46 protein-coding genes, 1 other RNA gene and 1 pseudogene (1 of these 48 running past the window's edge) are annotated in these 57145 nt (G+C 60.1%); 21 read left to right on the top strand and 27 right to left on the bottom strand.

The genetic code is table 11. The features are described 5' to 3' along the window. A protein-coding gene (rmf, locus tag ACZRKZ_RS22555; RefSeq protein WP_002553055.1) for a ribosome modulation factor crosses the window boundary here: on the bottom strand, nucleotides 1-174 show its 5' portion. The gene continues 42 nt to the left of window position 1, outside the view; the window shows 174 of its 216 coding nt (coding positions 1-174); the start codon lies at nucleotides 172-174; its stop codon lies off the left edge, out of view. 530 nt (nucleotides 175-704) lie between these two features. Here rmf and rlmKL point away from each other — a divergent pair. Together rlmKL and ACZRKZ_RS22545 are read left to right on the top strand one after the other, a co-directional pair. Beyond that, a complete protein-coding gene (gene rlmKL / locus ACZRKZ_RS22550) occupies nucleotides 705-2975 on the top strand; it encodes a bifunctional 23S rRNA (guanine(2069)-N(7))-methyltransferase RlmK/23S rRNA (guanine(2445)-N(2))-methyltransferase RlmL (RefSeq protein ID WP_463982783.1) in 2271 nt (756 codons plus the stop codon). 136 nt (nucleotides 2976-3111) lie between these two features. Then, nucleotides 3112-5511 (top strand): sensor domain-containing diguanylate cyclase, encoded by a 2400-nt coding sequence (locus ACZRKZ_RS22545; protein ID WP_463982782.1) that lies wholly within the window; start codon nucleotides 3112-3114, stop codon nucleotides 5509-5511. A 100-nt stretch (nucleotides 5512-5611) separates the two neighbouring features. Here ACZRKZ_RS22545 and dacB read toward each other — a convergent pair whose 3' ends face one another. Beyond that, nucleotides 5612-7072 (bottom strand): D-alanyl-D-alanine carboxypeptidase/D-alanyl-D-alanine endopeptidase, encoded by a 1461-nt coding sequence (gene dacB, locus ACZRKZ_RS22540; RefSeq protein WP_463969918.1) that lies wholly within the window; start codon nucleotides 7070-7072, stop codon nucleotides 5612-5614. A 235-nt stretch (nucleotides 7073-7307) separates the two neighbouring features. Between dacB and ACZRKZ_RS22535 the strand changes: the two genes are divergently transcribed. Continuing rightward, nucleotides 7308-7652, top strand: coding sequence for a YggL family protein (locus ACZRKZ_RS22535; protein WP_133101662.1), 345 nt, complete (start codon nucleotides 7308-7310; stop codon nucleotides 7650-7652). A 54-nt stretch (nucleotides 7653-7706) separates the two neighbouring features. Here the strand turns inward: ACZRKZ_RS22535 and ACZRKZ_RS22530 are convergent, their stop codons facing one another. Then, nucleotides 7707-8897: a benzoate/H(+) symporter BenE family transporter gene (locus ACZRKZ_RS22530; protein ID WP_463969919.1), complete on the bottom strand. Its 1191-nt coding sequence runs from the start codon at nucleotides 8895-8897 to the stop codon at nucleotides 7707-7709. A 328-nt stretch (nucleotides 8898-9225) separates the two neighbouring features. On the opposite strand from ACZRKZ_RS22530, the gene ACZRKZ_RS22525 reads away from it, so the two are divergent. Beyond that, the gene (locus tag ACZRKZ_RS22525; protein ID WP_149412844.1) at nucleotides 9226-9990 is read left to right on the top strand and encodes a GntR family transcriptional regulator; all 765 of its coding nucleotides are present in this window, start codon (nucleotides 9226-9228) and stop codon (nucleotides 9988-9990) included. A gap of 60 nt (nucleotides 9991-10050) precedes the next feature. Here the strand turns inward: ACZRKZ_RS22525 and guaD are convergent, their stop codons facing one another. The 4 genes from guaD to xdhA are packed head-to-tail and all read right to left on the bottom strand — an operon-like array spanning nucleotide 10051 to nucleotide 16079. Beyond that, a complete protein-coding gene (gene guaD, locus ACZRKZ_RS22520; RefSeq protein ID WP_133101659.1) occupies nucleotides 10051-11355 on the bottom strand; it encodes a guanine deaminase in 1305 nt (434 codons plus the stop codon). Nucleotides 11356-11377: 22 nt separating this feature from the next. Beyond that, nucleotides 11378-12220, bottom strand: a complete 843-nt coding sequence (xdhC, locus tag ACZRKZ_RS22515; protein WP_463969920.1) for a xanthine dehydrogenase accessory protein XdhC — start codon at nucleotides 12218-12220, stop codon at nucleotides 11378-11380. A 12-nt stretch (nucleotides 12221-12232) separates the two neighbouring features. Continuing rightward, nucleotides 12233-14632 carry a xanthine dehydrogenase molybdopterin binding subunit gene (gene xdhB, locus ACZRKZ_RS22510; protein ID WP_463982781.1) on the bottom strand — a complete coding sequence of 800 codons (2400 nt, stop codon included), beginning with the start codon at nucleotides 14630-14632 and terminating at the stop codon, nucleotides 12233-12235. After that, nucleotides 14625-16079 (bottom strand): xanthine dehydrogenase small subunit, encoded by a 1455-nt coding sequence (xdhA, locus tag ACZRKZ_RS22505; protein ID WP_463982780.1) that lies wholly within the window; start codon nucleotides 16077-16079, stop codon nucleotides 14625-14627. The genes xdhB and xdhA overlap by 8 nt, the downstream gene beginning before the upstream one ends. Nucleotides 16080-16359: 280 nt before the next feature. Here xdhA and ACZRKZ_RS22500 point away from each other — a divergent pair, with 280 nt between their 5' ends. From ACZRKZ_RS22500 to ffs, 6 genes are all read left to right on the top strand, one after another. Next, the gene (locus ACZRKZ_RS22500; protein WP_463982779.1) at nucleotides 16360-17019 is read left to right on the top strand and encodes a GntR family transcriptional regulator; all 660 of its coding nucleotides are present in this window, start codon (nucleotides 16360-16362) and stop codon (nucleotides 17017-17019) included. A gap of 2 nt (nucleotides 17020-17021) precedes the next feature. Beyond that, nucleotides 17022-20510, top strand: a complete 3489-nt coding sequence (gene smc, locus ACZRKZ_RS22495; protein ID WP_463982778.1) for a chromosome segregation protein SMC — start codon at nucleotides 17022-17024, stop codon at nucleotides 20508-20510. Nucleotides 20511-20815: 305 nt separating this feature from the next. Next, on the top strand, nucleotides 20816-21664 hold the full coding sequence (gene zipA / locus ACZRKZ_RS22490) for a cell division protein ZipA (protein ID WP_463969925.1): 849 nt from the start codon (nucleotides 20816-20818) through the stop codon (nucleotides 21662-21664). An 87-nt stretch (nucleotides 21665-21751) separates the two neighbouring features. After that, entirely contained in the window at nucleotides 21752-24118 is a 2367-nt protein-coding gene (gene ligA / locus ACZRKZ_RS22485) for an NAD-dependent DNA ligase LigA (protein ID WP_463982777.1), read from the top strand. Between the two features lie 136 nt (nucleotides 24119-24254). Then, on the top strand, nucleotides 24255-25421 hold the full coding sequence (locus ACZRKZ_RS22480; RefSeq protein WP_463982828.1) for a zinc-binding metallopeptidase family protein: 1167 nt from the start codon (nucleotides 24255-24257) through the stop codon (nucleotides 25419-25421). A 121-nt stretch (nucleotides 25422-25542) separates the two neighbouring features. Next, nucleotides 25543-25639: signal recognition particle sRNA small type (ffs, locus tag ACZRKZ_RS22475), an RNA gene on the top strand. Nucleotides 25640-25814: 175 nt separating this feature from the next. Here the strand turns inward: ffs and ACZRKZ_RS22470 are convergent. Then, nucleotides 25815-26678: a LysR substrate-binding domain-containing protein gene (locus ACZRKZ_RS22470; protein WP_133101650.1), complete on the bottom strand. Its 864-nt coding sequence runs from the start codon at nucleotides 26676-26678 to the stop codon at nucleotides 25815-25817. Between the two features lie 102 nt (nucleotides 26679-26780). Here ACZRKZ_RS22470 and ACZRKZ_RS22465 point away from each other — a divergent pair, with 102 nt between their 5' ends. Next, nucleotides 26781-27695 (top strand): DMT family transporter, encoded by a 915-nt coding sequence (locus ACZRKZ_RS22465; RefSeq protein WP_463969929.1) that lies wholly within the window; start codon nucleotides 26781-26783, stop codon nucleotides 27693-27695. A 95-nt stretch (nucleotides 27696-27790) separates the two neighbouring features. Here ACZRKZ_RS22465 and ACZRKZ_RS22460 read toward each other — a convergent pair whose 3' ends face one another. Beyond that, on the bottom strand, nucleotides 27791-28105 hold the full coding sequence (locus ACZRKZ_RS22460) for a helix-turn-helix domain-containing protein (RefSeq protein ID WP_133101648.1): 315 nt from the start codon (nucleotides 28103-28105) through the stop codon (nucleotides 27791-27793). A gap of 301 nt (nucleotides 28106-28406) precedes the next feature. On the opposite strand from ACZRKZ_RS22460, the pseudogene ACZRKZ_RS22455 reads away from it, so the two are divergent. From ACZRKZ_RS22455 to ACZRKZ_RS22445, 3 genes and pseudogenes are all read left to right on the top strand, one after another. Continuing rightward, nucleotides 28407-28835 (top strand): annotated as a pseudogene (locus ACZRKZ_RS22455) (PAS domain-containing protein); the annotation flags it as partial. Between the two features lie 144 nt (nucleotides 28836-28979). Then, nucleotides 28980-30119 carry a methyl-accepting chemotaxis protein gene (locus tag ACZRKZ_RS22450; protein ID WP_463982827.1) on the top strand — a complete coding sequence of 380 codons (1140 nt, stop codon included), beginning with the start codon at nucleotides 28980-28982 and terminating at the stop codon, nucleotides 30117-30119. A gap of 18 nt (nucleotides 30120-30137) precedes the next feature. Then, complete coding sequence (locus tag ACZRKZ_RS22445) at nucleotides 30138-31829, top strand: putative bifunctional diguanylate cyclase/phosphodiesterase (protein WP_463982776.1); 1692 nt, start codon at nucleotides 30138-30140, stop codon at nucleotides 31827-31829. Here ACZRKZ_RS22445 and ACZRKZ_RS22440 read toward each other — a convergent pair. After that, nucleotides 31810-32568 (bottom strand): substrate-binding periplasmic protein, encoded by a 759-nt coding sequence (locus ACZRKZ_RS22440; RefSeq protein ID WP_463982775.1) that lies wholly within the window; start codon nucleotides 32566-32568, stop codon nucleotides 31810-31812. The genes ACZRKZ_RS22445 and ACZRKZ_RS22440 overlap by 20 nt on opposite strands. 134 nt (nucleotides 32569-32702) lie before the next feature. Between ACZRKZ_RS22440 and dnaX the strand changes: the two genes are divergently transcribed. The 5 genes from dnaX (at nucleotide 32703) to ACZRKZ_RS22415 (ending at nucleotide 38382) form a co-directional block, all read left to right on the top strand. Beyond that, nucleotides 32703-34778 carry a DNA polymerase III subunit gamma/tau gene (gene dnaX, locus ACZRKZ_RS22435; RefSeq protein ID WP_463982774.1) on the top strand — a complete coding sequence of 692 codons (2076 nt, stop codon included), beginning with the start codon at nucleotides 32703-32705 and terminating at the stop codon, nucleotides 34776-34778. Between the two features lie 43 nt (nucleotides 34779-34821). After that, the gene (locus tag ACZRKZ_RS22430) at nucleotides 34822-35160 is read left to right on the top strand and encodes a YbaB/EbfC family nucleoid-associated protein (protein WP_133101643.1); all 339 of its coding nucleotides are present in this window, start codon (nucleotides 34822-34824) and stop codon (nucleotides 35158-35160) included. Nucleotides 35161-35432: 272 nt separating this feature from the next. After that, nucleotides 35433-36467, top strand: coding sequence for an NADP-dependent oxidoreductase (locus ACZRKZ_RS22425; RefSeq protein ID WP_463982773.1), 1035 nt, complete (start codon nucleotides 35433-35435; stop codon nucleotides 36465-36467). A gap of 66 nt (nucleotides 36468-36533) precedes the next feature. After that, nucleotides 36534-37136: a recombination mediator RecR gene (gene recR / locus ACZRKZ_RS22420; RefSeq protein WP_133101641.1), complete on the top strand. Its 603-nt coding sequence runs from the start codon at nucleotides 36534-36536 to the stop codon at nucleotides 37134-37136. 97 nt (nucleotides 37137-37233) lie between these two features. Further along, a complete protein-coding gene (locus ACZRKZ_RS22415) occupies nucleotides 37234-38382 on the top strand; it encodes an acyl-CoA dehydrogenase family protein (protein WP_463982772.1) in 1149 nt (382 codons plus the stop codon). 6 nt (nucleotides 38383-38388) lie between these two features. Here ACZRKZ_RS22415 and ACZRKZ_RS22410 read toward each other — a convergent pair whose 3' ends face one another. After that, the gene (locus tag ACZRKZ_RS22410) at nucleotides 38389-38937 is read right to left on the bottom strand and encodes an adenine phosphoribosyltransferase (RefSeq protein ID WP_463982771.1); all 549 of its coding nucleotides are present in this window, start codon (nucleotides 38935-38937) and stop codon (nucleotides 38389-38391) included. 79 nt (nucleotides 38938-39016) lie between these two features. After that, nucleotides 39017-39751, bottom strand: coding sequence for a fumarate/nitrate reduction transcriptional regulator Fnr (fnr, locus tag ACZRKZ_RS22405; protein WP_463969937.1), 735 nt, complete (start codon nucleotides 39749-39751; stop codon nucleotides 39017-39019). Between the two features lie 156 nt (nucleotides 39752-39907). Here fnr and ACZRKZ_RS22400 point away from each other — a divergent pair, with 156 nt between their 5' ends. Beyond that, on the top strand, nucleotides 39908-40378 hold the full coding sequence (locus ACZRKZ_RS22400; protein ID WP_463982770.1) for a hypothetical protein: 471 nt from the start codon (nucleotides 39908-39910) through the stop codon (nucleotides 40376-40378). Nucleotides 40379-40384: 6 nt separating this feature from the next. Here ACZRKZ_RS22400 and hemN read toward each other — a convergent pair whose 3' ends face one another. The 14 genes from hemN to ccoN (ACZRKZ_RS22330) form a co-directional block, all read right to left on the bottom strand. Continuing rightward, complete coding sequence (gene hemN / locus ACZRKZ_RS22395; protein WP_463982769.1) at nucleotides 40385-41767, bottom strand: oxygen-independent coproporphyrinogen III oxidase; 1383 nt, start codon at nucleotides 41765-41767, stop codon at nucleotides 40385-40387. A gap of 102 nt (nucleotides 41768-41869) precedes the next feature. Beyond that, nucleotides 41870-42553, bottom strand: a complete 684-nt coding sequence (locus ACZRKZ_RS22390) for a sulfite exporter TauE/SafE family protein (RefSeq protein WP_463982768.1) — start codon at nucleotides 42551-42553, stop codon at nucleotides 41870-41872. Then, entirely contained in the window at nucleotides 42546-42773 is a 228-nt protein-coding gene (ccoS, locus tag ACZRKZ_RS22385) for a cbb3-type cytochrome oxidase assembly protein CcoS (protein ID WP_463969941.1), read from the bottom strand. The genes ACZRKZ_RS22390 and ccoS overlap by 8 nt, the downstream gene beginning before the upstream one ends. 22 nt (nucleotides 42774-42795) lie before the next feature. Continuing rightward, nucleotides 42796-45240: a heavy metal translocating P-type ATPase gene (locus ACZRKZ_RS22380; RefSeq protein ID WP_463982767.1), complete on the bottom strand. Its 2445-nt coding sequence runs from the start codon at nucleotides 45238-45240 to the stop codon at nucleotides 42796-42798. Between the two features lie 67 nt (nucleotides 45241-45307). Next, the gene (locus tag ACZRKZ_RS22375) at nucleotides 45308-45847 is read right to left on the bottom strand and encodes a FixH family protein (protein ID WP_463982766.1); all 540 of its coding nucleotides are present in this window, start codon (nucleotides 45845-45847) and stop codon (nucleotides 45308-45310) included. Between the two features lie 14 nt (nucleotides 45848-45861). After that, nucleotides 45862-47277 carry a cytochrome c oxidase accessory protein CcoG gene (gene ccoG / locus ACZRKZ_RS22370; RefSeq protein WP_463969943.1) on the bottom strand — a complete coding sequence of 472 codons (1416 nt, stop codon included), beginning with the start codon at nucleotides 47275-47277 and terminating at the stop codon, nucleotides 45862-45864. A gap of 364 nt (nucleotides 47278-47641) precedes the next feature. Next, complete coding sequence (gene ccoP / locus ACZRKZ_RS22365) at nucleotides 47642-48619, bottom strand: cytochrome-c oxidase, cbb3-type subunit III (RefSeq protein ID WP_463969944.1); 978 nt, start codon at nucleotides 48617-48619, stop codon at nucleotides 47642-47644. After that, nucleotides 48616-48801 (bottom strand): CcoQ/FixQ family Cbb3-type cytochrome c oxidase assembly chaperone, encoded by a 186-nt coding sequence (locus ACZRKZ_RS22360; RefSeq protein WP_003175465.1) that lies wholly within the window; start codon nucleotides 48799-48801, stop codon nucleotides 48616-48618. Before ACZRKZ_RS22360 ends, ccoP (ACZRKZ_RS22365) begins: the two co-directional genes overlap by 4 nt. A gap of 5 nt (nucleotides 48802-48806) precedes the next feature. Further along, on the bottom strand, nucleotides 48807-49415 hold the full coding sequence (gene ccoO / locus ACZRKZ_RS22355; protein WP_022643327.1) for a cytochrome-c oxidase, cbb3-type subunit II: 609 nt from the start codon (nucleotides 49413-49415) through the stop codon (nucleotides 48807-48809). Then, the gene (gene ccoN, locus ACZRKZ_RS22350) at nucleotides 49415-50857 is read right to left on the bottom strand and encodes a cytochrome-c oxidase, cbb3-type subunit I (RefSeq protein WP_463969945.1); all 1443 of its coding nucleotides are present in this window, start codon (nucleotides 50855-50857) and stop codon (nucleotides 49415-49417) included. The genes ccoO (ACZRKZ_RS22355) and ccoN (ACZRKZ_RS22350) overlap by 1 nt, the downstream gene beginning before the upstream one ends. 541 nt (nucleotides 50858-51398) lie before the next feature. Continuing rightward, nucleotides 51399-52319 carry a cytochrome-c oxidase, cbb3-type subunit III gene (gene ccoP, locus ACZRKZ_RS22345; RefSeq protein WP_463982765.1) on the bottom strand — a complete coding sequence of 307 codons (921 nt, stop codon included), beginning with the start codon at nucleotides 52317-52319 and terminating at the stop codon, nucleotides 51399-51401. Beyond that, entirely contained in the window at nucleotides 52316-52534 is a 219-nt protein-coding gene (locus ACZRKZ_RS22340; RefSeq protein ID WP_133101628.1) for a cbb3-type cytochrome oxidase subunit 3, read from the bottom strand. Before ACZRKZ_RS22340 ends, ccoP (ACZRKZ_RS22345) begins: the two co-directional genes overlap by 4 nt. A gap of 3 nt (nucleotides 52535-52537) precedes the next feature. Continuing rightward, nucleotides 52538-53146, bottom strand: a complete 609-nt coding sequence (gene ccoO / locus ACZRKZ_RS22335; protein WP_133101627.1) for a cytochrome-c oxidase, cbb3-type subunit II — start codon at nucleotides 53144-53146, stop codon at nucleotides 52538-52540. 10 nt (nucleotides 53147-53156) lie between these two features. Beyond that, on the bottom strand, nucleotides 53157-54581 hold the full coding sequence (ccoN, locus tag ACZRKZ_RS22330; RefSeq protein ID WP_463982764.1) for a cytochrome-c oxidase, cbb3-type subunit I: 1425 nt from the start codon (nucleotides 54579-54581) through the stop codon (nucleotides 53157-53159). A 79-nt stretch (nucleotides 54582-54660) separates the two neighbouring features. Between ccoN (ACZRKZ_RS22330) and ACZRKZ_RS22325 the strand changes: the two genes are divergently transcribed. Further along, a complete protein-coding gene (locus ACZRKZ_RS22325; protein WP_463982763.1) occupies nucleotides 54661-55353 on the top strand; it encodes an alpha/beta family hydrolase in 693 nt (230 codons plus the stop codon). A gap of 85 nt (nucleotides 55354-55438) precedes the next feature. Here ACZRKZ_RS22325 and ACZRKZ_RS22320 read toward each other — a convergent pair whose 3' ends face one another. After that, on the bottom strand, nucleotides 55439-57004 hold the full coding sequence (locus tag ACZRKZ_RS22320; RefSeq protein ID WP_463969949.1) for a methyl-accepting chemotaxis protein: 1566 nt from the start codon (nucleotides 57002-57004) through the stop codon (nucleotides 55439-55441). Nucleotides 57005-57145 lie beyond the last annotated feature (141 nt).

Here is a 57145-nt window from a genome sequence, read left to right as displayed (position 1 = left end):
AGTGCCGGTCATACCGTCCCAGTTGTCGCCACGTCCTTCTCGCCAGCCGTTAATCCAGGCTTGGCGTACCGACGGTAGAGTAAATGGGCAAAGCTCACGGGATTTGCCATGAACGCCATACTGATATCCGCGTAAAAATGCTCTTTCCAACGGATCACGCTTAAGTCTTCTCATAGGGTGTTTCCCTCACTTGTTGACTGTCTTGATATCCTTCAGCCTCGTCCGAGGCCGGGCAGAGTTTTTCTGCCGTTGGTGCGCTCGCTGCCGGCGTGGCGAGCTAAGTGTTGGCACCGTGGCGGCGCCAACCTGTATTGAGTTCTAACCAATAGGTCACATGGATTCAATGATCGTTTTGTCATAAGGACGTAACGATAATGATGCTATGGCCATAAGCTGGGATGGCTTTTCGCCCCTTTTCCAGGCCAAAGCCAGCTATGATGTGCCCTGCAAAGAGGATAGGTTTAATCCTTTAGTGAGAATGTCCTCCTGTTGCAGTCGGTTGTTATTCGACGAAGGGTCAGAATATTTCTCTTTGTTGCATCAAATACATGATCTGCCCCGTCAATATAGGCTCAAAGGGCCTGCAGCCGGGGTGGGACGGCACATTCGTGCCACACGAGCGCTCTTCAAGAAAAGCGCTTGATTGAAAACCGAACTGGCGATGCGTCGCCCGTTTACTTATTGCTGAAAAGCCTGGAATCCCCATGTCGGATCGTTACGAAATCTTCCTCACTTGCCCCAAGGGCCTTGAAGGCCTGCTGATCGAGGAAGCCGTCGGGCTTGGCCTTGAGGACGCTCGCGAGCACACCTCAGCCGTGCGCGGCATGGCCGACATGGAGACCGCCTATCGCCTGTGCCTCTGGTCCCGTCTGGCCAACCGCGTGTTGCTGGTGCTCAAGCGCTTCCCGATGAAAGACGCCGAAGACCTTTACTACGGCGTACTGGATATCGAGTGGGGAGACCACATGCTTGCTGATGGCACCCTGGCGGTGGAGTTCAGCGGCCATGGCTCGGGCATCGACAACACCCACTTTGGCGCGCTGAAGGTCAAGGATGCGATTGTCGACAAGCTGCGCACCCCGACCGGCGAACGTCCGTCCATCGACAAGATCAACCCGGACCTGCGTATTCACCTGCGCCTGGACCGTGGCGAAGCGATTCTCTCTCTTGACCTGTCCGGCCACAGCCTGCACCAGCGCGGTTACCGCCTGCAGCAGGGCGCCGCGCCGCTGAAAGAAAACCTGGCGGCAGCGATCCTGATCCGTTCCGGCTGGCCGCGCATTGCCGCCGAAGGCGGTGCGCTGACTGACCCGATGTGCGGCGTCGGTACCTTCCTGGTGGAAGGCGCGATGATCGCTGCCGACATGGCCCCCAACCTCAACCGTGAGTTGTGGGGCTTCACCGCCTGGCTCGGCCACGTCCCAGCCCTGTGGAAGAAACTTCATTCAGAGGCCAGCGAGCGTGCTGCCATCGGCATGGCCAAGCCACCGCTGTGGATTCGCGGTTACGAGGCTGACCCACGCTTGATGCAGCCGGCTCGTAACAATATCGAACGTGCTGGCCTGAGCCACTGGATCAAGGTTTATCAGGGTGAAGTCGCTACCTTCGAGCCGCGCCCGGACCAGAACCAGAAAGGTTTGGTGATCTGTAACCCGCCCTACGGCGAGCGTCTGGGTGATGAAGCTAGCCTGTTGTACCTTTATCAGAACCTCGGCGAACGCCTGCGTCAGGCCTGTTTGGGTTGGGAAGCGGCGGTGTTCACCGGCGCGCCGGACCTGGGCAAACGCATGGGTATTCGCAGCCACAAACAGTATTCATTCTGGAACGGCGCCTTGCCGTGCAAGTTGCTGCTGATCAAGGTCACCCCGGACCAGTTCGTCACCGGCGAGCGCCGTACCCCGGAACAACGCCAGGCCGAACGCGAGCAGGCCGCCTACGATCAGGCGCCGACCGAGCCGCAAGAGCGCCAGTACAACAAGAACGGCAATCCGATCAAGCCAGTGCCAGCACCGGCTCCGGTTGTTGAGCAGGCGCGCTTGAGCGAAGGCGGGCAGATGTTCGCCAACCGTTTGCAGAAGAACCTGAAGTTGCTCGGCAAATGGGCCAAGCGCGAAGGCGTCGATTGCTACCGTGTATACGATGCCGATATGCCGGAATACTCCATGGCCATCGACCTGTACCACGATTGGGTCCACGTCCAGGAATACGTCGCACCCAAGTCCATCGATCCGGAAAAAGCCTCGGCGCGGATGTTCGATGCATTGGCGGCCATTCCCCAGGCGCTGGGCATCGACAAGAATCGCGTGGTGGTCAAGCGTCGCGAACGTCAAAGTGGCACTAAGCAGTACGAGCGCCAGAGTGCCCAGGGCAAGTTCACCGAAGTCAGCGAAGGCGGGGTGAAGCTGCTGGTCAACCTGACCGATTACCTGGACACCGGCCTGTTCCTCGACCACCGCCCTATGCGCATGCGCATCCAGAAAGAGGCCGCAGGCAAACGCTTCCTCAACCTGTATTGCTACACCGCCACTGCCAGTGTGCACGCGGCCAAGGGCGGTGCGCGCACCACCACCAGCGTCGACTTGTCGAAAACCTACCTGGACTGGGCGCGTCGCAACCTCTCGCTCAATGGTTTCTCCGACAAGAACCGCCTGGAGCAGGGTGACGTGATGGCCTGGCTGGAAGCCAGTCGCGATGAGTTCGACATGATCTTCATCGACCCGCCGACCTTCTCCAACTCCAAGCGCATGGAAGGTATCTTCGACGTACAACGCGACCACGTGCAGTTGCTCGACCTGGCCATGGCTCGCCTGGCGCCCGGCGGCGTGCTGTATTTCTCCAACAACTTCCGCAAGTTCCAGTTGGAGGAGAACCTCATCGAGCGTTATGCCGTCGAGGAAATCAGCGATAAAACCATCGATCCGGATTTTGCGCGCAATGCCAAGATCCACCGTGCCTGGAAAATCACCGCACGTTGATCGACCCTGAAGCCGCGAGCCTGGATTATTCCGGGCTCGCGGTTTTTTTTGCGCTGGTCAAAACAGGACCCGGTGGTTATAACTTAACTCCTAGCCAACATGACGCCCTTGCACGCTGGCGTTCTGAGTTTTGCTTATGCTGCTGCATGCCGTCCGCCCGAAAATTCTTGGCTTTATCAGCGAGCAGGCGTCGGCGTGGCTGGTGGCATTGGTTGTGCTGCTGGTGGGACTGGCGCTCACGGCGGTGATGGCGTGGGCTGCATCCGATCTCTATCAGCAACAGGCTCGTCAGCGATTTCAGTTGCTGGTCAACGAGCGCTACAGCCATCTGGAAGAGCGCTTCGAAGACCAGGAGCAACGCCTCGACAGCCTGCGCCGCTTTTTCGTCAACTCTCATAATGTCTCCCGCGAAGAGTTCGATGGTTTCGCCCAGCCGTTGCTGCTGCGTGCGCGTGCCTATTCCTGGGCGCCGCGGATTTTTCGCGATCAGCGCTCCGGGTTTGAGCAAAAGGTTACCCGGCAGCGGGGTGCGGGTTTCGCCATTCGTGAGTTGAGCGAGGCCGGCACTCTGGTCCCGGCGACCGAACGGGACGAATATGTGCCGGTGTTGTACAGCCAGACCCAGAGTCTCCTTGGCTCGCCCCTGGGGTTTGATCTGCTGGCCCAGCCTTTGCGGCGTTCGGTGGTCGAGCGTGCGCAACGTTCCGGCACCATCGCCGTGTCGCAACCCATGCAGTTGGTGGGCGTGGAGCCAGCCTACGCGATGGGTGTGTTGCTGGTGGCGCCGGTGAGTGCGCCGGTCACCGCCCAAATGCCCCCCGGTGAACCGTATGGCTACGTGATGGCGGTGATCAGCATGCGCCAACTGGTAGCCGACGGATTGCCCAAGGCGGATCGAGACAACCTGGTGATGCGGATTGTCGACACCTCTGACACGCAACAGCGGGTGTTGTATGAATCGAACAATGCCACGGGGGGTGGCAAGCTGGAGGCGATCCGCCGTCTGACCCTGGGCGACCATGTCTACGCCTTGAGCATGCGCCCCAGCCAGGTATTCGAGCGGGCCACCCATTCCTCGGCAATCAGCATCTTGACAATGGGCGGTCTGCTCAGCCTGCAGCTCAGCGCCTTGCTCTACGTGCTGGTCAGCCAGCGTCAGCGGGCGTTGAAACTGGTACAGCAACGTACCGGCGAGTTGCGCCAGCGTGAGCACGAGCTGCGCGATGCCCACGGCCAATTGCGCAGCGTGCTCAATGCAGCAACTCAGGTGGCGATCATCGCCACTGACCTGCGCGGCGTCATCATCACCTTCAACGCCGGGGCCGAACAAATGTTGGGGTATGAGGCCGCGCAGGTGCTCAATCATCTGACCCTTGAGAGCCTGCACCTGGCGCCCGAGTTGGAAGTCCGCGCCACCCAGTTGAGCCAGGCGCTCGGAAAGCGGATCGTGCCGAGTCAGGCGATGCTGGTGGAAGGCGCTGACAGCCTGCACGAAGCTCGTGAGTGGACCCTGGTGCGCAAGGATGGCAGCCAACTGACGGTGAATATGCTGGCGACTGCATTGCTTGATGACCATGGGTTGTGGATCGGCCACCTGGCGATTTGCCTGGATGTGACTGAGCAAAAACGCGTCTATGAGGCGCTGGCGGCACGCGATCGCTTGCTGAAGAAGCTCAGCGCCCATGTGCCCGGCGGGATTTTCCAGTTCGCCCTGGAGCCCAACGACAACTGGCGATTTATCTACGTCAGTGATGGTATTCGCGACATCTATGAAATTGATCCGGGGTTATTGCAGCAAGATGCAAAGCTAGTCTTCGAACGCCTTCATCCCCAGGATGCCGAACGGGTTCGTGCCTCCATCCGGTTGTCAGCGCTGCAAATGAGCCATTGGCGTGAAGAGTATCGGGTGCAGTTGCCGCGCCGGGGCCTGCGCTGGATTCGTGGCGAGGCCACCCCGGAAGAGTTGCCGGGCGGTGGCACGCTGTGGCATGGCTATGTGTCGGATATTTCCGACCTCAAACGCGTGGAGGAAGAGTTGCGGGCGCTGTCCATCACCGACTCTCTTACGGGTATCCATAACCGCCGTTACTTCCAGGACCGCCTGAAGGCCGAGATGGTCAGGGTCGAGCGCACTGCGGGAAGGTTGGCGGTGATCATGCTGGATATCGATCACTTCAAGCGCATCAATGACCAGTATGGTCATGCGGTAGGCGATGAGGTGCTGCAGGAGTTATGTCGGCGCATCAGTCTGCGCCTGCGTCGCAGTGATGTATTTTGTCGCCTGGGAGGCGAGGAGTTCATGGTGCTGTGCCCCGGCACTGATGGCGCCCAGGCCTACAGCCTGGCCCTTGAGTTGTGGCAAGCGCTGCGCCGTGTGCCCATGAACCGCGTCGGCACGGTGACGGCGAGCTTTGGGGTTGCCAGCTGGCGGGTCGATGAAGGGATCGATGGCTTGCTGTTGCGCGCGGATTCGGGTGTGTATGCGGCCAAGCAGGCGGGCAGGGATCGTGTGGAGGCAGAGCGGTTGCCGGCTTGAAGTCAAGGATCGCCCTGTGGCGAGCGGGCTTGTTGTGGCAGTTGGCTTAATTGTGGCGAGCGGGCAAGCCCGCTCGCCACAACAAGCGAGCTTGTCACAATTACAGTATCGGTGCGATGGTCGCCAACTTAGGTTGGCGATACAGGTCCAGTAACACCTGATCCAGCACCGACGAAGCGCCCCACGGCCTAGGATCGTTGAGGATTGCCACCACTGCCCAGGTATTGCCATTGTTATCGCGGCTGAAGCCGGCAATCGCTCGGACGGTGTTCAGGGTCCCGGTCTTGACGTGGGCTTCACCGCGCAGGGCGGTGGTCTTCAGGCGTTTGCGCATGGTGCCGTCGGTGCCGGCAATCGGCATCGAGCTGATGAACTCCGCCGAATACGGGCTTCTCCAGGCCGCCTGCAACAAGGTCGCCATCTCACGGGCGCTGACCCGTTCGGCGCGGGACAGGCCAGAACCGTTTTCCATCACCAGGTGCGGCGCGGTGATGCCTTTCTTCGCCAGCCACTGGCGCACCACGCGTTGGGCGGCCTTGGCATCGTCGCCATCGGCATCGTTGCGGTATTGCGCGCCGAGGCTGAGGAACAATTGTTGGGCCATGGTGTTGTTACTGTATTTGTTGATGTCGCGGATAATCTCCGCCAGGTCCGGGGAGAACGCGCGGGCCAGGACCTTGGCGTCTTTCGGTACCGGGGCGAGTACGTCGCGGCCCTGGATACTGCCGCCCAGCTCCTTCCAGATCGCCCGCACGGCGCCGGCGGTGTAGGTAGCGTGATCCAGTAATGAGAGATAAGTCTGCGAACTGCAGCCATCGCCCAACTGGCCGCTGACTGTCACGGTGACGCTGCCGTCGGTGGCAGTCACCGGGTTGTAGCGCACGTCACCAGTGCACTGCTTGGTGTTGGCCACTTTCACCTGGTTATCGATGCGAATGCTGGCAATCGGCGGTTCCACCGAGATCAGCACCTTGCCCGAATCGTTGCGGGCGACAAAGCGCAGGGCCTTGAGGTTGACCAGCAGGGCATCGGGCTTGACCAGGAAAGGCTTGTTGGCGTCATTGCCGTCGTCATTGAATTCCGGCAATTGCGGCTGGACGAAAAAGTTGCGGTCCAGCACCAGGTCGCCAGTGACTTGCTGCACGCCATTGGCCCGCAGGTCGCGCATCAGAAGCCAGAGTTTTTCCATGTTCAGCTTGGGATCGCCACCGCCCTTGAGGTACAGGTTGCCGCGCAATATGCCGCCACTGAGGGTGCCGTCGGTGTAGAACTCGGTTTTCCACTGGTGGTTGGGGCCGAGCATTTCGAGGGCGGCGTAGGTGGTGACCAACTTCATGGTCGAGGCCGGGTTGACTGATACGTCGGCGTTGAACACCGTCGCGGTGCCAGGGCCGTTGAGGGGGATCATCACCAGGGACAGCGCGTTGTTTTGCAGCTTGGCCTTCTGGAGGGCTTCCTGGACCTTGGGGGGCAGGGTGGTGTTGATCGGTGCGGCGCAAACGGAAAAGGCCAAAGGAAGCAGAAAGCCAGCCAGTAACAAGGGACGTAAAGATTTGATCATAAGAAATAAACCCTACTGCGAGGAGGGTGAAAAAAACGAGGGCATGTGAACGAAAATCCCTCAGTGGTCATGAAAGTGTCGGCATTATGCCCCAAGGTGGAGCCACTTGTGCCTGAACGATAGCTGCTAATCACTGATTTTTTTACCAGTGGTACGCCACCCGTCCCAGAGAGACGGGCAAACCCCTGCTTAAACTGCTAAAGTGCCGCCCGTTATTACTTATGAGGATTGTTCCATGGCGACTAACCGTTCCCAGCGTCTGCGCAAAAAACTGTGCGTTGATGAATATCAAGAGCTGGGTTTCGAGCTGAACCTGGACTTCAAAGAAGGTTTGGACGACAAGGCTATCGACGCTTTCCTCGACGCATTCCTGAAAGAAGCGATGGAGGCCAACGGCCTCGGCTATGTTGGCGGCGATGACTACGGTCTGGTTTGCCTGCAGAAGCGCGGTTCGGTCAGCGAAGAGCAGCGTGTTGCTGTTGAAGCCTGGCTCAAGGGCCGTAGCGAGCTGACCAGCGTTGAAGCTAGCCCGTTGCTGGACGTCTGGTACCCGGAAAAGCCGATCAATCCGGTAGCCTGATGTCATGAGACAGCGACCCGCCCGGGTCGCTGTTTCGTTTCAGGGTAGAAAGAGTCAGGCCTTGCGCCAGTTCAGAATCACCAGCGTCAATACTCCCGCAACAATCCCCCAAAACGCCGAGCCGATGGAAAACAACGTCAACCCCGACGCTGTGACCATAAAGGTGATCAGCGCTGCTTCCCGCTCCTTCGGCTCATTCATGGCAATGCTCAGGCCATTGATGATCGAGCCAAACAACGCCAATGCCGCAATCGACAGCACCAGTTCCTTGGGCAGCGCTGCGAATAATGCCGCCAGCGTTGCGCCAAACACCCCGGCAATCCCGTAGAAAATTCCGCACCAGACCGCTGCGGTGTAACGCTTGTTGCGATCTTCGTGGGCATGGGGCCCGGTGCAGATGGCTGCGCTGATGGCTGCCAGGTTGATGCCGTGGGAGCCGAACGGTGCCAGCACCAGCGAGGCGAGCCCGGTGGTGGTGATCAGCGGTGAGGCCGGAACGTTATAGCCATCGGCCCGCAGTACGGCGACGCCAGGCATGTTTTGCGAGGTCATCGCCACCACGAACAGCGGAATGCCGATACTGATGGTCGCGGCCAGGGAAAAGTGTGGAGTGGTCCACACCGGCGTGGCCACTTCCAGGCTGAAACCGCTGAAATCCAGCAGGCCCATCAGGCCAGACAATGCCGTGCCGATCAGCAACGCCGACAGCACCGCATAACGCGGCGACAGGCGCTTGATGATCAGGTAAGTGAAAAACATCCCCAGCACCAGGGCGGTACGGTGTTGCGCGGCGACGAAAATCTCGCTGCCGATCTTGAACAAAATCCCCGCCAGCAAGGCCGCCGCCAGGGACGCCGGAATGCGTTTGACCAGCTTTTCAAAGCTGCCGGTGAGCCCGCAGATCGTCACCAACACTGCGCAGGTGATGTAGGCACCAATGGCTTCGCCGTACGTCACGCCGCCAAGGCTGGTGATCAGCAGCGCCGCGCCGGGCGTCGACCAGGCGATGGTGATTGGCGTGCGGTAGCGCAGGGACAGACCGATACTGCACACCGCCATGCCGATGGAAATCGCCCAGATCCACGACGAAATCTGCGCCGTGGTCAGGCCGGCGGCCTGGCCTGCCTGGAACATCAGCACCAGAGAGCTGGTGTAGCCGGTCATCATGGCAATGAAGCCGGCGACAATGGCCGAAGGCGAGGTATCGGCCAGTGGGCGTAATCGCGCTTGGGGGACGTCGGACATGGGGCGGTGTTCCTTGATGCCAGGGAAGCGGTTTGTAGGAGCAAGCTTGCTCGCGATGGTCGTCAACGATGACGCGGGTTGTCTGACACCCAACGGTGCACCGACGTTCTTCGCGAGCAAGATCTCTCCGACAAGGAGAAATTGCGGATTCAAGCCTAAACTCAAACGTAACGACCCATTGCAATACAGACGGCCGCGTAAACAGCCGTACAGTGTGTTGGCGCATTGGGTTGTGTACAATGTGCGCTGTTTTTAGGTGATACTTGCCAGCGAACCTTTGTGGTCGTATTACCGTTAATTCGCCGCCGTTCTCCCTACCCGAGTGCCCATGAACGAACAGTTGCAGCCCCTCAAGAAACAACCGCGAGCTGGCAAGGCCGGTCGCAGTGGAACCCAGGATGATATCGTCTACGCGCACATTTTCGAGGCCATCCTCGAACAACGCCTGGCGCCCGGTACCAAATTGAGTGAAGAGGCACTGGGCGAAATCTTTGGCGTCAGCCGCACCATCATTCGCCGTGCGCTGTCGCGTCTGGCCCATGAAGGCGTGGTGCTGCTGCGGCCCAATCGCGGTGCGGTGGTCGCAAGTCCAAGTGTTGATGAGGCGCGACAGGTATTCCTGGCCCGGCGTCTGGTAGAAAAGGCGATCACTGAACTGGCGGTGCAGCACGCCACGGCCGAGGAGTTGGCCCAGTTGCGGCAGATGGTCAACGACGAGCGCGACAGCTTTTCCCGCGGTGATCGTGGTGCCGGTATCCGTCTTTCAGGCGAGTTCCACTTGAAACTGGCCGAGGCGGCGAAGAATGCACCGTTGATTAGCTTCCAGCGCAGCCTGGTGTCCCAGACGTCGCTGATCATCGCCCAGTATGAAAGCGGCAACCGTTCGCACTGTTCCTACGATGAACACACCCAACTGATCGATGCCATCCAAGCGCGGGATGCGATATTGGCCGTGAACCTGATGATGCATCACATGGATCACATCGACAGCAAACTCAACCTCGACGAGGAAAGCGCATCGGATGACCTGCATGCGGTGTTCTCGCATTTGTTGCAGACCAAGAAGCCAGGGCGCTCGTCCGTAAAATTGTAAACCCGATCAAAAATGTGGGAGCAAGCCCGCTCCCACATTTGGTTTGTGGTGTCTGCTAAATCAGCGCTGATGCACCAGTTGTCCCGCCGCATAGGTCTGCAACACCGCCCGATCATCCCCCAGCGTCATCAATACAAACAACGTCTCGGCAATGGTATTGGCCTGCTTCAGGCGATAGCTGAGCAGCGGCGTGGCGTTGTAGTCCAGCACCAAAAAGTCTGCATCGGTGCCTGGTTGCAAGGTGCCGATCTTGTCTTCCAGCCGCAGTGCCCGCGCACCGCCCAAGGTCGCCAGGTACAACGACTTGAACGGACTCAACCGCGCCCCTTGCAATTGCATGACCTTGTACGCCTCGTTCAGCGTCTGCAGCAGCGAGAAACTGGTGCCGCCGCCCACATCGGTACCCAGGCCGACATTCAGCTTGTGCTTCTCGGCCATCGGCAGATTGAACAAGCCGCTACCGAGGAAGAGGTTCGAGGTCGGGCAGAACGCTACCGCTGAACCCGCCTGCGCCAGCCGCGCACATTCGTCGTCGCACAAGTGCACACCGTGGGCGAACACCGAGCGCTCCCCCAGCAGTTTGTAATGGTCATACACATCCAGATAACCGCTGCGCTCCGGGAATAGCTCCTTGACCCATTCGACCTCTTGCAGGTTTTCACTGATGTGAGTCTGCATGTACAAATCCGGATATTCCCCCAGCAACTGGCCGGCCAGGGTCAGTTGCTCAGGCGTACTGGTCGGTGCGAAACGTGGCGTCACCGCGTAGTGCAAACGGCCTTTGCCATGCCAGCGCTCGATCAGCGCCTTGCTTTCCTGGTAGCCGGATTCAGCCGTGTCGGTCAGATAGTCCGGCGCATTGCGGTCCATCATGACCTTGCCGGCGATCATTCGCAGGTCGAGTTTCTCGGCAGCTTCAAAAAACGAGTTCACTGATTGCGGGTGCACGCTGCCGAATACCAGGGCGGTGGTGGTGCCGTTGCGCAGCAGTTCCTTGATGAAAATATCCGCGACTTCTTCGGCATGGGCCTTGTCGGCGAATTGGCTTTCGCAAGGGAAAGTGTAGGTATTGAGCCAATCCAGCAACTGCTCGCCATAGGCGCCGACCATGCCGGTTTGTGGCAGGTGGATATGGGTGTCGATCAGGCCGGGGGTGATCAGCGCGTCCTGATAATGGGTGACTTCGATATCGGCGGGCAGGCTGGCGAGCAATTCGCTGGCATGGCCCAGGGCGCTGATCTGGCCGTTGTCGATGACCAGCAGGCCGTCTTCGAAATACTCATAGGAGGCGTCGATGCCCACTTCAGCGGGATCGGCGATGCTGTGCAGAATGGCGGCACGGTAGGCTTTGCGAGTCAAAGGCATAGTCGTCTCAATTTGTGGCTTTTTAATTAGCAGCATGGCTGCGGCGCGAGGCCGGCAGCAGTTTTGCAATGGGTTCGGCACTGGCAGTGTGCTGGCCGAAATTGGCGTTATAGGTGGCGATGATTTCGCCGGCGATGGAGATGGCGATTTCCACAGGCAATTTGCCTTTGACCTCGCCCAGCCCCATCGGGCAGCGCATGCGTTGTAGTTGCGCGGTGTCAAAGCCGCGATCGCGCAGGCGATGTTCAAATTTGACCCGTTTGGTCTTCGAGCCGATCAGGCCGAAGTAGGCAAAGTCATTGCGCTTGAGCAGGGCAGCGGTCAGCTCCAGGTCGAGTTGGTGATTGTGGGTCATGACGATGCAGTAACTGCCCACAGGCAGGTTGTCGATTTCATCCACAGGTTCTTCGGCGACGATTTTACGCACGCCCTGGGGGATGTGCTCCGGGAATTCCTGTTCCCGTGAATCAATCCAGCGCACCCGGCACGGCAGGCTGGCCAGCAGCGGCACCAGGGCGCGGCCGACATGCCCGGCGCCGAATACGGCGATTTGCGCCTGCACCTGGCCCATGGGTTCAAACAGCAGCACGGTCACGCCGCCGCAGCATTGGCCCAGGCTGGCGCCGAGGCTGAAGCGCTCCAGATGGGTGTTCTGCTGGCCACGGGTGAGCATGTCCCGGCCGATCTGCATTGCCTTGTATTCCAGGTGGCCGCCGCCGATGGTGTCAAAGGTCTGGGCTGCACTGATGACCATCTTCGAGCCGGCATTGCGCGGCGTCGAGCCGAGCTCTTCGATGATGGTCACCAGTACGCAGGGCTCACCCTGGTGTTGCAGGTCGGCGAGGGCGCTGATCCAGTTGTTCATGGTCACCTCCGTTCAGAGCGAAGCCAATTCGGTTTCAGTTTCCATAGCCTTCGCGGCCTTCAACTGGCGCATCTGCTCACACCCCCACAACACCCGCTCCGGCGTTGCCGGTGCATCAATCTTCGGCTGGTGGCGGTAGTCACCGAGGCTCGCCACGGCATCCTTTATCGCACACCAGGACGCAATGCCGAGCATGAACGGCGGCTCCCCCACGGCCTTGGAATGAAACACCGTGTCTTCCGGGTTCTTGCGGTTTTCCACCAGTTTTACTCGCAGGTCCAGCGGCATGTCCGCCACCGCCGGAATCTTGTAGCTGGCCGGGCCGTTGGTCATCAGCTTGCCTTTGTTATTCCAGACAAGCTCTTCCATCGTCAGCCAGCCCATGCCCTGGATAAAGCCGCCTTCCACCTGGCCGATGTCGATGGCCGGGTTCAGCGAAGCGCCGACATCATGGAGGATGTCGGTGCGCAGCATTTTGTATTCACCGGTCAAGGTATCGACGATCACCTCGCAACAGGCCGCGCCGAACGCGTAGTAATAGAATGGCCGGCCCCGCGCCTGGCTGCGGTCGTAGAAGATTTTTGGGGTCTTGTAGAATCCGGTGCTGGACAGCGACACCTGGCCGAAATACGCCTGCTGGATCAGCGTTTCGAAGGTGAGGATATGCTCGCGCACCCGGACATGACCGTTGTGGAATTCGACGTCCGCTTCGCTGACTTCATACTTGCGCGCGGCAAATTCCACCAGCCGTTGTTTGATGATTTCGGCGGCGTTCTGTGCGGCCTTGCCATTCAGGTCGGTACCGCTGGAGGCAGCGGTAGGCGAGGTGTTCGGCACCTTGTCGGTATTGGTGGCGGTGATCTGTACCCGGTCAATGTCGACCTGGAATACCTCGGCCACCACTTGCGCGACCTTGGTGTTCAAACCCTGGCCCATCTCGGTGCCGCCGTGGTTCAGGTGGATGCTGCCGTCGGTGTAGATGTGGATCAAGGCGCCTGCCTGATTGAGGAAGCTGGCGGTGAACGAAATGCCGAACTTCACTGGCGTGAGTGCGAGGCCTTTTTTCAGGATCGGGCTGCCTGCGTTGTAGCGGCGGATCGCTTCGCGACGCTCAACGTATTGGCTGCTGGCCTCCAGTTCCGCAGTCATCTCTTCGAGCATGTTGTGCTCGACAGTCTGGTAGTAGTGGGTGACGTTGCGCTCGGTCTTGCCGTAGTAGTTGACCTTGCGCACCGCCAGCGGGTCGAGGGCCAGATGGCGAGCGATGGCGTCCATTACTTCTTCAATGGCGACCATGCCCTGCGGACCACCGAACCCACGATAAGCCGTATTGGAGGCGGTGTTGGTTTTGCAGCGATGGCCGTTGATGGTGGCGTCGCCCAGGTAATACGAGTTGTCGGCATGGAACATGGCGCGGTCGACAATCGACGCCGACAGGTCCGGCGAGCAACCGCAGTTGCCGGCCAGTTCCAGCTGGATGCCGTGCAGGCGGCCGCTGTCGTCGAAACCCACGTCGTATTCGATATAGAAGGGGTGGCGCTTACCGGTCATCAGCATGTCTTCGACCCGGGGCAGGCGCATCTTGGTCGGCTGGCCGGTGAGGTGCGCGACCACTGCGCACAGGCACGCCGGGCTGGCGGCCTGGGTTTCCTTGCCGCCGAAACCGCCACCCATGCGGCGCATGTCGACCACGATCTTGTTCATCGACACGTCCAGCACTTCGGCCACCAGCTTCTGCACTTCGGTGGGGTTTTGCGTGGAGCAGTAGACGATCATGCCGCCGTCTTCGGTGGGCATCACCGAGGAAATCTGGGTTTCCAGGTAGAAGTGTTCCTGGCCGCCGATGTGCAGCGAGCCTTGAATGCGGTGTTCGGCAGTGGCCAAGGCGCCGGCTGAATCGCCGCGCTGGTGAGTGTGGCTGTCCAGTACAAAATGGCGTTTGCGCAGGGCTTCTACTACGTCCAGCACCGGTTCCAGGTCTTCGTATTCGATGATCGCGGCCATGGCCGCCTTGCGCGCAGTTTCCAGGTCGCGAGCGGCGACAGCCAGCACCGGTTGCCCAACGAATTGCACGTCATCAATCGCCAGCAGCGGGTCGCCGGGCAGTAGCGGGCCGATGTCTTTCAGGCCCGGTACATCTTTGTGGGTGATGACGATGCGCACGCCTTCGAAGGCGTAGCAGGGCGTGGTGTCGATGCTGATGATTTTCGCGTGGGCGCGGTCGGACAGACGTGCATACAGGTGCAACTGATTGGGGAATTCCAGGCGGTCATCAATGTACTGCGCCTCGCCCGAGACGTGCTTGGCGGCGCTGTCGTGCTTGACGCTGCGGCCGACCCCGGTGGTCAGGTCCTTGGCAAACAGTTCGGCCAGTTCGCACTGGGATTTTTCCACGGTGTGATGGTTAGACATAAGCGGTCACCCGAGTCTCGATGTGCGGCGTTTGCAGTTCGATGAAGTATTTGCGCAGCAGGTTTTGCGCGCTGAGCAGGCGGTATTCCTTGCTGGCGCGAAAGTCCGACAGCGGGGTGAAATCCTCGGCCAGGGCCGAGCAGGCTTTTTCCACCGTCGCTGAATTCCACACGGAGCCGATCAACACCGTCTCACAGCTTTTCGCCCGTTTTGGGGTGGCTGCCATGCCGCCAAAGGCGACCCGGGCATCGGCGATCACGCCGTTATCAATGCGCAGGTTAAAGGCGGCGCACACGGCGGAAATATCATCGTCCAGGCGTTTGGAGACCTTGTAGGCGCGAAACAGCTGCTCGGTGCTGGCGCGAGGCACGATGATCTTCTCGATGAACTCGCTGTCCTGGCGCGCGGTGACCCGGTAGTCGATGAAGTAGTCTTCCAGGGCCAGGGTACGGCGGGTTTCGCCCTTGCACAGTACGATCTGCGCACCGAGGGCGATCAGCAGCGGCGGCGAGTCACCGATGGGCGAGGCGTTGCCGATGTTGCCGCCCAGAGTGCCTTGGTTGCGGATTTGCAGGGAGGCGAAGCGGTGCAACAGTTCGCCGAAGTCGGGGTATTCATTATTCAGTGCGCTATAGCAGTCGGACAGCGACGTTGCCGCGCCGATTTCCAGGCGGTTGTCGAAGGTCTCGATGCGTTTCATTTCTTCTATATTGCCGACGTAGATCATCACCGGCAGCACACGGTGGAACTGGGTGACTTCCAGCGCCAGGTCGGTACCGCCAGCCAGCAGGCGGGCTTGCGGGTAGGCGTCGTAGAGGTCGGCCAGATCGGCGACGGTCAGCGGCACCAGGCAGCGTTTGTCGCCGCTGTTCAATTCACCAGTCTGGGTCGGAGCAATGCTCTTGAGGCGGGCGATGGTCTCGGCTTGGCGGCTGTCGAACTGGTCCTGGGGCTTGTTGCAGCAGGCCTGTTTGGCGGCGGCGAGAATGGGGCGATAGCCGGTGCAACGGCACAGGTTGCCAGCGAGAGCTTCGTTAGCTTTCTGGCTGTCGGGGGCGTCGCTGTTTTTTTGCAGCGCGAACAGTGACATCACAAAGCCGGGGGTGCAGAAGCCGCATTGCGAGCCGTGGCATTCGACCATGGCTTTTTGCACGCTGTGCAACTGGCCCTGGTGCTTGAGGTCTTCGACGCTGATCAGTTGTTTGCCATGCAGGGACGAGACAAAGGTCAGGCATGAGTTGAGACTGCGATAGCGAATCTGCTCGATGCCCCGGTCATCGGTGTGCAACTCGCCGACTACCACGGTGCAGGCGCCACAGTCGCCGCTTGCGCAGCCTTCCTTGGTACCGGATTTGCCCAGGTGCTCACGCAGGTAGTTGAGCACGGTCAGGTTCGGGTCCAGGGCATGCTCGCTACGGAGCTCCTGGTTTAGTAAAAACTGGATCACGGAAGGCCTCGCAGACTCATTATTGTTGTTAACCGCTTTGCGCCGAATCTAGTCATGTCTGACTTTTCGGTCAACTATTTTCTGACCAGAAGGTCAAGAAATTGCGATTTCAACCTGTTTAATTATGGTCCATATCTCTGGAGCCGCCGTTTTTTGGGACTTCTGGGCTTTAACGGCTGCTTATTTCATGCCAAATTCGGATCGGTGGGCCCTGCGCCATTAGCAGGCATTTGCGCTACACTGCCGCGCTTGTATTGATAGAAGATTTTGAAGGGAAAACATGACGTTCAAGGCGCCGGATAGTCTTGCCGAGCAAATCGCTCACCACCTCGCCGAACGTATCATTCGCGGCGACCTCAAGCCTGGGGAGCGGATCCAGGAGCAGAAGGTCACACTGGCGCTCAATGTCAGCCGTGGTTCCGTGCGCGAAGCGTTGCTGATCCTGGAGCGACGGCACTTGATCGCCATCCTGCCGCGCCGTGGCGCCCACGTCACTGAACTCACCGCCCACAAGGTGCAGAGCCTGTGTACGTTGATGAGCGAGCTGTACATCCTGCTGGGTAACGCAGTAGCCGAAGGCTGGCAGACCCAGGCCGACATGGCGCCGTTCGTGCAGATCCAGCAACGCTTGGTGAGCAACTTCGAACACCAGGACATCCGGGCCTTCGTTGAAGAAAGCTTCAACGTGATGCGCGCCGCCTATCCCTTCGCCAACAACCCGTATTTGCAGGAAACCGTCGAGAACCTGCAGCCGGCGATGAACCGCGCCTATTACCTGGCCCTGGATCAGCGCAAGGCAGAAATGAGCGAGTATCTGGAGCTGTTCGAGCAGTTGCTCGCCGCCGTATTGGCTCGTGACCTGCCGCAGATTCGCCTGGTGCTCTCCGCTTATGGCCAGCGCAGTTGCTCGCTGGTCATTACTGCCCTGGCGGATGCCTAAGCGTGCGGCTCAAGTGCATCAAACTGGCGGGGTTCAAATCCTTCGTCGACCCAACCACGGTGAACTTCCCCAGTAACATGGCGGCAGTGGTGGGGCCCAATGGCTGCGGCAAGTCGAATATCATCGACGCCGTACGCTGGGTGATGGGCGAGAGCTCTGCGAAAAACCTGCGTGGCGAGTCGATGACTGACGTCATCTTCAATGGCTCCACCAGTCGTAAACCGGTGAGCCAGGCCAGTATCGAACTGGTGTTCGACAACTCCGACGGCACGCTGGTCGGTGAGTACGCCGCCTACGCGGAAATCTCCATTCGCCGCAAAGTGACCCGCGACAGCCAGAACAGTTACTTCCTCAATGGCACCAAGTGCCGGCGCCGGGACATTACCGACATCTTCCTTGGCACCGGCCTGGGCCCGCGCAGCTACTCGATCATCGAGCAGGGGATGATTTCCAAGCTGATCGAAGCCAAGCCTGAAGACCTGCGTAACTTTATCGAGGAAGCGGCCGGCATCTCCAAGTACAAGGAGCGCCGCCGCGAGACTGAAAACCGCATTCGCCGTACCCACGAAAACCTCGCCCGCCTGAGCGACTTGCGCGAAGAGCTTGAGCGTCAGCTTGAGCGTCTGCACCGCCAGGCCCAGGCCGCCGAGAAGTATCAGGAATACAAGGGCGAAGAACGCCAGCTCAAGGCCCAGTTGTCGGCGCTGCGCTGGCAGGCTTTGAACGAGCAGGTCGGCCAGCGCGAAGCGACCATCGGCACCCAGGAAATCAGCTTCGAGGCCCTGGTGGCCGAGCAACGCAACGCCGACGCCAGTATTGAGCGTCTGCGAGACGGTCACCATGACCTGTCCGAGCGCTTCAATCTGGTGCAGGGGCGCTTCTATTCGGTGGGCGGTGACATCGCCAGGGTCGAACAGAGCATCCAGCACGGCCAGCAACGTTTGCGTCAGTTGCAGGAAGACTTGAAAGAGTCCGAGCGCGCCCGGCTGGAAACTGAATCCCACTTGGGCCACGACCGCACCTTGCTGCTGACCCTCGGCGAAGAGCTGGGCATGCTCACCCCGGAGCAGGAAGTCACCAGCGCCGCCGCCGAAGAAGCCGCCGCGACCCTGGAAGAATCAGAGACCACCATGCACGGTTGGCAAGAACAGTGGGACGCCTTCAACCTGCGTTCCGCCGAACCGCGCCGACAGGCCGAGGTGCAGCAGTCGCGCATCCAGCAGTTGGAAACCAGCATGGAGCGCCTGGGCGAGCGCCAGCGTCGCCTGGGGGAAGAGCGCGTATTACTCGCGGCCGACCCGGAAGACGCGGCGATCCTGGAGCTGAGTGAGCAATTGGCCGCCAGTGAAATGACCCTTGAAGAGCTGGAAGCCAGCGAAGAACAGCAGGTGGAACGCCTGGAGCAACTGCGTCAGCAGCTGCAACAGGCGACCCAAGCGCAGCAGCAGGCTCAAGGCGACTTGCAGCGGCTTAACGGTCGATTGGCATCTCTTGAGGCATTGCAGCAAGCGGCACTGGACCCGGGCACCGGCACCGCCGAATGGCTGCGCGATCAGCATCTGGCCGAGCATGCGCGTTTGGCCGAAGGCTTGAAGGTTGAAGCCGGTTGGGAGCTGGCGGTGGAAACCGTGCTCGGCGCCGATCTGCAAGCGGTGTTGGTGGATGATTTTGGCGGTTTCGACCTGGCAGGTTTTGCCCAGGGTGATTTGCGCTTGCTCAGCCCCGCGGCGGACGGTACGCGTGTGCCCGGCAGCCTGCTGGACAAGGTCGAGGCGGCAATTGACCTGTCGCCCTGGCTCGGTCAGGTCAAACCGGTGGAAACCCTTGAGCAAGCCTTGGCCTTGCGCGGCCAGTTGGCCAACGGCGAAAGCCTGATCAGCCGTGACGGCTACTGGATTGGTCGGCACTTCTTGCGGGTGCGTCGTGCCAGCGAAGCGGAAAGCGGCGTGCTGGCCCGAGGTCAGGAAATCGTCAATCTGATCGGCGAACGCGAAGAGCGCGAAGTCACTCTCGAAACTTTGGAAAGCCAACTGCAAACCCTGCGCGCCACCCAGCGCCAGCAAGAGACCGGCCGCGAACACTTGCGTCGGCTATTGCAGGACGAAGCGCGCCAGCAAGGCGAATTGAAAGCCCAGCTGTCGGCGAGCAAGGCCAAGGTCGAGCAACTGACTTTGCGCCGCATCCGTCTTGATGAAGAAGTGGCCGAGATGGGCGAGCAGCGCGCTCTGGAACACGAACAGGTCGGTGAAGCACGCCTGCAATTGCAGGAAGCCCTCGACAGCATGGCACTGGACACCGAGCAGCGCGAGTTGCTGCTGGCCCAGCGCGACAACCTGCGCGAGCGCCTGGATCGGGTGCGTCAGGAGGCTCGCCAGCACAAGGATCACGCACATCAATTGGCGGTGCGGCTGGGCTCCTTGCGGGCACAACACGATTCCACGCGCCAGGCCCTTGAACGCCTGGAGATGCAGTCCGAGCGCCTGACCGAAAAGCGCGAGCAACTGAGCCTCAATCTGGAGGAGGGCGAAGCCCCGCTGGAAGAGCTGCGGCTCAAGCTTGAAGAGTTGCTCGACAAGCGCATGACCGTCGACGAAGAACTCAAGACCGCACAAATCGCCCTGGAAGACGCCGACCGCGAACTGCGGGACGCTGAAAAACGCCGGACCCAGGCTGAGCAACAATCACAACTGATCCGTGGCCAACTCGAACAGCAGCGAATGGAATGGCAGGCGCTGACGGTGCGGCGCAAAACCCTGCAAGACCAGTTGCTGGAAGACGGTTACGACCTGCACGGCGTCCTCGCCACCTTGACGGCCCAGGCCAACGAGAAAGAAGCCGAAGAAGAACTTGAACGCATTGCTGCACGCATTCAAAGACTGGGTGCGATCAACCTCGCGGCCATCGATGAGTATCAGCAGCAGTCCGAGCGCAAACGTTATCTGGACGCCCAGGACGCCGATCTGGTGGAAGCCCTCGATACCCTGGAAAACGTGATTCGCAAGATCGACAAGGAAACCCGTAACCGCTTCAAAGATACCTTTGATCAGATTAATAGCGGTTTACAGGCCTTATTCCCAAAAGTTTTCGGTGGCGGCAACGCTTACTTGGAACTGACGGGCGAAGATCTACTCGATACAGGGGTGACGATCATGGCGCGGCCTCCGGGCAAGAAGAACAGCACCATCCACTTGTTGTCCGGCGGCGAGAAGGCCCTGACCGCATTGGCGCTGGTATTTGCTATCTTCAAGTTGAACCCGGCGCCGTTTTGCATGCTCGACGAAGTTGACGCCCCGCTGGATGACGCTAACGTTGGACGGTACGCCCGACTGGTTAAAGAGATGTCCCAGACGGTGCAGTTCATCTATATCACCCACAACAAGATCGCCATGGAGATGGCTGATCAACTGATGGGGGTGACGATGCATGAGCCGGGTTGTTCGCGGTTGGTGGCAGTGGATGTCGAAGAAGCGATGGCGATGGTGGACGCCTAGCGGCGAGCTGTTAGTTTCAAGCCGCAAGCTGCAAGTGAGTTGGCTTGAAGCCTGTAGCTTAGGGCTTGTAGCTCACAGTTGGCGCCTGTTGTAGGAGATTGCCTATGTTGTCGAAAAGATGGCAAATCGACACAATTTGCGCCAACTGTGTAAAGTTATCTTTGGTCGTGCTAGTTTAATGTCAATTTATCGTATGCGTGGGCAAAACGTCATTCAGAACATAGAGTTGGCGCCACGTTTTAAAGCGGTTTGCACGGTGCTAAACCCCTTATTTTTCAGCATTTTTTATAGAGGCAAGGGATTACATGGAAATCGGTCTGCGCGAGTGGCTGATCGTCATCGGCATTATTGTCATTGCCGGTATTCTTTTTGATGGCTGGCGCCGGATGCGTGGCGGCAAGGGCAAGTTGAAATTCCGTCTGGACAGAAATCTGTCCAATTTGTCGGACGATGACAGCGGTACCGAACTGCTGGGGCCGCCCCGTGTCTTGGATACCCATAAAGAACCGCAACTGGACGAGCACGACCTGCCGTCGATGAGCGCGCCCGTTCGGGAGCCGACAGGTAAACGTGGCAAGCGTGGTGGCGAGCCTCACCAGGGCGACCTGAACCTGAATCTCGACTTGGATGGTGGTCCGAGCATCAGCAGCCGCGATGACGATTTTCCGGACGAAGGCCAGCCGAAAAGCAGCCATCGCGAATCGGTGAAGGATCATCCGGCCGCCGAAGAAGTTCTGGTGATCAGCGTGATCTGTCGTGACGCCGCCGGCTTCAAGGGCCCGGCCTTGTTGCAAAATATTCTGGAAAGTGGCCTGCGTTTTGGCGAGATGGATATTTTCCACCGCCACGAAAGCATGGCTGGCAACGGTGAAGTGCTGTTCTCCATGGCCAACGCGGTCAAGCCGGGCATCTTTGATCTGGACGACATCGACCATTTCAGCACCCCGGCGGTGAGTTTCTTCCTCGGCCTGCCAGGCCCGCGTCACCCCAAGCAGGCGTTCGACGTCATGGTGGCCGCAGCTCGCAAGCTGTCCCAGGAGCTCAATGGCGAGCTCAAGGATGACCAGCGCAGCGTCCTGACCGCCCAGACCATCGAGCACTACCGTCAGCGCATCGTCGAGTTCGAGCGTCGTGCCCTGACACAGAAACGCTGAGGCTTACCCCTCGGCGTTGTCGATAGAATAAGCGCACTAACATATTGAGCAGCTTCGGCTGCTCTTTTGCTTTATGAGAGAACACCCATGACCGCCGCCCATACCCGCATCCTCGAACTGCGCGCTGAACTGGATCAGCACAACTACCGTTACCACGTCCTCGACGAGCCGAGCATTCCGGACGCCGAGTACGACCGTCTGTTCCACGAGCTCAAGGCATTGGAAGCCGAGCACCCGGATTTGGTAACCCGTGATTCGCCCACTCAGCGAGTCGGCAGCGCGGCGTTGTCAGCCTTCACTCAGGTGCGTCACGAAATCCCGATGCTCAGCCTGGGCAACGCCTTCGATGAAAGCACCATGTTGGAATTCGATCGCCGGGTAACCGAAGGCCTGGACCTGCCGATGGGTGATCTGTTTGGTGGCGCAGCGACGGTGGAATACAGCTGCGAGCCAAAGCTCGATGGTCTGGCGGTCAGCCTGCTGTATCAGGAGGGTGAGCTGGTGCGCGGCGCCACGCGCGGCGACGGCACTACTGGCGAAGACATCAGCGTCAACGTGCGTACCGTGCGCAATATTCCGCTCAAGTTGCAAGGCAAGGGCTGGCCGGCGACCCTGGAAGTGCGCGGCGAAGTGTTCATGTCCAAGGCCGGTTTCGAGCGGCTGAACGCCACGCAATTGGAAGTCGGCGGCAAGACCTTTGCCAACCCGCGCAACGCCGCCGCCGGCAGCCTGCGTCAGTTGGACTCGAAGATCACCGCCAGCCGCCCGCTGGAGTTCTGCTGCTATGGCCTCGGCCAGGTGACTGCCGATATCAGCGACACTCATATCGGCAACCTGCAGCAACTGCAAAAGTGGGGCATGCCCATCAGTCATGAGCTGAAGTTGGCCAAAGGTATCCAGGAGTGCCTGGACTACTACCGCGATATCGGCGAACGCCGTAATGCCTTGCCTTATGAAATTGACGGCGTGGTGTTCAAGGTCAACAGCCTCTCTTCCCAGCGTGAACTAGGCTTTCGCGCCCGGGAACCGCGTTGGGCGATTGCCCATAAATTCCCGGCACTGGAAGAGCTTACCGAGCTGCTGGACGTTGAGTTTCAGGTCGGCCGCACCGGCGCCGTGACGCCGGTGGCTCGCCTGAAACCGGTCAAGGTCGCTGGCGTGACAGTGTCCAACGCGACGTTGCACAACATGGACGAAGTGGCGCGCCTGGGTCTGATGATCGGCGACACAGTGATCATCCGTCGTGCCGGTGACGTGATTCCGCAGGTGGTTTCGGTGGTGATCGAGCGTCGCCCGGAAAATGCCCGTGCGGTGCAGATTCCCGAGCGTTGCCCGGTGTGCGGTTCCCATGTCGAGCGTACGCAACTGGTCAAGCGCAGCAAGGGCAAGGAAACCATCAGTGAAGGTGCGGTGTACCGATGCGTTGGCCGGCTGGCCTGTGGTGCGCAGCTCAAGCAGGCGATTATCCATTTCGTTTCTCGACGAGCCATGGACATTGATGGCCTGGGCGACAAGACCATTGAGCAGTTGGTGGATGAGAAACTGATTGGCTCGCCGGCGGACCTGTACAAGCTCAAGTACGAGCAGATCATCGATCTGGAAGGCTTTGCCGATGTCTCCAGCAAAAAACTGATCACCGCCATCGAAAACAGCAAGGCGCCGACCCTGGCGCGGTTTATCTACGCCCTTGGCATTCCCGATGTCGGCGAGGAGACCGCCAAGGTGCTCGCTCGCTCCCTGGCCTCCCTTGAGCGCGTTCAGCAGGCGTTGCCGGAAGTGCTGACGTACTTGCCGGATGTTGGCCTGGAAGTGGCTCATGAAATCCATAGCTTCTTTGAAGACCACCATAACCGGGAAGTCATTGGCGCCTTGCTGTCCAAGAACGAGTGCGGGCTGGAGTTGCAGGAGCAGGGCGACCTGAGCGCCGAGTTTGCGGCGAGTACCACGTTGGGCGGTCTGCTGGACAAGCTGCACGTGCCCTCGGTAGGTCCGGGCGCTGCGCAGAAACTGGCGGACAAGTTTGGCTCCCTGGAAGGGGTGATCAAGGCTGATTGGCTGGACATGCGCCAGGCGTTGCCGGAGAAGCAGGCCAAGGCCGTGCGCGATTTCTTCGACATCGAAGAAAATACCCGCCGGGCGCTGGCCATTGAGCAGCAGCTCAAGGACTTCGGTATGCACTGGCAGAGTGAAAAGAAAGTCGTCGAAGGCTTGCCTGAAGCGGGGCACACCTGGGTGCTCACCGGTTCCCTGGAGCTGATGAGTCGCGATGTCGCCAAAGAGAAGCTGGAAAGCCTTGGCGCCAAGGTGGCGGGTTCGGTGTCGGCGAAAACCCATTGCGTGGTAGCAGGGCCTGGGGCGGGCTCGAAGCTGGCCAAGGCCAGCGAGCTGGGGTTGAAGGTGTTGGGTGAAGAGGCGTTCGTGGCGTTTTTGGCCAGGCACAACATCACCGTCTGATGTCTTTTGTGGCGAGGGGGCTTGCCCCCTCGCCACAGGAAGCCTGCTTGTCACAAGTAATCGGTATTGAATAAAAACTGGAACAATTAGCGCATAACCATGATCTAGTCTTGGCATGTCCCAGGGAGAGATCGCCATGTACCGCTTCTTCGAGCAGCTCAGTTCGCGCATTGCCGCGCCGTTCATGGTCGAGCAGTCGCGCAACAGCAAGGTCTGGCAGTGTCGCTGTGGGCAGTCGCTGTTTTTTCGCAACAGCCAATGCCTGGCTTGTTCAGCATTACTTGGGTATCAGCCGGAGCAGAGCCGGCTGTCGTCTCTCACGCCCGGGCCGTACGCTGGGACGTGGCAGTTGGATGCCGATCCTGACGGCGGGTTGTTTCGCCGCTGCGCCAACCTCGACACCCCGGCTGCCTGCAACTGGCTGCTGCCCACCGATAACGGCCAGACCTTGTGCGTGGCTTGCAGCCTGAACCGCACCATTCCTGACCTGTCGATCCCGGAGAGCGCTGAGCGCTGGCGCAAAGTGGAAACCGCCAAGCGCCGTTTGGTGGCGCAACTCATCAGCTTGGGCCTGCAGGTCATTCCCAAGGCGGTCGATGAAGGCGCCGGCCTGGTTTTCGATTTTGTCGGCATCGACCTGGAAGGTAATGCACCCACCACCGGTCATGCCAACGGCCTCATCACCCTCGATATCAAGGAGGCCGACGATGCCCATCGCGAGAGTATTCGCGTGCAGATGCGCGAGCCCTACCGCACCTTGCTCGGTCACTTGCGCCATGAAGTGGGTCATTACTATTGGGATCGGCTGATCGTCAACGATCATTGGCTGGAGCCGTTCCGCCGGTTGTTCGGCGACGAGCGTGCCAGTTATGCCGACGCGCTGGATCATCACTATCAAAACGGCCCGCGCCCGGACTGGCAGCAAACCTGCGTCAGCGCCTACGCCACCATGCACCCCTGGGAGGACTGGGCGGAAACCTGGGCCCATTACCTGCACATGATGGATGCGGTGGACACGGCTCTGGGCTTTGGCATGAGCGCACGGGAGATGGACCTGGACTATCAGCCTTTCCCCCTTGGCACCCTCTACGATCCAGAGCATCCAGGCGGCGTGGCGTTCCTGTCGTTCGTCAATGCGTGGATCGAATTGGCGGCAATGCTCAACGAGCTGTCACGCAGCATGGGGCAGCCGGATTTCTACCCGTTCGTGTTGCCATCGGCGGTGATTGCCAAGCTGCACTTTATCCACTTGGTGATCCAGCAAGAGGGTGGCAGGGCGGATGAGGTGTTGCAGGCGCAATAACACAGCAGCGGGCAAGTGCTTGAGCCCCAACATTTTTTAATCCAGTGCAACGGTTGTAACTTCCGATCAGATCGGTACAATGGCGCGGCTTGCCGAGAGGCGAGTGTCGTTATGGTGACTCCATCGGTCCCCCCGCAACGATTACCCGTGAACCTGGTCAGAGCCGGAAGGCAGCAGCCACAGCGGGAACATTGTGTGCCGGGGTGTGGCTGGTGGGGTTGCCTCCATAACGTCCGCCCTTGAGCGGATGTCGCTACAAAACCGTACCTCTGCGGTAAATCTTAAAAAATACTTTTCAATAACTTCGCTGATGCCCTCTGCGTAGCCATTTCGCGTGTCTATCGTTTACCCGCCGACGCAGCTCGACAGGTACCCGAATCAACTGGCGTCGCGTTAGCCGAATGTCTCCCGCAGCAACCCGGCGAATGCATCCCGGGCCAGGTGACGCTGGGTGTCCTTGTGCCAGAACAAAAGATTGTCGACGGCCGCCAGTTCGTCAAAACGATAGGAAGTGAGCTGGTTGCTCTGTTCGTAACGGGCAAGGATGCCTTCCGGTGCCAGCGCTACGCCAACGCCAGCGCTGACGCAGCCGATGATCGTGCCCCAACTGGCATAGCTGGCGATGGCCGGCTTGATGTCGTGGGGTTTGAGCCAGTTTTCCAGAGCCGCTCGGTAAGGACAGCCCGGCGGCCAGACCAGCAAGGTGCGCCCTGCCAGGTCCCGTGCGTCCTCAATGGGCGCGCTGGTACTGCTTGCGATCAGCACCAGGCGCTCGCTGTAGACCACGCTCTGTTCGAGTTTTGGTCGTTTGGCCCCGGCGGCCACCAGGGCAGCATCGAGGCGATGGTGCTGCAAGTCATCGAGCAATTGCGACCAGGCGCCGGTGACCAGTTCCAGGGTCACCTCTGGATAACGCCGATGGTATTCGGCAAGTAATGGAGGCAGGCGGCCGCTGGCGCTGGATTCCACTGCGCCGATGCGCAATTTGCCGCGGGGGATGGCGTTGCTGTCGACGGCGCGTTTGGATTCCTCCACCAGGGCTAGAATACGCTCGCAGTAATCAAGGAACACTTCGCCTGCAGCGCTGATCGCCAACCCGCGCCCGGCACGAATAAACAGCGCCGTGCCCAGTTCGCTTTCCAGCTGCTTGATGCGCGTGGTGATGTTGGACGGTACGCAGTGCAGTTGCAGGGCGGCCTGGGCCACGCTGCCGGTTTGCGCCACGGCTTTCACCATCTTCAGTTGCGCCAGTTCCATCGCTCAGTTCCAGTGATTACAGAAGTCAGAATCGGTTAATTGTCCTGCGCCTTGCGCAGGACAAGACTGACGGCGTTCCCATTCTGTTTCTGGACGCCATTGATGAATGCCCCGTCACCCGTAAAGCTTACGCTAGTCACCGCCAGCGTGATTCTCTGTTGGGCCTATTCGCCCATCGGTATTCATTTGGGGTTGCACAGCTACAGTCCTGGTCAGTTGGCCTTGTTGCGATTTTTGATTGCGTCGGTGTTCATGGCGGGCGTGGCGCTGGTTGTACGCATTGATCGGCCGCGACTGCGGGATCTGCCGTGGCTGCTGGTACTGGGTTTTTTCGGGATATTCCTGCATCACCTCTGCCTTAACGTTGGCCAGCAATGGGTCACGGCGGCGGCTTCCAGTGTGTTGGCGCAGTCAGTGCCGTTGTTCAGTGTGTTGGTGGCGTTTTTCTGTTTGAAGGAAGTGGTAAGTGGCTGGCGCTGGGGCTGTGTGTTGCTGGGGCTACTCGGAGTGTTAGTGGTGATCTGGGGCGATCATGGTGTAGGTGAGATCGACCCGCGCGGCCTGTTGATCTTGCTGGCGGCAATCTCCTGGAGTTTCTATTTTGCCATCCAGAAGCACTATTCCCGTCGCTACAGTCCGCTGACCAGCGTGTGCTACACGGTCTGGTCGGGGACGTTGCTGCTTTGTTTCTATTTGCCCGGTTTGCCTGAGGCCGTGAGCCAGGCGCCGCTGCGGGTCAATCTGGCGGTGCTGGTGCTGGGTGTCTTCCCCAGCGCCCTGGCGTACCTGGCCTGGGCCTTTGTGTTAAAGCACGTTGAGGTCAGTCGCGCTTCGGTGGCCTTGTACCTGGTGCCGCCGGTGGCAATGGTGATGGCAGCGACGATGCTCGGCGAACAGGTTTCCCTGCGGGTGGTGCTGGGCGGCCTGATCGTGTTGGTCAGTGTCGGCGCCATCAGCCTGGAAGGGTGCTGGCGAAGAAGAGCCAGTAAAGGCGTTACCCAGCCTCAGCAAGTCTAGGGGGCTGTCCGGTCAGTTCATGTCAGGAGTCTTTAAGAAAAGATCAGCGCGTAGGCTGCCTGCTCTTTTTATTATGGGCGCTTCTGTTACGAGCTCTAAGGCTTGGACAAGGCCTGGTCTACCGCCGCAATCAGCTTTCCCAGATCCTTCGGGGTGGCTTTGTGAATGACACCAAACAGATAAGCGCGCTGTTCATCCTCGTCGACCAAGTCTGCGAAAAAGACTTTCAACTTCACTTCCAGCGCCTCTGCGAACAAGAACAGAGCCTCCACGCTGGGTGTATAGGTGCCGGTTTCGAAGCGGCTGATGGTTTTAGGGTCAAAACCGGTTTTTTCACCTAGTTCAGCCTGAGTAAGCCCTGCGACCTTGCGGTAACGTCTGATGGCTGGACCCAAACTTGAAATGTGCATCGCTCAATTCCCATTTAGAATCAAGAACTTAACGATAAATCTTTGGATTAGATAACCGCTTGTACCATCACCTTTTATTGTAAAGTGTGATGTAATTCGTAGAATCAACATTTAGGACAAGTATTTAGTGGTCTCGTTTCAGAAGGCAGGTTTATGAAACAGGAAATCATTGCGCTCTCCTTGTTCACATAAAACGAACGCTTGGCAGGGACTTTAACGTCGCTCGTCAGTGCCACGCATCATCCCGCCTCCCGTGCCAGATACCTGAATTCAAGCCTAGTTGATCTTCGTCGAATCAACGGTGAATCGCTGTGCAAAATCTTGGGCTTGCCGTCGATTGTGGCCAACTCGCCAATTGACGGCACAGCCTGTCTGGAAATACGAATCCGCCTGCGGGGCCTACCCGGCCGCCGGCAGAGCGATCGAACGCTGTCCATGGAGCTTTAACGTGCGTCTCAACTTGCCGGTCACCGCTGTTGAACAGACTTTTGGGGAGCAGCAACGGCTAATTTCCGCAACTGACGTCAACAGCCACATTACTTACTGCAACGCCGAGTTTGCCGCCATGAGCGGCTTTACCCAGGCGGAGCTGATCGGCAGCCCCCACAACCTGGTGCGCCACCCGGACATGCCGCCCGCAGTGTTCGAGCTGATGTGGAGTTACCTCAAGGCCGGTCACAGTTGGATGGGTGTGGTCAAGAATCGCTGCAAGAACGGCAACTTCTATTGGGTCAGCGCCTATGTGACGCCGATTCTGGAGGAGGGCCGGCTGGTCGGGTACGAATCGGTGCGAGTCAAACCGACTCGCGACCAGGTTCGTCGCGCCGAAGCCTTGTACGCACGGTTACAGGCAGGGCATTCAGCGGTCTCGCCGATGCGTCGGGTGATTTCGGCAGCCAAGACCCTGGCAGTGCCCGCCGTAGCGGCGGTCGTCTCTATTGGCGCATTCCAATTGGTCCCCGGTGTGTGGGCGCAAGCACTGACTGCCGTGCTGTTTCTCGGCATAGGTGCCTGGGCTCAGCAGCGTCTGGGGCGACAGCTCGAACAGATTGTTCAGCTCACACCCAACACCTTTTCCGATCCCATCAGTGCGTTGACCTACAGCGATGCGTTGGGCCCGGCTGCGCAGTTGGAAATGATCCTGATCAGCGAAGAAGCGCGCTTGAAAACCGCCCTCACGCGCCTCAGCGACCTGGCCAGCCAAATGGCTGAAGCGGCCGCCGATTCCAGCGTACTGTCGAGCAATACCGAGTCGGCCTTGTTGGAGCAGCGCGCCGAAACTGACATGACCGCTGCCGCCATGACCGAAATGGCCGCCTCCATTGCCGAAGTCGCCGTGCATGTGCAGCAGACCGCCGGCGAAGCTCACACCGCCAATACCTTGGCCGAACAGGGCAGCGAGGTGGCCGGGACCTCCCGTGAGGCCATCCAGCTGCTGGCCGGCACCGTCACCCAGATCAACCAGGCTGTCGGCAATCTGGCCGGACAGACCCAGGAAATTCGCGTGGCCGCGAGCATGATTCAGGCAATCGCCGATCAGACCAATCTGCTGGCCCTCAATGCCGCCATCGAAGCCGCACGGGCCGGCGAGCAGGGTCGCGGTTTTGCCGTGGTAGCCGATGAAGTTCGGGCGCTGGCGGGCAAGACCCGTGAGTCGACCCAGCAGATCCAGGGCATCATCCAGAACCTGCGGGCCGGCGCCGCTGAAGCTGTCGAGATCGCAAGCCTGGGCATTCGCGAAGCCGAGCAGGGCGTGCAGCAAGTGCTTGAGGCGCAACAGGCGCTGCTGGGCATTCGCCAAGCGGTGGAGCGCATCACTGACATGAGCCAACAGATGGCCGCCGCCTCCCAGGAGCAGTCCCACGTCGCCGAGGAAGTTTCGCAACAGATCAACAACGTCGCCGCCACGGTGCAAAAGACAGCGGGCAATGCCAACGCTGCAGTCACCCGTGGCCGGGAACTTGAAAGCATCTCTTCCGGGTTGCGTGCCCTGGTCGAGCGGTTTAACCGCTAGCCACCCAGAGCCTGATTCATGGATGAGAAATACCGCAGGGCCGTGGATGCCGCCGCCATTTTTTCCGAGACCGACCTGGCCGGCAGCATCACCTACGTCAATGATCAGTTCTGCGGCCTGTCCGGCTACAGCCGGAAGGAGCTGCCGGGGCAAAACCATCGGATACTCAGCTCCGGATTGCATCCGGCCGGGTTTTTCCAGGGCATGTGGCTCGCCATTACCCAAGGCAAGATCTGGCGTGGGGAAATTTGCAACCGGGCCAAGGATGGCACGCTTTATTGGGTCGACAGCACCATGGTGCCGCTGCTGGATGAGCGCACCGGGCAGGTGCAGAAGTATGTGTCGATTCACTTTGATGTCAGCGAAAAACGCCAGTTGCTGCACACCTTGCAATGGCGGGTTGGCCACGATGTGCTGACCGGCTTGCCAAACCGCGCCTACCTTTCCGAATTGCTGATCCAATCCCTGGAGTTTTCCCGCAGCGAGGACATTCCCCTGGCCGTGTGCATGCTCGACCTGGACGGCTTCAAGGCAGTTAACGATGGCTACGGTCACGCGTGTGGCGACCTGCTGCTGGTGGAAGTGGCCACTCGCCTGCGAGATATCATCCGTGGCGAGGACGTGGTCGCCCGGTTGGCCGGTGACGAGTTCGTGTTGATTCTGCGTTACGTACGGGATGCCGACGAACTGAACGCCGCCTTGTTGCGTATCCTCAAGTCCATCTCCGAGCCCTATTCGATCCAGGGCCTGGAGATCAACGTGTTCGCCAGCATCGGTGTCACGCTGTTCCCCTCGGATGATGAGGACGCCGACACCTTGCTACGCCACGCCGACCAGGCCATGTACGTAGCCAAGCAGAATGGGCGCAATCGCTTCCAGCTGTTTGATGTGTCCCTGGAGCAGGAGGTCAAGGCCACCCACCAGACGGTGGAGCAGGTTCGCCAGGCCCTGGCGGCAGGTGAGTTGTGCCTGCATTACCATCCCAAGGTGAACCTGCGCTGCGGTACGGTGGTGGGGTTTGAAGCGCTGTTGCGCTGGCAGCATCCCGTGCGCGGCCTGGTGTTTCCGGGGGACTTTCTGCCGTTGATCGAGCAGACCGATCTGATTGTCGACGTGGGTGAGTGGGTGATGGACCAGGCGCTGGCGCAGATGCATCAGTGGCAGGGCGCAGGGCACTCCTGGTCGGTCAGCGTTAACATCGCAGCACGGCATTTCCAGCGGGCAGACTTTGTCGACCGACTACAGCAGTTGTTGGCGCAGCACCCCGAGGTTGCACCGCACATGCTTGACCTGGAAATCGCCGAATCGGTAGCCATCGACAATATCCAGCGAGTCACCCAGCACCTGGAAGCCTGCAAGGCGTTGGGGGTGCAGTTTTCCCTGGATGATTTCGGCACTGGTTACTCATCTTTGAGCTACCTCAAGCGGCTGCCGACCCAGACCATCAAGATCGACAAGTCGTTTGTGCGCGACATTCTCCATGACAAGGACGACCTGGCGCTGACCCAAGCCGTGATAGGCCTGGCCCGTGCGTTTGGCCGCGAAGTGATCGCCGAAGGCCTGGAAACCCTGGAGCATGGCCAGTTATTGATGCGCATGGGCTGTGAAGTGGCTCAGGGCTACTTTTTCGCCCGGCCGATGCCGGCTGCCGAGGTGCCGGGGTGGGTAGACGGCTTCTCGCTGTCGTCCGCTACGGGGAGTCAGGTGTAGGGCTCGCTGTCCCGGTATACAGCTTGATGATCTCATCAATCTGCCCTGACATTTTCATTCGCGAGAGCGTGCGCAGAATCTCCTTAACCGGCAGGGCAGGGTCGTTGCGCACATAACAGCCCAGGCTTTGTTCCTCTACGACGGCCACTGCATGAAGTCGTTGCGCCACCGCCAGTTTCTGGTTGAAGCGATCCAGTGTCCACTCGTTGCTCACCGCGTATTTGAAACGTCCAGCCACCAGTTTTTGCAGCACTTGCTCCTCGCTACGGGCGTCATCGCGCTTGAGCTGGCCGCTGGCGAAGCGCGGTTCGAGGGTTGGGTAGCTGTAATTGAGCACCGTGCCGATCTGCTGCGGCGCCAGGCTGCCCAGTTGCACCGACAGCGGCGGCAAGTGGGCGCTGACCAGCACATTGCGCTGGACCCACAGCGGGATACTCCAGCTGTAGTCGCCGGACAGGTTGCTCAACCAGGCTTGCGTGACATAGCAGCGCACATCGATTTCTCCGTGCTCCATGGCGGGGGTGATGCGCGCCCGGGCCAGGACCTGGAACTGTGCCGGGCGGCCAACCTGGGTCGCCAGGCTCAGCATCAGGTCATACAAAATACCCTGGGTCGGCTGGCCCTGCTCGATTTGCACCATAGGCATGGCCCAGCTGTCGGAAATGGAGAAGCGCAAAGGTGCGGGCCCCGCCAGACTGATGGTGGCGATCATCCATAAGGCGCCCAGGGCTACGCGCATAAACTCTCCGGCTTCAGCCCTTAATAGGGCGTGGTTAGACCAGCTTAGTCAGATTAGGCGAGCGTGCCGGATGCAATTTCCCCCTTGCTCCGCTAGCATTACCCGCTTCCGCTTCCCAGTTGCGACGGTTTTCGATGAGTTATCAGGTTCTTGCACGTAAATGGCGTCCGCGCTCGTTCCGCGAAATGGTCGGCCAGACCCATGTGCTCAAGGCTCTGATCAATGCCTTGGACAGCCAGCGGCTGCACCATGCCTACCTGTTCACCGGTACCCGGGGTGTCGGCAAGACCACCATCGCGCGGATCATCGCCAAGTGCCTGAACTGTGAAACGGGTATCACCTCGACGCCTTGTGGCACTTGCTCGGTGTGCCGGGAGATCGACGAAGGGCGCTTTATCGACCTGATCGAGATCGACGCCGCGAGCCGGACCAAGGTCGAAGACACCCGCGAATTGCTGGACAACGTGCAGTACGCGCCGAGCCGCGGCCGCTTCAAGGTCTACTTGATCGACGAAGTGCACATGCTTTCCAGTCACTCCTTCAACGCACTGTTGAAAACCCTGGAAGAGCCGCCGCCCTACGTTAAATTCATTCTGGCCACCACCGACCCGCAGAAACTTCCTGCAACCATTTTGTCGCGGTGCCTGCAGTTCTCCCTGAAGAACATGACCCCCGAGCGGGTGGTCGAGCATTTGACCCACGTCCTCGGTGTCGAGAACGTGCCGTTCGAAGACGACGCCCTGTGGTTGCTGGGCCGTGCCGCCGATGGCTCGATGCGCGACGCCATGAGCCTCACCGACCAGGCCATCGCCTTCGGTGAAGGCAAGGTCATGGCTGCTGACGTGCGGGCGATGCTCGGCACCCTCGATCATGGGCAAGTCTTTGACGTGCTGCACGCGCTGATCGAAGGCGATGCCAAGGCCTTGCTTGAAGCTGTGCGCCATTTGTCCGAGCAAGGCCCGGACTGGAATGGCGTGCTCTCGGAAATTCTCAACGTGCTGCACCGCGTCGCCATTGCCCAGGCGTTGCCTGAAGGCGTCGACAACGGTCATGGCGACCGCGATCGCGTGTTGGCGTTGGCCCAGGCGCTGCCGGCCGAAGATGTGCAGTTCTACTACCAGATGGGCCTGATCGGCCGCCGCGACTTGCCGCTGGCGCCGGACCCGCGTGGCGGTTTCGAAATGGTCCTGTTGCGCATGCTGGCGTTCAGGCCTGCGGACACGGCAGATGCGCCGAGACAGCCGCTAAAGCCAGTGGGGATCAGCCAGGCCACAGTTGATTCCGCCAAACCAGTGGCTGGCGCGGTGGTTGTCGCGCCAGTGGTTGCGCCAAGTATTGCGGCGCCGGAGGCTGTGGCACCTGCACCTGCACCTGCACCTGCACCTGCCGAGCCGGTGGCGCCTGTTGTCGTGCCAGAGCCGATTGTCGAGCCCGAGCCGTTGCCCATGGTCGATCTGCCCTGGAACGACCCTGTAGAGACGGTAATCGAGCAGCAAGCCGCCGTCGAGCCTGTGCTCGAAACCGCCGGCGAGCAGCCCGATCTCACGCCGATGCCGACGCCAACTCCGGACAGCATGGTGCCGGATGCACCGGAATGGGCTTCGGCCCCCGTGCCCGAACCGACCATCGCCGACGTGGACGCGGCGACGCCGGGCGTCGACCTGGATGACGAGCCGCCGCTGGACGAAGACTACATCGAGCCAGACATGGACTCGGCCTATAGCTATCTGGATGACCTGGCCAGCGAGCACACCGCCGAGCCGGCCCCAGAGCCCGAGCCGGAACCGGCGGCGATGCCGGCTACCGGCCTGGCGCTGCAATGGCTGGAGTTGTTCCCGAAACTGCCGATTTCCGGCATGACGGGTAGCATCGCCGCCAACTGCACCTTGATCGCTATTAATGGTGACCACTGGCTGCTGCACCTGGACCCGGCCCACAGCGCGCTGTTCAACGCCACCCAGCAGCGCCGATTGAACGATGCCCTGAACCAGTACCACGAGCGCACCCTGACGATCAGCATCGAGCTGATCAAACCCGAGCAGGAAACCCCGGCCCAGGCCGGTTCCCGTCGCCGGGTAAACCGCCAGCGCGAGGCTGAAGAGTCGATCCAGGCTGATCCGCTCATCCAGCAGATGATGCAGCAGTTTGGCGCCGTGGTTCGCCACGATACTATTGAACCTGTCGAAGCCCCGGTAACCCAGGTTTCATAAGCCGGGGCTAATAATTGATCCACGTACTTTTGAGGTGATTCCCATGATGAAAGGTGGCATGGCCGGCCTGATGAAGCAGGCGCAGCAGATGCAGGAAAAGATGGCCAAGATGCAGGAAGAACTGGCCAACGCCGAAGTCACCGGTAAAGCCGGCGGCGATATGGTCAGCGTGGTAATGACCGGTCGTCACGACATCAAGCGCGTGACCATCGACCCAAGCGTGCTGCCAGGTGTGGGCGAAGACGATCTGGAAATGCTCGAAGCTCTGTTCGCCTCGGCCGTCAACGACGCCGTGCGCAAAATCGAAGCCAACAGCCAGGACAAAATGTCCGGGGTGACCGCTGGCATGCAACTGCCGCCGGGTATGAAACTGCCGTTCTGATCGGCGAGCGTGAATATGAAAATGCCAGGCATCGTGCCTGGCATTTTTTTTGCGGTGTAGATTGGCAGGGCCTGTCTATTGCGCAGCTGTCGAGTGAAACGAGGCTGCGTCGGGGGGGCAGCTTCGGTGCCCTAGCTTGATGGCAGTGGTGTGGCCAACGTAGCCTTGCTGGGGCTCGACAACGGCTACGCAGTTTTGTCGAACCTCGATGCCCTTGTCGGTGTCTGCACCCTATACCGTTGGATTTACTCACCGATAAAGGAGCCTCACTGATGACCGAAGCCCTGACCCTCAACCAGCGCATCGTTCTGGTCTCCCGCCCCCAGGGTGCGCCTGTGCCGGAGAATTTTCGCCTGGAGCGCGTGACCCTGCCGGATTTGGCCGATGGCCAGGTTCTGCTCAAGACGCTGTTCCTGTCCCTGGACCCCTACATGCGCGGTCGCATGAGTGATGCGCCGTCTTACGCAGCTCCCGTGGAAATCGGTGAGGTGATGACCGGTGGCGCTGTCAGCCGTATCGAACAGTCGCGTAACCCGAAATTCGAAGTGGGCGACCTGGTAGTCGGCTCTACCGGCTGGCAAAGCCACAGCATCTGCGATGGCCGCAATCTGATACCGGTACCCAATGGCCTGGCCAGCCCGTCCATGGCCTTGGGTGTGCTCGGCATGCCTGGCATGACTGCGTACATGGGCCTGACGGACATCGGCCAGCCCAAGGCTGGGGAAACCCTGGTGGTGGCGGCTGCGTCCGGCGCGGTGGGTTCGGTGGTCGGCCAGGTGGCCAAGCTCAAGGGCTTGCGCGTGGTCGGTGTGGCGGGTGGGGCGGACAAGTGCCGCTATGTGGTGGACGAATTGGGCTTTGATGCCTGCATCGACCACAAGAGCGCGAATTTCGCCGATGAACTGACCCAGGCCTGCTTCAACGGCGTGGACATCTACTTCGAAAGCGTCGGCGGCAAGGTGTTCGATGCGGTGGTGCCGTTGCTCAACCCCAAGGCACGGATTCCCCTGTGTGGCCTGATCGCTGGCTACAACGCTCACGAAGTGCCCAGCGGTCCTGATCGGTTGCCGGCGCTGCAGCGCACCTTGTTGACCAAGCGCGTGCGGATTCAGGGTTTTATCGTGTTCGACGACTACGGCGACCGCCAGCCTGAATTCCTCAGCGCCATGGCGCCGTGGGTGCGCGATGGCAAGATCAAGTTCCGCGAAGACGTGGTCGACGGCCTGGAGCAGGCGCCCGAAGCCTTTATCGGTTTGCTGGAAGGGCGCAATTTCGGCAAGTTGGTGGTGCGTGTCACAGAGGATTGAGCATTTGACGCTAATCCGGGGCGCGGGTATAAACCGCGTCTCGTTGTTTTGTCGGACCTTTCCCTCATGAGCTTCAGCCCCCTGATTCGTCAACTGATCGACGCTCTGCGCACCTTGCCAGGCGTCGGCCAGAAAACCGCCCAGCGCATGGCGCTGCAACTGCTGGAGCGTGATCGCAACGGTGGTTCCCGTCTGGCCCTGGCTCTGAGTCAGGCCATGGAAGGTGTGGGCCATTGTCGTCAATGCCGCACCCTCACCGAAGAAGAACTCTGCCCGCAATGCGCCGACCCGCGTCGCGATGACACACTGCTGTGCGTGGTCGAAGGGCCGATGGACGTCTATGCCGTGGAGCAGACCGGTTATCGCGGCCGTTACTTTGTGCTCAAGGGCCACTTGTCTCCGCTGGATGGCCTAGGCCCGGAGGCTATCGGTATTCCGCAGTTGGTAACGCGGATCGAACAGCAGGGCACCTTTACTGAAGTAATCCTGGCCACCAACCCCACAGTGGAAGGCGAAGCGACCGCTCACTACATCGCCCAACTGCTGGCCAATAAAGGCCTGATCACCTCGCGCATCGCCCACGGCGTACCGCTCGGTGGCGAGCTGGAGTTGGTGGATGGCGGCACCCTGGCGCACTCGTTTGCCGGGCGCAAGCCTATCGTTCTTTGATGCTTTCAATGTAGGCGCGAGGGCCCTACAGCATTGCATGCTTGAAAACCAAGCAAGCGCTTGGTAAGTTCGCTCCACCTCTGCGTGGAGCTTGCCGATGACTGCCTATCAGGAATACTTCGATTCCAGCCACCAATTGGTTCGCGACAGCGTGCGCCGTTTCGTCGAGCGCGAAATTCTGCCGGGCATCGAGCAATGGGAAGAAGCCGAAAGCTTTCCCAAGGCGTTGTACCTCAAGGCAGGCGCGGTGGGAATTCTCGGCATCGGCTATCCCGAAGCCCTGGGCGGCAGCCATGAAGGTGACCTGTTCGCCAAGGTCGCCGCCAGCGAAGAGCTGATGCGCTGTGGCTCTGGTGGGGTAGTGGCGGGGTTGGGCTCGCTGGATATCGGCCTGCCGCCCATCGTCAAATGGGCCCGGCCCGAGGTGCGCGAGCATGTGGTGCCCCAGGTGTTGGCCGGTGAGAAGATCATGGCCCTGGCCGTCACCGAACCCGCTGGCGGCTCCGATGTGGCTAACCTGCAAACCCGTGCGGTACGCGAGGGTGATTATTATCGGGTCAGCGGCAGCAAGACCTTTATCACCAGTGGCGCGCGTGCCGATTTCTACACCGTTGCGGTGCGTACCGGTGGCCCAGGTTTCGGTGGTATCAGCCTGCTGCTGATGGAAAAGGACACCCCTGGCTTCACCGTCGGCCAGCCGCTGAAGAAAATGGGCTGGTGGGCGTCGGACACGGCCGAGTTGTTCTTCGATGATTGCCAGGTGCCTGTCGGCAATCTGATCGGTGCCGAGAACATGGGCTTTGCCTGCATCATGGGCAACTTCCAGAGTGAGCGCCTGGCCCTGGCCTTAATGGCCAACATGACCGCGCAACTGGCCCTGGAAGAAAGCCTGAAATGGGCTGCCCAGCGCGAAGCCTTCGGCAAGCCCATCGGCAAGTTTCAGGTGCTCAAGCATCGCCTGGCGGAAATGGCCACCGCCGTCGAAGTCTCCCGGGAATTTACCTACCGCCAGGCGGCGAAGATGGCCGCAGGCAAGAGCGTGATCAAAGAGATTTCCATGGCCAAGAACCTCGCCACCGACACCGCCGACCGCGTGACCTACGACGCGGTGCAGATCCTCGGTGGTTTGGGTTACATGCGTGGCAGCCTGGTGGAGCGGCTGTACCGCGACAACCGCATCCTGTCCATCGGCGGGGGAACCCGGGAAGTGATGAATGAAATCATCAGCAAGCAGATGGGGTTGTAACCCGGGTTATTTGTCCGTCAACGCAAACTGCGTCAAGCAAAACGTCGGGATACCCATGTCTTCCAGCCTCTGCGACCCACCCAACTCCGGCAGGTCAATAATCGCCGCTGCTTCGAAAATTCGCGCGCTCATGCGTCGTGCCAGGTTGGCCGCGGCGATCAGGGTGCCGCCGGTGGCAATCAGGTCATCGAACATCAGCACCGAATCCCCTTCACACAGGCTGTCGGCATGGACTTCCAGGAAGGCTTCGCCGTATTCGGTCTGATAACCCTCGCTCAACACGTCTGCCGGCAACTTGCCCTGTTTACGGAACAGGATCAGTGGTTTGTTCAACTGATAGGCGATGATCGAACCGATCAGGAACCCGCGAGCATCCATCGCGCCGATGTGCGTGAATTCAGTTTCGACATAGCGGTGAACAAAGGCATCGGCCACCAGGCGCAAGGCCTTGGGCGACTGGAACAGCGGCGTGATATCGCGAAAGATCACCCCAGGCTTGGGGAAGTCGATAACTGGGCGAATCAGGGATTTGATGTCGAACGAATCGAAGACCATCGTCGAGGAGTCCTGGGAGGCAAGCGGACCCGCAGTATACCTGCGGCCTCGCCGGTTGGCGCGACCGCAAGTGTCTGGTTCAGCCGTCGAGCGAACCACCGGCCAGCGCACAGAGCTGGATCGGGTCGAGGATATGCACTTCCTTGCCCTCGGCGGCGATCAGTTCGTTCTGCTGGAAGCGGGTGAATACGCGGGATACGGTTTCCACCGCCAGGCCCAGGTAATTACCGATTTCGTTGCGCGACATGCTCAGGCGGAACTGGTTGGCCGAGAAACCACGGGCACGGAACCGCGCCGACAGGTTGACCAGGAAGGTGGCGATCCGCTCGTCGGCGGTTTTCTTCGACAGCAGCAACATCATTTGCTGGTCGTCGCGAATTTCCCTGCTCATGACCCGCATCAGTTGGCGGCGCAATTGCGGCAATTGCAGGGCCAGCTCATCGAGACGATCGAAGGGGATTTCACACACCGAAGTGGTTTCCTGGGCCTGGGCCGACACCGGGTGAATCTCAGTGTCCATGCCCGACAGGCCGACCAGCTCGCTGGGCAGGTGGAAACCGGTGATTTGCTCTTCGCCGCCATCGCTCAGGCTGAAGGTCTTCAAGGCGCCCGAGCGAACGGCATAAACGGAATCGAACTTGTCACCCTGGCGAAACAGGAATTCACCTTTTTTCAGCGGGCGACCACGCTTAACGATTTCGTCCAGCGCTTCCATGTCTTCCAGATTCAGCGAAAGTGGCAAGCAGAGCGGCGCCAGGCTGCAGTCCTTGCAATGAGCCTGGCTATGAGCGCGCAGTTTAACTGGCTCGGACATTTCTTAAATCCTTGGTGGGAAAACACACATGATGAGTAAGGGTACCGCACTCATAGGTCTTCAGGCCAGCATGTACAAAAAAACAGCAAGGATGTAAAGATTATCCGCCAGCGGCCGATGTACTGCTATTAACCCAAGAGCCAGGAGGCTCAATACATGCTTTCCATCGGTGGCAATCTCGCAGCCCGCACACATGTTCAGACCATGCCTGAGCCGAAAAAAGACAGCGTCGCAAGTGATGCGCCCGAGACGACTCTGCTCAGTGAGCCCAAGGCGGTGGAAGGCGTGACCGTGACTTTTTCCGGGGCTTCGCTGAAAGCTGCAGCCGCCGAGAAAGTCGCTAACGAGGATATCGACGACAGCGGGCTGGCGGATAACGTCAAGCAGTTGCTGAAGATGATCCGTCAGCTCAAACAGCAGATCGTAGAAAAACAGGCGGAAATGGCGGCAGTGATGGCCGACAAGAGCCTTAGCCCTGAACAGGCCCAGGCCAGGCTAGGCGGCCTGCAAACAGCATTGAGCGGATTGCAGGCAGGCTTGACGGCGGCCCAGGCGTCCCTGATCAAGGAGATAAAAGGCATGAGCGCCGGTGATGCACTCAAGACTGCATCTCTATCGATGAGCTAACCCGGATCAGATCACCCGGGGAAAACGCTGCCTATTCTGCTGATCCAGGTAGGCATCGAACACCATGCACACAGTGTGCACCAGCAAGCGCCCTGCGGGCAGCGTGCGAATCCCTTGGGCGTCGAGTTCGATCAGGCCATCACGGGCCATGGCTTCCAGTTGTGGCCACAGTTCGGCGAAATAGCCGCGAAAATCGATTGTGAAGAGCTGTTCGATCTCCTCGAACTCCAGGCTGAAGTTGCAGAGCAACCGTTGAATGACTTCTCTGCGCAAGCGGTCGTCCGTCGTACAGAGCAGGCCGCGACTGGTGGCCAGTTGCGCGCCGGCCAGGGAGTTTTGGTAGTGGCTCAGGTCGCTGCTGTTCTGGCAGTACAGGTCACCAATCTGGCTGATAGCTGACACCCCGAGGCCGATCAGGTCGCAATGGCCATGGGTGGTGTAGCCCTGGAAATTGTGCTGTAAGGTGGATTCTTCCTGGGCGATGGCCAGTTCGTCGTCGGGCAGGGCGAAGTGGTCCATGCCGATGTAGCTGTAGCCAGCGGCGGCCAGTTGCTCGATGGTGTTTTGCTGCATTTGCAGTTTGTCGGCGGGTGCCGGCAGGTCTTCGCTGTTGATCCGTCGCTGGGACAGGAAGCGTTCTGGCAGGTGCGCGTAGTTGAACACCGACAGGCGGTCCGGCTGCAGGCTGATTATTTCGTCCATGGTGTGGGCGAAATGCTCCGGCGTCTGCTTGGGCAGGCCGTAGATCAGGTCGATATTGATTGATCGAAACTGCAAGGTCCGCGCAGCATCGATCACGGCGCGGGTTTCTTCCAGGCTTTGCAGGCGATTGACCGCCCGCTGCACATCGGGATCGAGGTCCTGCACGCCGATGCTGACGCGATTGAAGCCCAGTTCACGCAGCAGGCCCATGGTGGCCCAATCGGCTTCCCGTGGATCGATCTCGATGCCGTAGTCGCCGGAATCGTCGTCCAGCAGGTTGAAATGCTGGCGCAGCTTGGCCATCAACTGGCGCAGTTCGTCGTGGCTGAGAAAGGTCGGTGTACCGCCGCCAAAGTGCAATTGCTCCACTTGCTGGTTGGGGTCGAGGTGGCAGGCCACCAGTTGAATCTCCTGCTCCAGGCGTTGCAAATAGGCCTGGGCGCGCCCGCGGTCCTTAGTGATGACTTTGTTGCAGGCGCAGTAGTAGCAAATATTGGCGCAGAACGGCAAGTGAACGTACAGCGACAATGGGCGAACGGCCTTTCGGCTGTCGCGCAGGGCGTGGAGTAGGTCGAAGGAGCCGACCTGGCTGTCGAATTGTGCGACGGTGGGGTACGAGGTATAGCGCGGCCCCGCCAGACCGTAGCGATGAATAAGATCAGTGTCCCAACGAATGGCGTCGAGCATGCGGGCGTTTCCCGGAGTGACTAGTGGGCCGAGTCTAGGGGCTGGGCTGGGCAGTCATCTTGATTTGCATCAACGGGGAGCGGCGCTATGCCACATAGCCTTTTAATGGCCCATCAGCCAGTGCTGGTGGGGGCCGGGCAGCGTCCAGATTCCGAACAGGATCACCAGCAAGCCACCCGTCATGCGCACGCTGCGTTTGCGCAGCAGGGCGGTTACCCGCTCGGCCGCGAGTCCCGTGGCCAGCAATACCGGCCAGGTGCCGAGGCCGAACGCCAGCATCAGCAGGCCGCTGTCCAATGCATTGCCCTGGCTGGCCGCCCACAGCAAGGTGCTGTAGACCAATCCGCACGGCAACCAGCCCCACAGCGCGCCCAGCAGCAAGGCGCGGGGTAGGCTGGACACCGGCAGCAAACGGTTGGCAACCGGCTGGATATAGCGCCACAGGCCGCGACCGAGGCTTTCGATGCGGGTCAGGCCGCTCCACCAGCCGGCCAGGTACAGGCCCATGGTGATCAGCAGCAGCCCAGCGAGGATACGCATGAACATCGCCGCCGGGCTGTTGGCCACCGCCCAGCCCGCCAGGCCGATCAGCACGCCTGCCGTGGCATAGCTGAGAACTCGCCCCAGATTGTAGGCCAGCAACAAGCGAAAGCGCCGGCTGCGCTGCTCCTTGGGGATCGCCAGGGTCAGCGCGCCCATCAGGCCACCGCACATGCCCAGGCAATGACCGCCGCCCAACAGGCCGAGGATCAGCGCTGAAACCAGTAACGGCGCCAGTTCAAGCATGGGGTGGGTCTTTGGGTTTGGCGGTTTGATCGGTGGTCGTCGGGCGATTGGCCTCATCGACCCCGGCCAGGTGATTGGGGTCCTGGTCGTCGAACAGCACGGTATGGGCCGGGCCGTCGAGGTCATCGTACTGACCGCTGTCCACCGCCCAGAAGAAGATGTAAATGGCGATGGCCACGATCAATAGCGCCGCCGGAATCATCACGTAAAGAGCTGGCATCTGTACTCCATGCCCGCGCGGCTCAGGCCGGCAGCGGACGGGTTACGGGGGCGGGGCCCAAGGCTGGCCCGCTCGGCAGGCGAGTCAGGCGCAGGGCGTTGAGCACCACGGTCAACGAACTGAGGGACATGCCGATCGCTGCCCATATCGGAGTGATCCAGCCGAGGGCGGCAAATGGCAACATGAGGCCATTGTACAGACCGGCCCAGAGCAGGTTCTCAATGATTACCCGACGGGTACGCCGCGCCAGGCTGAAGGCTTGCACCAACGCGTCGAGGCGGTTGGACAGCAGCACGGCGTCGGCACTGGTTTTTGCCAGGTCCGTGGCTGAACCCATGGCCACGCTGATATCGGCGGCGGCCAGCACCGGCACGTCGTTGACGCCGTCGCCGAGCATCAGCACCTTGCGGCCTTCCTTGTGCAGTTGCTGCAGCACTTGCAACTTGTCATCCGGGCGCAGGCCGCCGTGGGCTTCGTCGATACCCAACTCGGCGGCAACGCTGGCAACCATCGGCGAACTGTCTCCTGACAGCAGCAGCGTACGCCAGCCCCGCGCCTTGCACGCGGCCAGCAATGCCGGGGCGTCGCTGCGCAAGCGGTCATCGAGGACAAACCAGGCCAGGGCGCCGTTGGTGTCGCCCAGCAGCAACCATTGCCCGGCTTCATCTGGCGAGGCCGGGATCGGGCAACCACTCAGCGCGCAGACAAAACCCGGTTGGCCGATGCGCAAGCGGCGCTCGCCGACCCGACCTTCGAGCCCCAGGCCCGGCGTACTGAGCACTTCGTCAGCTGCCAGCGGTGCGCGGCCGAAGGCGCGGGCAATCGGGTGTTCCGAACGATTTTCCAGGGCAGCAGCCAGGCCCAGGCACTCGTCACTGTCCAGCACGCTCAGTGGTCGGATTGCGCGTAACGCCAGTCGGCCCTCGGTGAGGGTGCCGGTCTTGTCGAAAATCACTGTGTCAATCTGGTTCAGGCCTTCCAGCACATGGCCGCGAGTGAGTAGCAAACCCAGTTTGTGCAGGGTGCCGGTAGCGGCAGTCAGCGCAGTGGGTGTCGCCAGGGACAGCGCGCAAGGGCAGGTCGCTACCAGCATCGCCAGGACGATCCAGAATGCCCGCGACGAATCCAGTTCCCACCACAGCAGGCCGATCACGGCGGCGGCAATCAGCGAGCACAGCAGGAACCATTGGGCGGCGCGATCGGCGATTTCCGCCAGCCGGGGTTTCTCCGCCTGGGCTCGCTCCAGCAGGCGCACGATGGCTGACAGGCGCGTGTCGTGGCCCAGGGCGCGGACTTCCACGGTCAGCGCGCCTTCGACGTTCAGGGTGCCTGCGGTAACGGCGTCGCCAATTTGGCGAGGCTGCGGCAGGTATTCGCCGGTCAGCAGGGATTCGTCGATGCTCGACTGGCCGTCGAGGATCACCCCGTCCGCCGGCAGGATTGCCCCCGGGTGTACCAGCACTCGATCTCCAAGCCCCAACTCTCGGAGCAGGATGCGTTCGCTCTGGCCGTCGCCGCTTAGACGCAGGCACGACGCAGGCAGCAGGTTGACCAACTGCGCCGTGGCGGCAGCAGTGCGCTCCCTGGCGCGACGCTCCAGGTAGCGCCCGGCCAGCAGGAATAGGGCGAACATGCCGACAGCATCGAAATACAGTTCGCCAACGCCGGTAATGGCGGTCCAGATACCGGCCAGGTAAGCGCCGCCGATGGCCAGGGAAACCGAGACATCCATGGTCAGGTGGCGGGTACGCAGGTCGCGCATGGCGCCCTTGAAAAACGGCGCGCAGCTGTAGAAAACAATGGGCGTGGTGAGAAACAGTGCGACCCAGCGCAGGATGATGTGCAGCTCCGGGCTCAGGTCGATGTTGAATTCCGGCCAGGTGGCCATGGTTGCCATCATCGCCTGGAACCACAGCAGCCCAGCCACACCCAGTTGACGCAGGGCCAGGCGGTTTTCGCTGGCCAGTTGCTCGGCGGCGCGGTCGGCCTGATAAGGGTGGGCGGCGTAACCGATGTGGCGCAGTTCGCTGAGCAGTTGGCTCAACGGTAATTGCGCGTCTGCCCAGCGCACCTGCAATCGGTGGTTGGACAGGTTTAGCCGCGCCTCGGCCACCGCAGGCAGGCTGCGCAGGTGTTTTTCGATCAACCAGCCACAGGCGGCGCAACTGATGCCTTCCATCAGCAAGGTGGCTTCGGCCAGGTCGCCGTCGTGACGTACGAAAGGTTTTTGCACGTCGGCACGGTCGTACAGCGCCAATTCGTCCACCAACTGCACCGGCAGCGCTTCGGGGTTAGCCGACGCTTCACTGCGGTGCTGGTAATAGCTTTCCAGACCACCGGCGACAATCGCCTCGGCCACGGCCTGGCAACCCGGGCAGCAAAGCTCGCGGGTCTGGCCGAGGATTACGGCGGTGAACCGGCTGCCGGGCGGGACGGGGAGGGCGCAGTGGTAGCAGGGGGTGGTCATGGTCTGGATCTATGTCGGCTGGGAGGGCCTCATCGCAGGCAAGCCCGCGATGCGCGATGCGCAGGATTTAGTTTTTCAGGTCTTCAGCACCCTGCAACGGTTCGTCACCGAGCATCAAGTCCTTGTCATGGCTGACATCTTCCTCTTCAAACATGCGCCAGGTCTTGGCGTCCTGTACACCCAGCAGCTCAACAAAACGACGACCTTCAACCTTGTCCGTCACTTGGCCAATGTAACGGCCCGGTTCGCTTTCGCTGCGAGCCAGGACGATCTTGCGATCCTTTTCCGGCTGGGTGGGCGAAATCAGGTTCAGCTCCACGGTGGCAGGCTGGCTGTTGCCGCTCAGGCGTAGCTCGACTTCGCCGGTCAGTGCATCCAGGTGTAGGGTGGCGCGCAGTTGCAGGGTTTGGGCCAGCAGTTCGCGGTCCAGAGAGCGGTTGATGCCTTTGCCTGCTTCGTAGTAGTTGTCGTTGACCAGGTTGTCCGGGTTGTTCACCGCGATGGTCACCATGGTCAAGGTCAAGGTCACCGAGCAGGCCAGGATGCCAATGATGATCCAGGGCCAGAGGTGCTTGTACCAGGGGCTTGCGGCAGTTGCTACGGGCATTGTTCTGCTCTCTTTTAACGAATTTGAGGGCCGATGAATCGGCTCTTGGCTTCAACGTGGACGCTGTCATCGTCGGCATCCTTGAGGATGAACTTGACCTCGTTGGTGCTCGACGGCATTTGCTCCGGCGCGCTCGACAGTTCCACCGGCATGCTGAAGATTTCCCCGGCAGCCACCTTGATCTCGCGTTTGCCTTGCAGCTTGAGGTCCGGCAGGCCGCTGGCATCCAGCACATAGGTGTGGTCGCGCTGGTCCTTGTTCATGATTTTCAGGCTGTAGACGTTCTCGATCCGCCCTTCGGCGTTTTCGCGGTACAGCACCCGGTCCTTGCTGACGTCGAAACCCACCAGCGAACGCATGAAGAAAGCGGTGGCCAATAAGCTGATCATCGCCAGCAGCACCAGGGCATAACCGATCAGGCGCGGGCGCAGCTTGTGGGTTTTCTGCCCGGACAGGTTGTGTTCGGTGGTGTAGCTGATCAACCCGCGAGGGTAATCCATCTTGTCCATGATGTTGTCACAGGCGTCGATGCACGCAGCACAGCCGATGCACTCGATCTGCAGGCCGTCGCGGATGTCGATGCCGGTGGGGCAGACCTGCACGCACATGGTGCAATCAATGCAGTCCCCCAGGCCCTGGGCCTTGTAGTCGATGCCTTTCTTGCGCGGGCCACGGCTTTCGCCACGGCGCGGATCGTAGGAGACGATCAGGGTGTCCTTGTCGAACATCACACTCTGGAAGCGCGCATAGGGGCACATATAAATGCACACCTGCTCACGCAGCCAGCCGGCGTTGCCGTAGGTGGCGAGGGTGAAGAAACCGACCCAGAAATACGACCAGCCATCGGCTTGTCCGGTAAAAAACTCGAACACCAGCTCGCGAATTGGCGAGAAGTAGCCGACGAAGGTCATGCCGGTGACAAAGCCGATGAGTAGCCACAGGCTGTGCTTGCTGAACTTGCGCAGTAACTTGTTGGCGCTCATCGGCGCCTTGTCCAGCTTGATTCGCTGGTTGCGGTCGCCTTCGGTGACTTTTTCACACCACATGTAGATCCAGGTCCACACGCTTTGCGGGCAGGTATAACCGCACCAGATACGTCCGGCGTACACGGTGATGAAGAACAGGCCAAACGCGGAAATAATCAGGATGCCTGACAGCAGGATGAAATCCTGGGGCCAGAATGTCGCACCAAAAATAAAGAACTTACGCTCCGGCAGGTTCCACCAGACGGCCTGATGACCGCCCCAGTTCAGCCACACCGTGCCGAAATAAAGCAGGAACAACCCGGCGCCACCGAGCATCCGCAAATTGCGAAACAGTCCGGTGAAGGCACGGGTGTAGATTTTCTCCCGAGACGCGTAGAGATCGACGGTGTTGCTTGAGTTTTTGGCAGGCGGGGTAACGTCATGTACCGGAATCTGGTTGCTCATCATTGCATCCCACGGCAGTGGAGATTTGCCTCGGCCAGTACGTGCCAGCCGGGGTCAAAATAAGGGTGTTGCAGTGGCGCAATGATACGCCTGTAGTACTGGCGAACGGGTGCGACCTTTGGTCGCGTTGGGAGAAATCAATTGATGGTGTAAATGACTTGAATCAATTGACAGGTGAAGTATGGACGGTTTTTGGGTGCTGAGGGCTCAATCCTGGATGATTGCCTCATTGCTCATGGCTGTGCCTCGCTAAAAAAACATCACCCTTGCAACTTAGTGGCTAAGGCGTTCCAGAGCAATGGCCAAAAAAAACGGCCCCGCCAATTTTCACTGGCGGGGCCGTTTTTTATTGCAGCTTGCTTACTTACTTGGCGTCAGCGGCCTTTTCCCCATGGGACAGGCTGTAAACGTAAGCGGCCAGCAGGTGCACCTTGTCGTTGCCTTGCAACTGCTCTTGGGCAGGCATCTGGCCCTGGCGGCCGTAACGGATGGTCTGCTGCAGTTGGGCGTAGCTTGAACCGTAGATGAACGCGCCCGGATGAGTCAGGTCAGGCGCGCCCATGGCTGGCGTGCCTTTGCCAGCAGGACCGTGGCAGGCCACGCAGTTGGCGGCGAATAGTTTCTCGCCGTTGGCTACGTCAGCCTTGGCGCCTTCCGGCAGCTTGCGGCCGTCGAGCTTGGTCAGTACGAAGCCGGAGACGTCGGCAACGCCTTGCTCGCCAATGACTTCGGCCCAACCTGGCATCACCGCGTGGCGACCCGCCATGATGGTGGTCTTGATGGTTTCCGGCTCGCCGCCCCAGCGCCAGTCGGCGTCGGTCAGGTTGGGGAAGCCGTAGGCACCCTTGGCGTCGGAACCGTGGCACACCGAGCAGTTGGAGGCGAACAGACGGCCACCCATCTTCAAGGCTTGCGGGTCCTTGGCCACTTCTTCAATGGGCATGGAAGCGAATTTGGCGAAGATCGGGCCGAACTTGGCGTCCGACCTGGCCATTTCCTTTTCCCACTCGTGTACGCCGGTCCAGCCGCTTTGGCCGTTGGCGAACGGGGTTTGCTTGTCATTGTCGAGGTAGGCGTAGCCTGGCAGCAGGCCTTTCCAGTTGCCCAGGCCTGGGTACAGCACCAGGTAGCCGAGGGCGAAGATGATGGTGCCGACGAACAGCATGAACCACCATTTAGGCAGCGGGTTATCGTATTCCTCGATCCCGTCGAACGAGTGGCCAACCGTCTCGTCCGTTTGCTCGGCGCGCTGACCCTTGCGGGTCGACAGCAGCAGCCAGGTCAGGGCGAAGATGGTACCCAGACTGAGGACTGTGACGTACAGACTCCAGAACGTAGTCATTCTTTGTTACTCCTAGAAGCTTGCTCGACGTGCTTGATGGCTTCGGGATCATCCGCGAAAGGCAGCAAGGTCGCGTCTTCAAACTCTGACTTGCGCTTGGGGCTGAACACCCACAAGGCCAGGCCGATAAAGGCCACCATCACGACAACGGTGCCCAGGCCTCGAATCATCCCGATATCCATTTAGATCACCGTTTGCTTTTGATGATGGTGCCAAGGCCTTGCAGATAGGCCACCAGCGCGTCCATTTCGGTCTTGCCCTTCACGGCATCCTTGGCACCGGCGATGTCTTCGTCGGTGTAAGGCACGCCCAGGGTGCGCAAGACTTCCATTTTCTTCGCAGTGTCCTTGCCGTCGAGCTTGTTTTCCACGAGGAACGGGTACGCCGGCATTTTCGACTCGGGCACCACGTTGCGCGGGTTGTACAAGTGCGCACGCTGCCAGTCATCGGAGTAACGACCGCCGACACGGGCCAGGTCCGGACCGGTACGCTTGGAACCCCACAGGAACGGGTGGTCCCAGACGCTTTCTCCGGCGACCGAGTAGTGGCCGTAGCGTTCAGTCTCTGCGCGGAACGGCCGGATCATCTGCGAGTGGCAACCGACACAGCCGTTGGCGATGTAAATGTCGCGGCCTTCCAGTTCAAGGGCGGTGCGCGGCTTCATGCCTTCCACCGGCTTGTTGGTCACGTCCTGGAAAAACAGCGGAACGATCTGGGTCAGGCCGCCGATGCTCACGGCGATAACCATGAAGAAGGCCAGCAGGCCGATATTCTTCTCGACTACTTCATGCTTCATCAGTGAGCTCCAACGACAGCGATCTGAGCGGCGGCTTCAGCTTCAGCCGGGGTCGAGGCGCGAACGGTGCGCCAGACGTTGTAGGCCATGAACAACATGCCGCTGGCAAAGAACGCACCGCCGATGGCGCGAACGATGAAGCCAGGATGGCTGGCTTGCAGCGCTTCGACGAAGGAGTAGGTGAGGGTGCCGTCATCGTTGATTGCACGCCACATCAGGCCCTGGGTGATGCCGTTGACCCACATCGAGGCGATGTAGAGCACGGTACCGATGGTCGCGAGCCAGAAGTGCGTATTGATCAGGGCAGTACTGTGCATCTGCGCACGGCCGAAGACCTTGGGAATCATGTGGTACAGCGCGCCGATGGAGATCATCGCTACCCAACCGAGGGCGCCGGCGTGTACGTGGCCGATGGTCCAGTCGGTGTAGTGGGACAGCGAGTTGACCGTCTTGATGGCCATCATCGGCCCTTCGAAAGTCGACATGCCGTAGAACGCCAAAGACACCACGAGGAAGCGCAGGATCGGGTCGGTACGCAGCTTATGCCACGCGCCCGAGAGGGTCATCATGCCGTTGATCATGCCGCCCCAGCTTGGAGCCAGCAGGATGATCGACATGGCCATGCCCAGGGACTGCGCCCAATCCGGCAATGCGGTGTAGTGCAAGTGGTGAGGACCGGCCCAGATGTACAGGGTGATCAGCGCCCAAAAGTGCACGATGGACAGGCGATAGGAGTAGATCGGACGCTCGGCCTGTTTCGGCACGAAGTAGTACATCATCCCCAGGAAGCCGGTGGTCAGGAAGAAACCTACGGCGTTGTGGCCGTACCACCATTGGATCATCGCGTCAGTCGCACCGGCGTACGCCGAGTAGGACTTGAAGAAACTCACCGGCAGAGACGCGTGGTTGACGATGTGCAACATCGCCGTCACGACGATAAATGCGCCGTAGAACCAGTTGCCGACATAGATGTGCTTGGTCTTGCGCTTGACGATGGTGCCGAAGAACACGATGCCATAGGTCACCCAGACGATCGCCAGAAGGATGGCAAGGGGCCATTCCAATTCCGCGTATTCCTTGGTGGTGGTGAAACCCATTGGCAAGGTGATGATGGCGCCGACGATGACCGCTTGCCATCCCCAGAAGGTGAACGCAGCGAGGCTGTCGGAGATCAGTCGCGTCTGGCAGGTTCGCTGCACGACATAGTAGGAGGTGGCAAACAGTGCACATCCGCCGAAGGCGAAGATCACCAGGTTGGTGTGCAGCGGGCGTAGGCGTCCAAACGTCGTCCATGGCAGGTCGAAGTTCAACTCCGGCCAGACCAGTTGCGAGGCGATGAAGACACCGAGCCCCATGCCAAGGATCCCCCAGACCACCGTCATGATGGCGAACTGGCGGACTACCTTATAGTTATAAGCAGTCGGACTGATTGCTGTGCTCATTCTAAGGTTCCACGGTTTAGGTGTTTTATTAGGATAAAAATCGGCCGCAAGTATGTAGAAAGCGGGGGGGTATTGCAACGCAACCTGACTTGCGTCAATGCGTTCAAAACCAGATTCTGCGCCCTTTCCATGTTTGGTGTAAGGACAAAATCCGCAATTAAAAGCTGACGGAGCGAACAGGAAAATCAGAGGGTCGAAGGTACTTGTAACGGTGCGTGTGTAAACAAGCTGTTCAGGTGACGAATGGTCAGTGGCACGACAGCCGGTAACTACCAGCCTTTGCGCCTGTCATCGAGCAGAAATGTCTAACCCATCGAGTGCAAGTCGGCCTGCGACCGGCCAATGCCGGTCCACTGTCAAAACAAGCGTAGACCCGAATGGCAGGAGGGGGAAGTTGTGCTTTGGGAGGGTGTGACAATAGGGCGCAGTCGCGCAGCTTTAAGCTGCAAGCAACAAGTTTGAAGGGGGGAAGGGGTAGGGCGTGGCTGTTGAAAGCAGCTGCAAGATCCAAGTTTTGGGCTCTTCTCTTGCAGCTTGCAGCTTACTCCTGCTTCTGAGACAGGCTATAGACGTACGCGGCCAGCAAATGCACCTTGTCATTGCCTTGCAGTACTTCCTGCGCCGGCATCTGGCCCTGGCGACCATGACGGATCGTCTGTTGCAACTGTGCCAGGCTGGTGCCGTAGATGAAACCGCCTGGCTGCGTCAGGTTCGGCGCGCCCATGGCTTCAACGCCATGGCCATCAGGACCGTGGCAGGCGACGCACGTAGTGCTGAACGCCACCTGGCCGGCCGCCATGTCGACATTGCTGTCAGCAGGCAATGGCAGCTTGGCCAGATCGTGACGTACGTAGGCGGCAACGTTCTTGACTCCGTCCTCGCCCAGTACTTCACCCCAGGCTGGCATGGCCGCGTGACGACCGCTCATGATGGTGAGCTTGATCGCATCCGCCGAACCGCCCCAGCGCCAGTTGTTGTCCGCCAGGTTGGGGAAGCCGTAGGCGCCCTTGGCATCGGAGCCGTGGCACACCGCGCAGTTGGAGGCAAATAGGCGACCGCCCATTTTCAGCGCTTGCGGGTCTTTGGCGACTTCTTCCACGGGCATGGCTGCGAATTTGGCGAAGATCGGCCCAAACTTGGCGTCGGCCTTGGCCATTTCCTTGTCCCATTCCTTGGTCTGGGTCCAGCCGTCTTCATAGCCTGGCAACACACCTTTCCAGTTGCCCAGGCCCGGATAGAGGATCAGGTAGCCGACGGCGAACACCAAAGTCCCGGCGAACAACATGAACCACCATTGGGGCAGGGGATTGTCGTACTCCTCAATCCCGTCGAAGGCGTGGCCCATGGTCTGGTCGACGCTGCCCTTGGTTTCGCCCTTGCGGGTACCAAACAACAGCCAGGTCAGGCCGATCAGGCTGCCGATGGTCAGTACACAGATCCATGTACTCCAGAAGGTAGTCATGGCCGAATGCTCCTTGTTACAGGCTCTTCGTGAGCGTCGGATGGGGTGCCGGTGGTGTTTGGCAACGGTTCATCGGCAAATGGCAGCAGGCAAGCCTCGGCGAACTCCGGGTTGCGCTTGGAGTTGAACACCCACAGCGACAGGCCGATGAAGGCAATTGCCACCACCAGCGTGCCGAGGCCGCGGATCATTCCGGTATCAAGTTCAAAACCCATGGTTCACCTCTTGCTCTTGATTGCAGTGCCGAGCACTTGCAGGTAGGAGACAAGTGCGTCCATTTCGGTCTTGCCCTTGAGGCTGTCCACGGCGGCGGTGATGTCCGCGTCGGTGTACGGCACGCCGAGGGTGCGCATGACCTTGAGCTTGGTTTCGGTGTGGCTGTTGTCGACCTGGGCGGTGACCAGCCATGGATAGGCCGGCATCTTCGATTCCGGCACCACGTTGCGCGGGTTGTACAAGTGCGCGCGGTGCCAGTCGTCCGAGTAGCGTGCGCCGACGCGAGCCAGGTCCGGCCCGGTACGCTTGGAGCCCCACAGGAACGGGTGATCCCAGACGCTTTCACCGGCGACCGAGTAGTGACCATAACGCTCGGTCTCGGCACGGAACGGCCGGATCATCTGCGAGTGGCACTGTACGCAGCCTTCACGGATGTAGATGTCGCGACCTTCCAGTTGCAGCGCGGTGTAGGGCTTCATGCCTTCCACCGGTTTGTTGGTGACGTCCTGGAAGAACAGCGGGACGATCTGCGTCAGGCCGCCGATGCTCACGGCGAGCACCATCAGCAGCATCAGCAGGCCGACGTTCTTTTCAATAATTTCGTGTTTCATGACTGACTCCTCAGGCCATCTGCGCCGCAGCGGCGACTTCGGCAGGTTGTGCTGCCCGCACGGTGCGCCAGGTGTTCCAGGCCATCAGGAACATGCCGCTGAGGAAGATCGCACCGCCCACCAGCCGCACGACAAAGCCTGGGTGGCTGGCCACCAGGGTTTCGACGAAGGAGTAGGTCAGGGTGCCGTCTTCGTTGATTGCACGCCACATCAGGCCCTGGGCGATGCCGTTGACCCACATCGACGCGATGTAGAGCACGGTGCCGATGGTAGCCAGCCAGAAGTGCGCGTTGATCAAACCGAGGCTGTACATCTGCTCGCGGCCGAAGATTTTCGGGATCATGTGGTACAGCGCGCCGATGGAAATCATCGCTACCCAACCGAGGGCGCCGGCGTGTACGTGGCCGATGGTCCAGTCGGTGTAGTGGGAGAGGGCGTTGACGGTCTTGATGGCCATCATCGGGCCTTCGAAGGTCGACATGCCGTAGAACGCCAGGGAGACCACGAGGAAGCGCAGGATCGGGTCGCTGCGCAACTTATGCCAGGCGCCCGAGAGGGTCATCATGCCGTTGATCATGCCGCCCCAACTCGGAGCCAGCAGCACCAGCGACATCACCATGCCCAGGGACTGTGCCCAGTCCGGCAGTGCGGTGTAGTGCAGGTGGTGAGGACCGGCCCAGATGTAAAGGGTGATCAGTGCCCAGAAGTGTACGATGGACAAGCGATAGGAGTACACCGGACGCTCGGCCTGTTTCGGCACGAAGTAGTACATCATCCCCAGGAAGCCTGCAGTGAGGAAGAAGCCTACAGCGTTGTGGCCGTACCACCATTGCACCATGGCATCCGTCGCACCGCCGTACAGGGAGTAGGACTTGGTCAGGCTAACCGGGACTTCCAGGTTGTTGATGATATGCAGGATGGCTACGGTGATGATGAACGCACCGAAGAACCAGTTACCGACGTAGATATGTTTGGTGTTGCGCTTCATCAACGTGCCGAAGAACACAATGGCGTAGGCGACCCAGACGATGGTGATCAGGATGTCGATCGGCCATTCCAGTTCGGCGTATTCCTTGGAGCTGGTGTAACCCAGAGGCAGGGAAATCGCTGCCAACAGGATGACCAGTTGCCAGCCCCAGAAGCAGAACGCGGCGACTTTCGGCGCGAACAGCTGGGTTTGGCAGGTGCGTTGCACCGAGTAAAAGGACGCTGCAAACAGTGCGCAGCCGCCGAAGGCGAAGATCACCGCGTTGGTGTGCAACGGGCGCAAGCGGCCGAAGCTGGTCCAAGGCAAGTTGAAGTTGAGTTCCGGCCATACCAACTGGGCTGCGAGAAAAACCCCGAGCCCCATTCCGACGATGCCCCAGACCACCGTCATAATGGCGAATTGGCGGACCACCTTGTAGTTATAGGCGGTACTGATTGTAGTGTTCATGGTTCCCCATCCACGGTTCAATCGAAGCAGGTGCGACACTTCGGCTGTAGTTATAGGCAGACTAAAAAGCGAGGTAAGCATGGGTAAAGAACACAAGGCCGGTATTGACGAGGATCAATGGGCGCACTGTGTGCGTGAACATGGCTGGTTATGGGATGTTGCCTCAGGCGCGGTTTCTGGCGATCCGGTGACGCTGATTTTTGCCCACGGCGCCGGCGCGCCGATGGATAGCAGCTTCATGAGCGATATGGCTGCGCGCCTTTCCGGCCGTGGCATCAACGTGTTGCGCTTCGAGTTTCCCTACATGGCCCAACGGCGCCTGGATGGCGGCAAGCGCCCGCCCAACCCGGCCCCAAAACTGCTGGAGTCCTGGCGTGAGGTATATGCCCTGGTGCGACAACATGTCACTGGGCGCCTGGCCATCGGCGGCAAGTCCATGGGCGGGCGGATGGCCAGTTTGCTGGCAGATGAAGTGGGGGCTGATGGGCTGGTGTGTTTAGGCTATCCGTTTTATGCGGTAGGCAAGCCACAAAAGCCTCGGATTGAGCATTTGGCTGGGTTAAAAGCGCACACCTTGATTGTCCAGGGCGAGCGTGATGCGCTGGGTAATCGCCAGGCAGTGGAAGGATATGAGCTATCGCCGAGCATCGAGGTGATGTGGCTGGTGGCGGGGGATCATGACTTGAAGCCGTTGAAGGCTTCGGGATTCAGTCATGAGCAGCATCTGGAGGCGGCGGCGGTGAAGGTCTCAAGTTTTCTTGGTGGCACTTAGGGGCCCATCGCGGGCAAGCCCGGCTCCCACATTTTGATTTGTGAATCCAGTCAAATGTGGGAGCTGCCTTGCCTGCGATAGCGGTCTAGCGGTTAAACCGCTCTACCAGCGAGTACTGAGTATTGGCGGTATGCGTCAGCTCTTCACTCAACTGGGCCGAGTTCAAAGCCTGCTCCGAAGTCTGATCCGCCAACAGCGCAATGGTGCTGATGTTGCGGCTGATCTCTTCGGCCACGGCGCTTTGCTCTTCGGTAGCGGCGGCGATCTGGGTGGTCATGTCGGTGATATTGGCCACTGCTTCGCTGATACCCACCAACGCCTGATCGGCCTCCATCACCTTCGCCACGCCTTCTTCGGCCTGGCGATGCCCAGCAGACATGGTCTGTACGGCGGTGCTGGCGGTCTGCTGCAGTTTGGCGATCAGGGCATGGATCTGCCCGGTGGACTCGCTGGTACGCTGGGCCAGTTGGCGCACTTCATCCGCCACCACGGCAAAGCCACGCCCCATCTCGCCGGCACGGGCCGCTTCGATGGCTGCGTTCAACGCCAGCAGGTTGGTCTGGTCGGCAATGCCCTTGATCACATCGACCACGCCGCCGATTTCGTCGCTGTCCTTGGCCAGTTGGGTCACGGTCAGCCCGGTTTCCCCGACTGCCACCGACAGGCGCTGAATGGCTTCGCGGGTTTCCCCGGCGATATCGCGACCACGCCCGGTCAGGCGATTGGCTTCCTGGGTCGCATCGGCGGTGCGCTGCACATGGCTGGCGACTTCCTGAGTCGTCGCGGCCATTTGATTGACGGCGGTGGCGACTTGTTCAGTCTCCACCCGCTGGCGCTCCAGGCCGCTGGAACTGTTATGAGCCAGTGTATTGGACTTGCGCGCCTGCTCGTTGAGGTGTTCGGCGGTGTCCTGCAAGCGGGTAAGGCAGGTCTTCAACCGTGCTTCCTGGCTGAGGATCGACATCTCCAGGCGCGCCTGGGCACCACGGCTGTCGGTGTACATCTGCGCGATCAGCGGGTCGGAGGTGGTTTGCTCGGTTAGGCGCAGCAAACGCTTGAGGCCGCGCTGTTGCCAGGACAGGCCCATCAGGCCTAGAGGTACGGAAAGCGCGGCTGCCAGGGCGAAGCCCCAGTGGGAGTCGAACCAGATTCCGATCAGAAAGCTCAACTGGCTGACCAGGATAAACGGCAGCCAGTCCTGCAGCACCGGCAGCCATTTGTCACTGCTCGGGATGGCCGACTTACCCTGGTTGATGCGCTGGTAAAGCGCTTCGGCCCGGCGGATCTGCTCGGCGGAGGGCTTGACCCGCACCGACTCGTAGCCGATCACCTGATTGCCGTCGAAGACCGGTGTCACATAAGCGTTGACCCAATAGTGATCGCCGGTCTTGCAGCGGTTCTTGACGATGCCCATCCACGGCAAGCCTTGTTTGAGTGTGGACCACATATGGGCGAAAACGGCCGCAGGTACATCCGGGTGACGAACCAGATTGTGCGGGGCACGCATCAGTTCGTCCCGGGAAAACCCACTGATCTCGACAAACGCGTCGTTGCAGTACGTGATCACGCCTTTGGCATCGGTGGTGGAAATCAACCGTTGCTGAGTGGGGAAGGTACGTTCGCGGTGGGTAACGGGCTGGTTATTACGCATGGTTGTTCAATCCACAAGGCTTTGACAGGTTGTCGACCATCGCAGGGTTTTATTTAACTTGTTTTTGCAATAATCAGCGCGCCATCACACCGTAGCCCGCAGGTGCTGGTGCGGGCTGCTCTCTTGTGCTGATGTGGCGTT

The sequence above is a fragment of the Pseudomonas sp. c313 genome (assembly GCF_055407145.1).
Note: the sequence above shows the minus strand (reverse complement) of the source record. Positions and strands in the feature narration are given on the sequence as shown.

Excerpts from the sequence above, each read along its gene's own strand:
- rlmKL (WP_463982783.1), top strand. The coding sequence starts at position 705 with ATGTCGGATCGTTACGAAATCTTCCTCACTTGCCCCAAGGGCCTTGAA.
- ACZRKZ_RS22545 (WP_463982782.1), top strand. The coding sequence starts at position 3,112 with ATGCTGCTGCATGCCGTCCGCCCGAAAATTCTTGGCTTTATCAGCGAG.
- dacB (WP_463969918.1), bottom strand. The coding sequence starts at position 7,072 with ATGATCAAATCTTTACGTCCCTTGTTACTGGCTGGCTTTCTGCTTCCT.
- ACZRKZ_RS22535 (WP_133101662.1), top strand. The coding sequence starts at position 7,308 with ATGGCGACTAACCGTTCCCAGCGTCTGCGCAAAAAACTGTGCGTTGAT.
- ACZRKZ_RS22530 (WP_463969919.1), bottom strand. The coding sequence starts at position 8,897 with ATGTCCGACGTCCCCCAAGCGCGATTACGCCCACTGGCCGATACCTCG.
- ACZRKZ_RS22525 (WP_149412844.1), top strand. The coding sequence starts at position 9,226 with ATGAACGAACAGTTGCAGCCCCTCAAGAAACAACCGCGAGCTGGCAAG.
- guaD (WP_133101659.1), bottom strand. The coding sequence starts at position 11,355 with ATGCCTTTGACTCGCAAAGCCTACCGTGCCGCCATTCTGCACAGCATC.
- xdhC (WP_463969920.1), bottom strand. The coding sequence starts at position 12,220 with ATGAACAACTGGATCAGCGCCCTCGCCGACCTGCAACACCAGGGTGAG.
- xdhB (WP_463982781.1), bottom strand. The coding sequence starts at position 14,632 with ATGTCTAACCATCACACCGTGGAAAAATCCCAGTGCGAACTGGCCGAA.
- ACZRKZ_RS22500 (WP_463982779.1), top strand. The coding sequence starts at position 16,360 with ATGACGTTCAAGGCGCCGGATAGTCTTGCCGAGCAAATCGCTCACCAC.
- zipA (WP_463969925.1), top strand. The coding sequence starts at position 20,816 with ATGGAAATCGGTCTGCGCGAGTGGCTGATCGTCATCGGCATTATTGTC.
- ligA (WP_463982777.1), top strand. The coding sequence starts at position 21,752 with ATGACCGCCGCCCATACCCGCATCCTCGAACTGCGCGCTGAACTGGAT.
- ACZRKZ_RS22480 (WP_463982828.1), top strand. The coding sequence starts at position 24,255 with ATGTACCGCTTCTTCGAGCAGCTCAGTTCGCGCATTGCCGCGCCGTTC.
- ACZRKZ_RS22470 (WP_133101650.1), bottom strand. The coding sequence starts at position 26,678 with ATGGAACTGGCGCAACTGAAGATGGTGAAAGCCGTGGCGCAAACCGGC.
- ACZRKZ_RS22465 (WP_463969929.1), top strand. The coding sequence starts at position 26,781 with ATGAATGCCCCGTCACCCGTAAAGCTTACGCTAGTCACCGCCAGCGTG.
- ACZRKZ_RS22460 (WP_133101648.1), bottom strand. The coding sequence starts at position 28,105 with ATGCACATTTCAAGTTTGGGTCCAGCCATCAGACGTTACCGCAAGGTC.
- ACZRKZ_RS22450 (WP_463982827.1), top strand. The coding sequence starts at position 28,980 with ATGCGTCGGGTGATTTCGGCAGCCAAGACCCTGGCAGTGCCCGCCGTA.
- ACZRKZ_RS22445 (WP_463982776.1), top strand. The coding sequence starts at position 30,138 with ATGGATGAGAAATACCGCAGGGCCGTGGATGCCGCCGCCATTTTTTCC.
- ACZRKZ_RS22440 (WP_463982775.1), bottom strand. The coding sequence starts at position 32,568 with ATGCGCGTAGCCCTGGGCGCCTTATGGATGATCGCCACCATCAGTCTG.
- dnaX (WP_463982774.1), top strand. The coding sequence starts at position 32,703 with ATGAGTTATCAGGTTCTTGCACGTAAATGGCGTCCGCGCTCGTTCCGC.
- ACZRKZ_RS22430 (WP_133101643.1), top strand. The coding sequence starts at position 34,822 with ATGATGAAAGGTGGCATGGCCGGCCTGATGAAGCAGGCGCAGCAGATG.
- ACZRKZ_RS22425 (WP_463982773.1), top strand. The coding sequence starts at position 35,433 with ATGACCGAAGCCCTGACCCTCAACCAGCGCATCGTTCTGGTCTCCCGC.
- recR (WP_133101641.1), top strand. The coding sequence starts at position 36,534 with ATGAGCTTCAGCCCCCTGATTCGTCAACTGATCGACGCTCTGCGCACC.
- ACZRKZ_RS22415 (WP_463982772.1), top strand. The coding sequence starts at position 37,234 with ATGACTGCCTATCAGGAATACTTCGATTCCAGCCACCAATTGGTTCGC.
- ACZRKZ_RS22410 (WP_463982771.1), bottom strand. The coding sequence starts at position 38,937 with ATGGTCTTCGATTCGTTCGACATCAAATCCCTGATTCGCCCAGTTATC.
- fnr (WP_463969937.1), bottom strand. The coding sequence starts at position 39,751 with ATGTCCGAGCCAGTTAAACTGCGCGCTCATAGCCAGGCTCATTGCAAG.
- ACZRKZ_RS22400 (WP_463982770.1), top strand. The coding sequence starts at position 39,908 with ATGCTTTCCATCGGTGGCAATCTCGCAGCCCGCACACATGTTCAGACC.
- hemN (WP_463982769.1), bottom strand. The coding sequence starts at position 41,767 with ATGCTCGACGCCATTCGTTGGGACACTGATCTTATTCATCGCTACGGT.
- ACZRKZ_RS22390 (WP_463982768.1), bottom strand. The coding sequence starts at position 42,553 with ATGCTTGAACTGGCGCCGTTACTGGTTTCAGCGCTGATCCTCGGCCTG.
- ccoS (WP_463969941.1), bottom strand. The coding sequence starts at position 42,773 with ATGCCAGCTCTTTACGTGATGATTCCGGCGGCGCTATTGATCGTGGCC.
- ACZRKZ_RS22380 (WP_463982767.1), bottom strand. The coding sequence starts at position 45,240 with ATGACCACCCCCTGCTACCACTGCGCCCTCCCCGTCCCGCCCGGCAGC.
- ACZRKZ_RS22375 (WP_463982766.1), bottom strand. The coding sequence starts at position 45,847 with ATGCCCGTAGCAACTGCCGCAAGCCCCTGGTACAAGCACCTCTGGCCC.
- ccoG (WP_463969943.1), bottom strand. The coding sequence starts at position 47,277 with ATGAGCAACCAGATTCCGGTACATGACGTTACCCCGCCTGCCAAAAAC.
- ccoP (WP_463969944.1), bottom strand. The coding sequence starts at position 48,619 with ATGACTACGTTCTGGAGTCTGTACGTCACAGTCCTCAGTCTGGGTACC.
- ACZRKZ_RS22360 (WP_003175465.1), bottom strand. The coding sequence starts at position 48,801 with ATGGATATCGGGATGATTCGAGGCCTGGGCACCGTTGTCGTGATGGTG.
- ccoO (WP_022643327.1), bottom strand. The coding sequence starts at position 49,415 with ATGAAGCATGAAGTAGTCGAGAAGAATATCGGCCTGCTGGCCTTCTTC.
- ccoN (WP_463969945.1), bottom strand. The coding sequence starts at position 50,857 with ATGAGCACAGCAATCAGTCCGACTGCTTATAACTATAAGGTAGTCCGC.
- ccoP (WP_463982765.1), bottom strand. The coding sequence starts at position 52,319 with ATGACTACCTTCTGGAGTACATGGATCTGTGTACTGACCATCGGCAGC.
- ACZRKZ_RS22340 (WP_133101628.1), bottom strand. The coding sequence starts at position 52,534 with ATGGGTTTTGAACTTGATACCGGAATGATCCGCGGCCTCGGCACGCTG.
- ccoO (WP_133101627.1), bottom strand. The coding sequence starts at position 53,146 with ATGAAACACGAAATTATTGAAAAGAACGTCGGCCTGCTGATGCTGCTG.
- ccoN (WP_463982764.1), bottom strand. The coding sequence starts at position 54,581 with ATGAACACTACAATCAGTACCGCCTATAACTACAAGGTGGTCCGCCAA.
- ACZRKZ_RS22325 (WP_463982763.1), top strand. The coding sequence starts at position 54,661 with ATGGGTAAAGAACACAAGGCCGGTATTGACGAGGATCAATGGGCGCAC.
- ACZRKZ_RS22320 (WP_463969949.1), bottom strand. The coding sequence starts at position 57,004 with ATGCGTAATAACCAGCCCGTTACCCACCGCGAACGTACCTTCCCCACT.